At 64.0% G+C, this 57671-nt stretch carries 57 protein-coding genes and 1 tRNA gene (1 of these 58 running past the window's edge); 39 read left to right on the top strand and 19 right to left on the bottom strand.

Features of this window, described 5'->3' with window-relative positions:
• Together F4X41_05230 and F4X41_05225 are read right to left on the bottom strand one after the other, a co-directional pair.
• Window positions 1–750: the 5' portion of a hypothetical protein gene (locus F4X41_05230; protein ID MYB16421.1), read on the bottom strand. Its footprint begins 336 nt before the window's first position; only the first 750 of its 1086 coding nucleotides appear in the window; its start codon is at window positions 748–750; its stop codon lies off the left edge, out of view.
• Between the two features lie 2 nt (window positions 751–752).
• A complete protein-coding gene (locus F4X41_05225) occupies window positions 753–2726 on the bottom strand; it encodes a hydantoinase/oxoprolinase family protein (protein MYB16420.1) in 1974 nt (657 codons plus the stop codon).
• A gap of 196 nt (window positions 2727–2922) precedes the next feature.
• Between F4X41_05225 and F4X41_05220 the strand changes: the two genes are divergently transcribed.
• From F4X41_05220 to F4X41_05155, 14 genes are all read left to right on the top strand, one after another.
• Window positions 2923–3303 (top strand): NADH-quinone oxidoreductase subunit A, encoded by a 381-nt coding sequence (locus F4X41_05220; protein MYB16419.1) that lies wholly within the window; start codon window positions 2923–2925, stop codon window positions 3301–3303.
• A gap of 3 nt (window positions 3304–3306) precedes the next feature.
• Entirely contained in the window at window positions 3307–3885 is a 579-nt protein-coding gene (locus tag F4X41_05215; GenBank protein ID MYB16418.1) for an NADH-quinone oxidoreductase subunit C, read from the top strand.
• 41 nt (window positions 3886–3926) lie between these two features.
• Window positions 3927–5141 (top strand): NADH-quinone oxidoreductase subunit D, encoded by a 1215-nt coding sequence (locus tag F4X41_05210; protein MYB16417.1) that lies wholly within the window; start codon window positions 3927–3929, stop codon window positions 5139–5141.
• 2 nt (window positions 5142–5143) lie between these two features.
• Window positions 5144–7591: a molybdopterin-dependent oxidoreductase gene (locus F4X41_05205; protein ID MYB16416.1), complete on the top strand. Its 2448-nt coding sequence runs from the start codon at window positions 5144–5146 to the stop codon at window positions 7589–7591.
• A complete protein-coding gene (nuoH, locus tag F4X41_05200; protein MYB16415.1) occupies window positions 7592–8593 on the top strand; it encodes an NADH-quinone oxidoreductase subunit NuoH in 1002 nt (333 codons plus the stop codon).
• A gap of 9 nt (window positions 8594–8602) precedes the next feature.
• Entirely contained in the window at window positions 8603–9052 is a 450-nt protein-coding gene (locus F4X41_05195; protein ID MYB16414.1) for an NADH-quinone oxidoreductase subunit I, read from the top strand.
• 4 nt (window positions 9053–9056) lie between these two features.
• Entirely contained in the window at window positions 9057–9674 is a 618-nt protein-coding gene (locus F4X41_05190; GenBank protein MYB16413.1) for a hypothetical protein, read from the top strand.
• Window positions 9671–9976 (top strand): NADH-quinone oxidoreductase subunit NuoK, encoded by a 306-nt coding sequence (nuoK, locus tag F4X41_05185; GenBank protein MYB16412.1) that lies wholly within the window; start codon window positions 9671–9673, stop codon window positions 9974–9976. The genes F4X41_05190 and nuoK overlap by 4 nt, the downstream gene beginning before the upstream one ends.
• Window positions 9977–9992: 16 nt before the next feature.
• A complete protein-coding gene (nuoL, locus tag F4X41_05180; GenBank protein MYB16411.1) occupies window positions 9993–11897 on the top strand; it encodes an NADH-quinone oxidoreductase subunit L in 1905 nt (634 codons plus the stop codon).
• Between the two features lie 9 nt (window positions 11898–11906).
• Window positions 11907–13364 carry an NADH-quinone oxidoreductase subunit M gene (locus F4X41_05175; protein MYB16410.1) on the top strand — a complete coding sequence of 486 codons (1458 nt, stop codon included), beginning with the start codon at window positions 11907–11909 and terminating at the stop codon, window positions 13362–13364.
• Window positions 13365–14828 (top strand): NADH-quinone oxidoreductase subunit N, encoded by a 1464-nt coding sequence (locus F4X41_05170; GenBank protein MYB16409.1) that lies wholly within the window; start codon window positions 13365–13367, stop codon window positions 14826–14828.
• A gap of 199 nt (window positions 14829–15027) precedes the next feature.
• Window positions 15028–17835: a hypothetical protein gene (locus tag F4X41_05165; GenBank protein ID MYB16408.1), complete on the top strand. Its 2808-nt coding sequence runs from the start codon at window positions 15028–15030 to the stop codon at window positions 17833–17835.
• A 90-nt stretch (window positions 17836–17925) separates the two neighbouring features.
• The gene (locus F4X41_05160; protein ID MYB16407.1) at window positions 17926–18396 is read left to right on the top strand and encodes a molybdenum cofactor biosynthesis protein MoaE; all 471 of its coding nucleotides are present in this window, start codon (window positions 17926–17928) and stop codon (window positions 18394–18396) included.
• A gap of 329 nt (window positions 18397–18725) precedes the next feature.
• Window positions 18726–19841 (top strand): hypothetical protein, encoded by a 1116-nt coding sequence (locus F4X41_05155; protein MYB16406.1) that lies wholly within the window; start codon window positions 18726–18728, stop codon window positions 19839–19841.
• 192 nt (window positions 19842–20033) lie between these two features.
• On the opposite strand, the gene F4X41_05150 is transcribed toward F4X41_05155, so the two are convergent.
• Window positions 20034–21221, bottom strand: coding sequence for an MFS transporter (locus F4X41_05150; protein ID MYB16405.1), 1188 nt, complete (start codon window positions 21219–21221; stop codon window positions 20034–20036).
• Window positions 21222–21712: 491 nt separating this feature from the next.
• On the opposite strand from F4X41_05150, the gene fabF reads away from it, so the two are divergent.
• The 3 genes from fabF (at window position 21713) to F4X41_05135 (ending at window position 24176) form a co-directional block, all read left to right on the top strand.
• Entirely contained in the window at window positions 21713–22954 is a 1242-nt protein-coding gene (fabF, locus tag F4X41_05145; GenBank protein MYB16404.1) for a beta-ketoacyl-ACP synthase II, read from the top strand.
• On the top strand, window positions 22854–23396 hold the full coding sequence (locus F4X41_05140) for an acetyl-CoA carboxylase, biotin carboxyl carrier protein (GenBank protein ID MYB16403.1): 543 nt from the start codon (window positions 22854–22856) through the stop codon (window positions 23394–23396). The genes fabF and F4X41_05140 overlap by 101 nt, the downstream gene beginning before the upstream one ends.
• Window positions 23397–23462: 66 nt before the next feature.
• Window positions 23463–24176 (top strand): biotin transporter BioY, encoded by a 714-nt coding sequence (locus F4X41_05135; protein ID MYB16402.1) that lies wholly within the window; start codon window positions 23463–23465, stop codon window positions 24174–24176.
• Window positions 24177–24438: 262 nt separating this feature from the next.
• On the opposite strand, the gene F4X41_05130 is transcribed toward F4X41_05135, so the two are convergent.
• Together F4X41_05130 and F4X41_05125 are read right to left on the bottom strand one after the other, a co-directional pair.
• The gene (locus F4X41_05130) at window positions 24439–25314 is read right to left on the bottom strand and encodes a hypothetical protein (GenBank protein ID MYB16401.1); all 876 of its coding nucleotides are present in this window, start codon (window positions 25312–25314) and stop codon (window positions 24439–24441) included.
• Window positions 25315–25565: 251 nt separating this feature from the next.
• A complete protein-coding gene (locus tag F4X41_05125; GenBank protein MYB16400.1) occupies window positions 25566–26852 on the bottom strand; it encodes a glycoside hydrolase family 3 protein in 1287 nt (428 codons plus the stop codon).
• 175 nt (window positions 26853–27027) lie between these two features.
• On the opposite strand from F4X41_05125, the gene F4X41_05120 reads away from it, so the two are divergent.
• The 3 genes from F4X41_05120 to F4X41_05110 all read left to right on the top strand — a co-directional run bounded on the left by F4X41_05120 (window position 27028) and on the right by F4X41_05110 (window position 30283).
• Window positions 27028–27579 (top strand): hypothetical protein, encoded by a 552-nt coding sequence (locus F4X41_05120; GenBank protein ID MYB16399.1) that lies wholly within the window; start codon window positions 27028–27030, stop codon window positions 27577–27579.
• Between the two features lie 217 nt (window positions 27580–27796).
• Window positions 27797–28363: a DUF1697 domain-containing protein gene (locus F4X41_05115; GenBank protein ID MYB16398.1), complete on the top strand. Its 567-nt coding sequence runs from the start codon at window positions 27797–27799 to the stop codon at window positions 28361–28363.
• A 273-nt stretch (window positions 28364–28636) separates the two neighbouring features.
• Window positions 28637–30283, top strand: a complete 1647-nt coding sequence (locus F4X41_05110) for a hypothetical protein (GenBank protein MYB16397.1) — start codon at window positions 28637–28639, stop codon at window positions 30281–30283.
• Window positions 30284–30311: 28 nt separating this feature from the next.
• Here the strand turns inward: F4X41_05110 and F4X41_05105 are convergent, their stop codons facing one another.
• The 4 genes from F4X41_05105 to F4X41_05090 form a co-directional block, all read right to left on the bottom strand.
• Window positions 30312–31289, bottom strand: coding sequence for a ketoacyl-ACP synthase III (locus F4X41_05105; GenBank protein ID MYB16396.1), 978 nt, complete (start codon window positions 31287–31289; stop codon window positions 30312–30314).
• Complete coding sequence (locus F4X41_05100; protein MYB16395.1) at window positions 31290–31784, bottom strand: flavin reductase family protein; 495 nt, start codon at window positions 31782–31784, stop codon at window positions 31290–31292.
• A 119-nt stretch (window positions 31785–31903) separates the two neighbouring features.
• Complete coding sequence (gene acpP, locus F4X41_05095) at window positions 31904–32140, bottom strand: acyl carrier protein (GenBank protein MYB16394.1); 237 nt, start codon at window positions 32138–32140, stop codon at window positions 31904–31906.
• 135 nt (window positions 32141–32275) lie between these two features.
• Window positions 32276–32974 (bottom strand): hypothetical protein, encoded by a 699-nt coding sequence (locus tag F4X41_05090; protein ID MYB16393.1) that lies wholly within the window; start codon window positions 32972–32974, stop codon window positions 32276–32278.
• A 60-nt stretch (window positions 32975–33034) separates the two neighbouring features.
• Here F4X41_05090 and F4X41_05085 point away from each other — a divergent pair, with 60 nt between their 5' ends.
• Window positions 33035–33508: an HIT domain-containing protein gene (locus F4X41_05085; protein ID MYB16392.1), complete on the top strand. Its 474-nt coding sequence runs from the start codon at window positions 33035–33037 to the stop codon at window positions 33506–33508.
• Here F4X41_05085 and lepB read toward each other — a convergent pair.
• Window positions 33505–34152, bottom strand: a complete 648-nt coding sequence (gene lepB / locus F4X41_05080; GenBank protein MYB16391.1) for a signal peptidase I — start codon at window positions 34150–34152, stop codon at window positions 33505–33507. The two genes, F4X41_05085 and lepB, sit on opposite strands and share 4 nt — an antisense overlap.
• On the opposite strand from lepB, the gene lspA reads away from it, so the two are divergent.
• The 4 genes from lspA to F4X41_05060 all read left to right on the top strand — a co-directional run bounded on the left by lspA (window position 34090) and on the right by F4X41_05060 (window position 38224).
• Window positions 34090–34662: a signal peptidase II gene (lspA, locus tag F4X41_05075; protein ID MYB16390.1), complete on the top strand. Its 573-nt coding sequence runs from the start codon at window positions 34090–34092 to the stop codon at window positions 34660–34662. The two genes, lepB and lspA, sit on opposite strands and share 63 nt — an antisense overlap.
• Window positions 34659–35615 (top strand): RluA family pseudouridine synthase, encoded by a 957-nt coding sequence (locus tag F4X41_05070; GenBank protein MYB16389.1) that lies wholly within the window; start codon window positions 34659–34661, stop codon window positions 35613–35615. The genes lspA and F4X41_05070 overlap by 4 nt, the downstream gene beginning before the upstream one ends.
• Window positions 35616–35727: 112 nt before the next feature.
• Window positions 35728–36873, top strand: coding sequence for an epoxide hydrolase (locus F4X41_05065; GenBank protein ID MYB16388.1), 1146 nt, complete (start codon window positions 35728–35730; stop codon window positions 36871–36873).
• Window positions 36874–37063: 190 nt separating this feature from the next.
• Window positions 37064–38224, top strand: coding sequence for an epoxide hydrolase (locus F4X41_05060; GenBank protein MYB16387.1), 1161 nt, complete (start codon window positions 37064–37066; stop codon window positions 38222–38224).
• A 32-nt stretch (window positions 38225–38256) separates the two neighbouring features.
• Here the strand turns inward: F4X41_05060 and tatC are convergent, their stop codons facing one another.
• Genes tatC through F4X41_05025 form a run of 7 tightly spaced genes read right to left on the bottom strand, consistent with a single transcriptional unit; the run spans window position 38257 to window position 43407 of the window.
• On the bottom strand, window positions 38257–39042 hold the full coding sequence (gene tatC, locus F4X41_05055; GenBank protein ID MYB16386.1) for a twin-arginine translocase subunit TatC: 786 nt from the start codon (window positions 39040–39042) through the stop codon (window positions 38257–38259).
• Window positions 39042–39491, bottom strand: a complete 450-nt coding sequence (gene nusB, locus F4X41_05050) for a transcription antitermination factor NusB (protein ID MYB16385.1) — start codon at window positions 39489–39491, stop codon at window positions 39042–39044. Before nusB ends, tatC begins: the two co-directional genes overlap by 1 nt.
• The gene (locus tag F4X41_05045; protein ID MYB16384.1) at window positions 39492–40847 is read right to left on the bottom strand and encodes an acetyl-CoA carboxylase biotin carboxylase subunit; all 1356 of its coding nucleotides are present in this window, start codon (window positions 40845–40847) and stop codon (window positions 39492–39494) included.
• 12 nt (window positions 40848–40859) lie between these two features.
• A complete protein-coding gene (gene fabG, locus F4X41_05040; protein MYB16383.1) occupies window positions 40860–41612 on the bottom strand; it encodes a 3-oxoacyl-[acyl-carrier-protein] reductase in 753 nt (250 codons plus the stop codon).
• Window positions 41605–42609 carry an ACP S-malonyltransferase gene (locus F4X41_05035; GenBank protein ID MYB16382.1) on the bottom strand — a complete coding sequence of 335 codons (1005 nt, stop codon included), beginning with the start codon at window positions 42607–42609 and terminating at the stop codon, window positions 41605–41607. The genes fabG and F4X41_05035 overlap by 8 nt, the downstream gene beginning before the upstream one ends.
• Window positions 42610–42657: 48 nt before the next feature.
• Complete coding sequence (locus F4X41_05030) at window positions 42658–42858, bottom strand: 50S ribosomal protein L32 (GenBank protein MYB16381.1); 201 nt, start codon at window positions 42856–42858, stop codon at window positions 42658–42660.
• Window positions 42859–43407 (bottom strand): DUF177 domain-containing protein, encoded by a 549-nt coding sequence (locus F4X41_05025; GenBank protein ID MYB16380.1) that lies wholly within the window; start codon window positions 43405–43407, stop codon window positions 42859–42861. It lies immediately after the preceding gene.
• Between the two features lie 48 nt (window positions 43408–43455).
• Here F4X41_05025 and F4X41_05020 point away from each other — a divergent pair, with 48 nt between their 5' ends.
• The 7 genes from F4X41_05020 to rpe are packed head-to-tail and all read left to right on the top strand — an operon-like array spanning window position 43456 to window position 50160.
• On the top strand, window positions 43456–44037 hold the full coding sequence (locus tag F4X41_05020) for a guanylate kinase (protein MYB16379.1): 582 nt from the start codon (window positions 43456–43458) through the stop codon (window positions 44035–44037).
• Window positions 44034–46484, top strand: a complete 2451-nt coding sequence (gene priA / locus F4X41_05015) for a primosomal protein N' (GenBank protein ID MYB16378.1) — start codon at window positions 44034–44036, stop codon at window positions 46482–46484. The genes F4X41_05020 and priA overlap by 4 nt, the downstream gene beginning before the upstream one ends.
• Window positions 46485–46494: 10 nt before the next feature.
• Window positions 46495–46998 (top strand): peptide deformylase, encoded by a 504-nt coding sequence (gene def / locus F4X41_05010; GenBank protein MYB16377.1) that lies wholly within the window; start codon window positions 46495–46497, stop codon window positions 46996–46998.
• Window positions 46995–47945, top strand: coding sequence for a methionyl-tRNA formyltransferase (locus F4X41_05005; GenBank protein MYB16376.1), 951 nt, complete (start codon window positions 46995–46997; stop codon window positions 47943–47945). Before def ends, F4X41_05005 begins: the two co-directional genes overlap by 4 nt.
• A gap of 24 nt (window positions 47946–47969) precedes the next feature.
• Window positions 47970–48740 (top strand): zinc metallopeptidase, encoded by a 771-nt coding sequence (locus tag F4X41_05000; protein ID MYB16375.1) that lies wholly within the window; start codon window positions 47970–47972, stop codon window positions 48738–48740.
• A 56-nt stretch (window positions 48741–48796) separates the two neighbouring features.
• The gene (locus F4X41_04995; GenBank protein ID MYB16374.1) at window positions 48797–49486 is read left to right on the top strand and encodes a zinc metallopeptidase; all 690 of its coding nucleotides are present in this window, start codon (window positions 48797–48799) and stop codon (window positions 49484–49486) included.
• The gene (gene rpe, locus F4X41_04990; protein ID MYB16373.1) at window positions 49483–50160 is read left to right on the top strand and encodes a ribulose-phosphate 3-epimerase; all 678 of its coding nucleotides are present in this window, start codon (window positions 49483–49485) and stop codon (window positions 50158–50160) included. The genes F4X41_04995 and rpe overlap by 4 nt, the downstream gene beginning before the upstream one ends.
• A 358-nt stretch (window positions 50161–50518) precedes the next feature.
• Here rpe and F4X41_04985 read toward each other — a convergent pair whose 3' ends face one another.
• On the bottom strand, window positions 50519–50917 hold the full coding sequence (locus tag F4X41_04985; protein ID MYB16372.1) for a hypothetical protein: 399 nt from the start codon (window positions 50915–50917) through the stop codon (window positions 50519–50521).
• A 78-nt stretch (window positions 50918–50995) separates the two neighbouring features.
• Window positions 50996–51226 (bottom strand): mitochondrial large ribosomal subunit protein bL28m, encoded by a 231-nt coding sequence (locus F4X41_04980; GenBank protein ID MYB16371.1) that lies wholly within the window; start codon window positions 51224–51226, stop codon window positions 50996–50998.
• Between the two features lie 131 nt (window positions 51227–51357).
• On the opposite strand from F4X41_04980, the gene F4X41_04975 reads away from it, so the two are divergent.
• From F4X41_04975 to F4X41_04945, 7 genes are all read left to right on the top strand, one after another.
• Window positions 51358–53007, top strand: coding sequence for a DAK2 domain-containing protein (locus F4X41_04975; protein ID MYB16370.1), 1650 nt, complete (start codon window positions 51358–51360; stop codon window positions 53005–53007).
• Complete coding sequence (gene recG / locus F4X41_04970; protein MYB16369.1) at window positions 52994–55312, top strand: ATP-dependent DNA helicase RecG; 2319 nt, start codon at window positions 52994–52996, stop codon at window positions 55310–55312. Before F4X41_04975 ends, recG begins: the two co-directional genes overlap by 14 nt.
• A 26-nt stretch (window positions 55313–55338) precedes the next feature.
• On the top strand, window positions 55339–55944 hold the full coding sequence (rsmD, locus tag F4X41_04965) for a 16S rRNA (guanine(966)-N(2))-methyltransferase RsmD (protein ID MYB16368.1): 606 nt from the start codon (window positions 55339–55341) through the stop codon (window positions 55942–55944).
• A 56-nt stretch (window positions 55945–56000) separates the two neighbouring features.
• Complete coding sequence (gene coaD, locus F4X41_04960) at window positions 56001–56483, top strand: pantetheine-phosphate adenylyltransferase (protein MYB16367.1); 483 nt, start codon at window positions 56001–56003, stop codon at window positions 56481–56483.
• Window positions 56480–56986 carry an ATP synthase F0 subunit B gene (locus tag F4X41_04955; GenBank protein MYB16366.1) on the top strand — a complete coding sequence of 169 codons (507 nt, stop codon included), beginning with the start codon at window positions 56480–56482 and terminating at the stop codon, window positions 56984–56986. The genes coaD and F4X41_04955 overlap by 4 nt, the downstream gene beginning before the upstream one ends.
• A 102-nt stretch (window positions 56987–57088) precedes the next feature.
• Window positions 57089–57165 (top strand) — tRNA-His (locus F4X41_04950).
• Between the two features lie 47 nt (window positions 57166–57212).
• A complete protein-coding gene (locus tag F4X41_04945) occupies window positions 57213–57623 on the top strand; it encodes a LysM peptidoglycan-binding domain-containing protein (GenBank protein MYB16365.1) in 411 nt (136 codons plus the stop codon).
• The last annotated feature ends 48 nt before the right edge of the window (window positions 57624–57671 follow it).

The raw sequence follows: 57671 nt of genomic DNA, 5'->3' as shown, positions 1-57671 counted from the left end.
CCCCGAAGACAGGCGCAACGAATGCACTTCTCGTGCGGATCCCCCGTAGTCGACAAAGATGGCTTTCGATCGCTGAAATTTGGTCGCCAGCTCGGCAAAAATGCCGTCCAAGTCGGTGCGCGCTTCGATCATTCCGCCGACGGGAATGGCTTCACCCCAGCGCCGGCAGTAATCCTCCAGCTCCAGATCGGCTGACGCATCAACGAAGACCAAAGATCCACTTTCGGCAACTCCCACCCGCTTTTCGAGCCATCCGGAGTCACCGCGCCTTGCCAGCTTGAACGGCCAGGCGTCCAGGTACTCGTTGGCGAAAACCACGCCGCAAGAACGCGATTCGAGCTGCTTGAAATTAGAAACGCAGCGCGCGCGGGGGCACGAAAGCTGGGCCGCGCGGCGGCGAGAGGGCCCGATTTCAACGCCGGTCCAGACAAGGCTTCCTCCCCAGGGCAATTCGCGGGCGATTCGGTAGACCGCAGCGGCCATTGATCCCGTCCCCGAGCCGAGCTCCAGAACGCTGAACGGTTCCGGGCAACCTAATTCATGCCAAGCTTTGTCCAAATGCCGGGCGAACATCGCCGCAAAGAGCGGGTGGGTGTCAACCGCGGTCCGGTAGTCGAGGTCAGGGTTCCCGGCACCCATGTAATAGCCGAATTCAGGATCGTAAAGGGCGGCGGCCATGAACCGTTCGAACCCGATCGGGCCTATTGATTCGATCTCTTCGGCCAGCTTGGCGGCCAGCGGATTGGCCAAGGTCAGCCCCGCTGCGAAATCACCAGAGTTCCGGCATCATCCATGCGGGCCAGCCAGCCTGGCGCCACCACAGTCGTGCAGTCGTCCTGGGTGACGATCGCCGGCCCCGAAATCATGTGACCCGATCCCAGAACCTCGCGTCGGTACACGGGCGTGTCGTGCACTTTTGAGTCGAAGTACGACCGAACGGTTGCCGAAGAGGCAGGATCGCCTTGCCTTTGCGCAACTGCCGCCGCAAGCGGGGCGTCGGTTTTAACTATCCCGTCGAGTCGAATCGAAACGATTTGAACCGGATGTCCCGGCAGCGAATAGGAATAGCGGCGATCGTGGGCACGGTGGAAGCGGTCAATCGGACCGGAGATCGAATCGGTGTCCCAGGGAACGGTCAATTCGAACGACTGACCTTCGTAGCGAATATCCAGGCCGAACACCAGTCGCGGGACGCCATCGGAGGCAAGATCCTTCCTGGCGAGCTCGGCCAGGTCGTCCGCGATTTCGATCAACCGGTCCTTTGAGCCTGAATTTCCCGGCAACATGACGGTCCGCGAATAAGACCGGACACGATTCGCCACCAGGGCACCGAGCGCCGATAGCACTCCTGGATGCGGAGGGACGAGTACGGACTTGATGCGCAGGCGCTCGGCCAATTCACAGGCGTGCAACGGACCTGCGCCGCCGAATGCGACCAGGGCAAAGTCCCGCGGGTCGAAACCACGTTCGATGGTGATAAGTCGCAACGCGCTTTCCATGTTGGCGTTGGCCAGATCGAGGACGGCGGCGGCGATTTCGACAGGCTCGATGTCGGGTCCGGGAAGCTGTTCATTCAACGATTGAATTGCCGAAATCGCCCGGGCGAGATCCAACTCCATGCGGCCGCCCAGCCTTACGCCAGCGGGCAGGCGCCCGAGCACCAGGTTTGCGTCGGACACGGTCGGCAGAACCCCGCCCCGCCCGTAGCATGCCGGACCGGGCTCGGATCCCGCCGACCGCGGCCCGACCTTTAGAGCGCCGCCATCGTCGACCCAGGCAATGGAGCCGCCTCCCGCGCCTACGGTATGGATGTCGATCATGTCGATCGAAATCGGGACCTGGCCAACCACTCCCGAATTTGTGTGCAGCGGCCCTCCGGGACAAAGCGAGACATCGGTGGAGGTTCCACCCATGTCAAAGGTGACGATTTCGGAATAGCCGGAAGCGCCCGCTGACCAGATCGCCCCCGTCACCCCTCCAGCCGGACCTGAAAGCACCGTGCGAACCGGAAGCTGGGCGGTCTCCTCGGTAGTCAGCAAACCGCCGTTGGACTGGACTATCCAGAGCGGTCCGGAGGCGTCACGGCGCAGTGTGTGCAGGTAGCGCTCGACCGGTTCGGCCAGATAGGCGTTGGCGGCGACCGTCGAGGTTCGTTCGTATTCGCGAAATTCCGGCAAGACTTCCGCCGAGATCGACACGCGCGGCAATCCGGCGCCTTTCAGCACTGCGGCGGCGATTCGTTCGTTTTCCGGGTTCGCGTAGGAGTGGAGAAAACAGATTGCCACGGCTTCGACGCGGGCGGCAAGCAGCCTCCGGGCAAGCTGTTCCAGTTCGTCGGGATCCGGCCGCACCAACGCGGTCCCGTCTGCGGCCGTGCGCTCGGTCAGCTCAAAACGCAGTTCTCCGGGGATCAGCGGCGCCGGTTTTTGCGGTTCGATCTCGTACAGCCGCGGCCGGTTCTGGCGGCCGATCTCCAACACATCCCCGAACCCTCGGGTCGTAACCAGCCCCACCCTGGCCCCCTTGCGCTCCAGCAACGCGTTCGTGGCCACGGTGGAACCGTGGAGGATCGCGTCGGGCGAATTCACTCCAAGGTCTTTTACGCCCTGAATCACCCCGACGCTTGGATCCGGGGCGGCGGTCGGAACTTTTCCGATCCGCGGTCCATCTTCGCCAAACGCAATCAGGTCCGTGAAGGTGCCGCCCACGTCGACGCCTACGCGCAGCGCTGCGCCTCCTTGGCCTTCAAAAGGGCATTCCCTTACATGAGTCGACGGTTTACGCCCGCCAATAAACGTTTCCGAACCAGGCTTGCGAACCCCGCGAGGCGAAGAATCGCAATCTGGTCTGGGAATAGAATTTCGGGCGCTTTCAACCGATTATTTTCCGCAACCGACTTATGCAGCGAAAGCCGGGAGCTGATTGCCAAATTACATAGGGCCGGTTTTGATGGCCGTCGTGATCACCGTATTCGCGGTGGCCAGCCTGGTTGGGGCAGGGATATTGAGGCCCCACCGGGACGTCGGGGCCAAGCTCGAAGCGTACGAATCGGGCATGCCGGCTACCGGCGATACCCGCGGCCAGCACCAGGTGAAGTTCTACATGGTTGCGATGCTTTTTGTCGCCTTCGATCTTGAGCTCGTATTCCTCTATCCGTGGGCGGTGCACTTTGCCTCGCTCACCGAATTGGGCGAAAAACTGTACATGGCCGGGCTGATGACCCTGTTCGTGGTCTTTCTGGCCGTGGCCGATCTGGTGGCGTGGAAGATGGGAGTGTTTGACTGGGCGGTACACGAAGGCTGATCCTTGTCGTCCGCTGAGATCCTCCTCCCCACCGCGCGCACGCCGCAGCTCTCAGACGAAGAGCTTGAAGCGGCGGTCCGGGGCGCTCTTCCCTTTGCGCCCGAGGACGCGGTTTGGCGGGACCGCGGCGACCTGAGCGTTCGGGTCGGTATTGAGGACCTTCACCGGTCCATTGCAGCCCTGCGCGATGAATCTGCCGTCGAATTCAAGCTGCTTGTCTCGATCACCGTTGTCCACTGGCCGGAGCGCGAGCGGGAATTCGAGCTCGTCTACCACCTGCGGTCGCTGAGCAAGAACGTCTTCATGGCCCTCAAGACCGACATTGCGATGGGCGAGAACGCCCCGACCGTGTCGGATCTCTATCTGACCGCCGACTGGCAGGAGCGCGAGTGCTACGACATGTTCGGGATCGAGTTCGACGGACACCCGGACTTGCGTCGGATCCTGATGCCGCAGCCGTACCCCTGGTTTCCGATGCGCAAGGATTTCCCGCTCGAGGGGCCGGACTTCCCGATCGACGCCTACCAGACCGACGCCCTGGGCAAGGTCGACCCCGACGATTTCTGGGGCGATGCCCGATGAGCATGCAAATGAGGGGCACCCACCAGCCGCTGCCGGCGCGAATGGCCGACCCGCCGCCGGACCGGATGATGATCAACATCGGACCCCAGCACCCTTCCACCCACGGGGTCCTGCGAGTCGCAGCCCAGATCGCCGGCGAAACGATCGAGAAGGCCGACTGCGACATCGGCTACCTGCACCGCGGCGTCGAAAAACTGATCGAGTCGCGCCTCTACTACCAGGGCATGGTCTATACCGACCGCACCGACTACACCGCCGCCCCGGCCAACAACCTTGGCTACTTGATGGCGGTCGAAAAACTACTCGGCATCGAGGACCAAGTCCCCGAGCGCGCCCACTACCTGCGCATGATCGTGATGGAACTTGCCCGGATCTACGGTCACATGATCTGGATCGGCACGCACAGCCTGGACATGGGCGCGATGTCGATGTTTCTCTACGCTTTCCGCGAACGCGAGAAGATCTCGGGGCTCTTCGAGGAGGGTTGCGGCGCCCGCCTAACCACGAATTACATGCGGGCCGGCGGCGTTGGGAGACACGACGACCCGCCCGGCTGGCTCGATCACGTCGAGGAATTTGCCAACGGGTTCACGGTCGAGGAATTCGACACGATCCTGACCGGCAACGAGATCTACCAGATGCGCACGCAGGGTGTCGGGATCATCGAGCCGGAAAAAGCGATCAGCTACGGCGTGACCGGACCCTCATTGCGCGGGTCGGGCGTCGACTGGGACCTGCGCCGCAATCAGCCGTACGCCCGCTACGACCAGATCGACTTCGAGGTGCCGGTGTTTAACGGCTGCGACGTCTGGTCGCGCTACTTGGTGCGGCTCAACGAACTCTTCCAGTCGCGGGCCATCATCCTCCAGTCCGTCGAACGCGCCCGCGAACTTGCCGGCGAGCCGGTGAACGCCAACAACGCCAACGTCGTCTGGCCGGAGATCGAACGCGTTTCGGGCTGGGAACCGGCCGGGATGCGCGGCGACATGGAGGCGATGATCAACCACTTCAAGCTGGTGATCGAGGGGTATTCACCGCCGCCGGGCGACACCTATTTCGGGGTCGAGTCGCCGAAAGGGGAACTTGGCTTCTACTTCGTCTCCGACGGATCGGGCGTCCCCTACCGCTGCCACATCCGTTCGCCGTCGTTCGTGAATCTCTCCTCGCTCTCGGAAATGGTCGAAGGCGAGCTCATAGCCGACCTGGTCGCCTGCATCGGCAGCATCGATATCGTTCTCGGCGAAGTGGACCGCTGAACATGGCCGTAAACGCGCCCGCCGACACCGTCACCCTGACTATCGACGGCCGGGAAGTCACCGTTCCCAAGGGCTTGACTGTACTCCAGGCCGCCGAATCGGTCGGGATCGACGTCCCCACGCTGTGTAACCACGAAATCCTCGAACCGGTCGGGGCCTGCCGCATGTGCGTGGTCGAGATCTCGCCCGGGCCGCCACGGCCGATGGCCTCCTGCACCACGCCCGCCGCCGACGGCATGACGGTCAAGACCGACACCGACGAGATGCAGCAGATCCGGCGTCAGACGATCGAACTGCTGCTCCAGCACCATCCGCTCGACTGCCCCTACTGCGACCAGTCCGGAACCTGCGAGCTCCAGGACGAAACGTTCGGCCTGAACATCTGGAGCAGCCCCTTCGAGACCGTCTCCAAGGCGTTCCCAGAGGAACACCTCAACGAAGTGATCATGATCAATCACAACCGGTGCATCCTCTGCTACCGGTGCGTGCGGGTCTGCGACGAGCAGATGGGCGTGCACGCCCTGGACGTATCCGACCGGGGGTCCAAATCCTTCATCGTCACCGCCCAGCACAAGTTCATGGACTGCGAACGCTGCGGCATGTGCGTCGAGGTCTGCCCGGTTGGCGCGGTCCTGAGCCGGCCGTTCAAGCACCAGGCAAGGGCCTGGCAGACGGTCCAGACGCAGACGACCTGCCCGCACTGCTCGGTCGGTTGCCAGCTGCAGCTCGAATCGCGCAAGGGCACGGTCCTGCGCGCCAGGGCCCGGCCGGTCGCCGAACCCAACCGCGGGATCCTTTGCGGCAAGGGCTTCTTCGGCTGGGAACACGTCAACGACCCCTCGCGGGTCACCGCGCCGATGATCCGCCGTGGCGGGGAGCTAGTCGAGGTGGGCTGGCCGGAGGCGATCGAGCACGTCGGTGACTCGCTGCTCGAGATCGCCCGACGCGAAGGCCCTGAATCGATAGCCGTTGTGGCCGGGAACGAACTCTCGGTCGAGGACGGCTACGCGTTCGCGCGACTGGCGCGCGGGGCGCTGGGGACGGCAAACGTTTACCAGGCCGAATCCGGGTTCGTCAGGGCCGCCGATGCGATCGAGGCGCAACTCGGCAGCGCGGCCCTTTTCCCTGACCAGGACGCGGTGCTCAATTCGGACTTCGCGCTCGTGTTCGGAGCGGATGTTAACGGGACCCACAACGTCCTCGCGGCGCACATGAAAGCGGCCGCGCGCAAGGGGCAGATGGCTTACGCGACCGCGACGCGGGTCGGCTCCGGACTGGACGTTTTCGCAGATTCGTCACTGCGCATCAAGCCCGGTGACGAGATCTCATTCCTTGAAGCTCTTGCCGAGCCGTCTACAGAATCGGCCGCCGCCTTGGGAATCGACTCCGAACAGCTTTCCGGCCTAGCCCGAAAACTCGCCGACGCCCAGCGGGCGTTCCTTATTTGGGACACCGGCGCCTGGACGCGGGGGCGCGGAGCCGAGATCGCCGCCGCTGCCAGCCGCCTGGCCGGAGCGACCGGAGCAACTCTCTGCCCGCTGCCGGAGACGGCGAACGCGGCCGGAATCTGGCGGGCCGGAATCGGGCCGGACCTTCTGCCGGGTCGGATCCCGGCCGATGATGCCGAATCCCAGTCCGCGCTTAGCACGGCATGGAGCAGTCCGCCGACCGGTCGGGGCCGCGATTTCGCCGATCTTGCCTCTTCAGGCGAACTTGCCGCGCTGTACCTGGCCGGAATCGAGGACCCCGCTCAGCTGCCTGGCGGATCGGTGAACGCCGCGGTGTTGGACGATGTCCGCCTGCTCATAGTCCAGGCGACCCACGCCGGACCGTTGACCGAGGTCGCCGACGTGGTCCTGCCCGGAGCCGCTTCGGCCGAAAAGGACGGGCACCTGATTTCGTTCGAGGGCCGCGCCAACCATCTCGAGGTCTCGGTCCCGCCACCCGGTCATGCGCGCGCCGACTGGGAAATCGCAGCCCGCCTGGCCGACTACGTCGGGTTCGGATTCGGGCACCGCTCGAGCTCCGGACTCTGGCAGGAGCTCGGTTCGTTTGGCATCGCCCAGCGCCAACCGGGCGATCCGCCCGTGGCAAAGGAAAACGGGCAGGTCCGTCAGCCCACCGCCGACCTTCCGCTGGTGCTGGCCAATGAGACCAACCTGTTCTCCGGAAGCCGCAACCTGCGCCGCGGCGAGGTCTTATCGGGGATCTACTCCGAGTGCGTCGAGATCGGATCCTCGGACGCCGACTGGCTCGGGCTCGCGGGTGGAGAGCGGGCCGTCCTGCGCTCGGCGTTCGGTTCGGTAGACGTCGAAGTCCTGATCGACGATCGGGTTCCGGCCGGGGTCGTTTACCTGGCCGACGGCCTGACTGGCGCGGCCGGCGAGCAGCTCTACCCGGGCGGAGCGGACGGGCGGCCGGTCTCGCTGCGGAAGGCTGGTCCTGCCTAGATGGACGGCTGGGATGTGGTCATCCTCGCGGTCAAGATCCTGGTCTTCTTCGTGGTGTTCTTCACCTCGCCGATGATCTGGGTCCTGGCCGAACGCAAGTACCTGGGCCGCGTCCAGGCCCGCTACGGCCCCAACCGGGTCGGTCCCTGGGGAGTGCTGCAGACGCTCGTCGATGGATTGAAGCTGGGAGTAAAGGAAGACATAATCCCGCCTTGGGGCGACAAGGTCGTCTTCTGGCTGGCGCCGCTGTTCATGGTGGTGCCGGCCGCCACCGCCTGGGCGGTCATCCCGCTGGGCCCGCGAATCGAGCTGGGCCGCGAGATCGAACTATGGATCGTGGACCTGAACGTCGCCCTGCTGTTCGTGCTGGCGCTGGGTTCGCTCAACGCCTACGGTCCGGTGATGTCGGGCTGGTCGTCGAATTCGAAGTACGCGCACTTCGGATCGCTGCGCTCCTCGGCCCAGGTGATCTCCTACGAGATCTCGCTCGGCTTGGCGATCCTGGGCGTCCTGATGTACGCGGGCTCGTTCTCGCTGATCGACATCGTCGAGTCCCAGAAGCACATGTGGCACATCGTCCCGCAGCTGCTCGGGTTCCTCATCTTCCTGATCTCGGTCGTGGCCGAGACCAACCGGGTACCCTTCGACCTGCCGGAAGCCGAGACCGAGATCGTGGCCGGCTACCACGTCGAGTATTCGGGCATGCGCTGGGCCTTCTTCTTCATGGCCGAGTACGCCAACATGCTGCTGTCTTCGTTCCTGGTCGCAATCCTCTTTTTGGGCGGCTGGAACGGTTGGACGATTCCCGGCGCCGAGGGCCTGTCCGGGATCCTCTGGATAGTCGGCAAGGCGCTAGTTGTGATGTTCCTTTACATACTCCTGCGCGGGACCCTGCCGCGGCTGCGCTACGACCAGCTGATGGGGTTCTGCTGGAAGATACTGCTGCCGGCCGGAGTCGTGAACCTGGCGCTGGCCACGGTCATGCGGATTTTCTGGAGCTAGAGAGGGCAAATGTTCGGCAAGGGACTACTCACCGGCCTGGCCAAGGTCTTCTCGATCGGGTTCCGAAAACCCATCACCTACCTTTATCCGGAAGAGCCGCGCCCGGTGGCCGAGCGCTTCCGCGGCATGGTCGGGATGCGGCGCGACGAGGTGACCGGTCTGCTCTCGTGCGTAGGCTGCGGACTCTGCGAGACCGCCTGCCCCAACGACGTTATCCGGATCGATACGTCCGAGGCCGAAGACGGGACGCGCTGGGTCGAGCGCTACGAATTCGACCTGGGCCGCTGCATCTATTGCTATCTGTGCATCGAGGCCTGCCCGGTCGACGCCCTGCAGGTCACTCCCGCCTATCACACCGTCACCCCGGACCGCTCCGAGTTGGTGATCGACGCCGACACGATGATGCAGATGTGGGAAGACTCCGACCAGCAGCTCTTCAAGCACCACTGGAACAAGTAACCAGGTGACCGAAGCCGCTTTCGTCTACCTGTCGGTTGTCGCCGTCGTCAGCGGTTTGGCCGTGGTGCTCCTGCGAAGCCCGATTCACTGCGCGCTGGCATTGGTCCTGACGGTTTTTCACGTCACCGGGATGCTGGTGATCCTGGGTTCCGGGTTCCTGGCGGTTCTTAATGTCCTGGTGTACGCCGGCGCGATCATCGTCCTCTTCCTTTTCACGATGATGCTGCTCAACCTCCACCAGCACGAAGAGACCCGATACCTGCACCGCTACCAGACCTGGCTCGGTATTCCCCTCGGGGCGCTGCTGCTGATCGAGGCCGTCTGGGTGGCGGCCGCCCAGCCCAACCCGAGCAGGGAGCAGTTGGGGCGCTATTCGCCCGAGGCCATCGACGCCGCCGGCGGATCCGCGATCGCCGCCGCCGACGTGATCTTTTCCCAATATGCGCTGCCGTTCGAGGTGGCCGGGGTCCTGCTGATGGCGGCCTCGATTGCCGGACTCGTCCTGGCGCGGCGGGCGTCCGACGAGGAAGAGATCGAAGAGGATGTCGACCCGGTCACCGACGCCGCCGGCGCCGAATACGTCGCCGCGCTCGAGGGCGATTCGCACGGGGGCGCGCATTGACCCTGCCGCTTTCGGCCTTCCTCATAGTCGGCGCGATCCTCTTCTCGCTCGGCGCGGTCGGGGTGTTGATCCGCCGCAACATTATCGTTGTCTTCCTCTCGGTCGAGTTGATGCTCCAGGGCGCGATCCTGAACCTGGGCGCTTTCGCGGTCTACAACTACGACCTGGCCGGCTACATGCTGGTGCTCTTGACGCTCACCATCGCGGCCGCCGAAGCGGTCGTGGGCCTTGCGATCCTGGTTGCCCTATCGCGCCAGATCTCCGGGTTCTTCGTCGACCGCCTCCAGTCGCTGCGCGGCTAGGTAGCAGGGCAAGCTGATGGCCGAATACTCCTGGGCTATCCCGGCGCTGCCGCTGGCCGCGTTCCTATTCAATGGATTGTTCGGACCGCGCTACCTGGGCCGCATCGCCGGGGTGATCGCCTCGCTGGCGATCGGCGGGGCTTTCATCGCCTCGGCATTGCTCTGGTTCGATTTGCCGGCCGAGGGATCGGCCGATCGCCAGCAGGAGCTCTACCGCTGGGTCGCGTCCGGCGACCTGACGATCAGCATCGGGTTCCTGCTCGACGAACTGGCGGTGGTGATGCTACTAGTCGTGACCGGAGTCTCGTTCCTGGTCCACGTCTACTCCACCGCCTACATGGCCCACGATCCCTCCCAGGCGCGCTTCTTCGTCTGGCTGCCGTTGTTCGTCTTCTCGATGATCCTGCTGGTCATGGCCGACAACTTCCTGCTGCTGTTCGTCTTCTGGGAGATGGTCGGGGTGTGCTCGTACCTGCTGATCGGGTTCTGGCACCGGCGCAACAGCGCCAACGACGCCGCGATAAAGGCGTTCGTGACCAACCGGATTGGCGACTTCGGGTTCGCCGCGGGAGTTTTCCTGGTGTTCTGGACGTTCGGGACGCTCGACTACCTCTCAGTGCACGAGCAGGTCGAACGGGCGTCGACCGGCGTCCTGCTGGCGATCGCATTGCTGTTGTTCGTGGGCGCGATGGGCAAATCGGCCCAGTTCCCGCTGCACGTCTGGCTCCCGGACGCGATGGAGGGCCCGACCCCGGTCTCGGCTTTGATCCACGCCGCGACGATGGTCACCGCCGGGGTCTACATGGTCGCCCGCCACTCGGTGATCTTCGAAGCCTCCGGCGACGCGCTGCTGGTCGTGGGGGGATTCGGGGCGTTCACGGCACTGCTGGCGGCCACGATCGGCTGCGTCCAGACGGATATCAAGCGGGTCCTGGCATATTCAACGGTCTCTCAACTTGGCCTCATGTTCATGGGGCTCGGCGCCGGCGCATACATCGCCGCGATCTTCCACCTGGTCACCCATGCGTTCTTCAAGGCGTTGCTTTTTCTCGGCTCCGGATCGGTCATCCATGCCATGGATGACGAGCAGGACATGCGGCGCTATGGGGGACTGGCCAAGAAACTCCCCTGGACATACATCACGTTCCTACTGGGTGGGATCGCGCTGGCGGCGGTTTTTCCGCTGGCGGGTTTTTGGAGCAAGGACGAACTGATCGCGTCGACCTACGCCGCAGGTGCTTCAAGCGACGGCAACTGGGGCTTTCTCATCTACTTTGCGGCAGGGCTCGTGACTTCGCTGCTGACCGCCTTCTATACGATCCGAATGATCGTAATGACCTTCCACGGATCGCCGCGCGATCAGGAACTTTATGACCACGCCCACGAGTCGCCCTGGGCGATGGTCTCGCCGCTGGTGATCCTGGCCGCGCTCTCGGTGGTCGCCGGCGTGGTGCTCGGGATCCCGCCCGAGCATGGAATCTTCCACGATTACCTGGGCCATGTCCTGCATTCGATCCACTACAAGCTCACCGGCGACGAGACGCTGACCGTGGTCATGGCGCTCGTCTCGACCGCCGTCGCGCTCGGGGGAGTGGCTTTGGCCTGGGCCGCCTACTCGCGCGGGATCGTCTCGGTCCGGCTTCTGCGGAAACTGGTGCCGGGCCTCTACAAACTGGCCGGCGAGAAGTACTACATGGACCACATCGGCGACGGATTGATCACCGGCGGGACCCGGACCAGCGCCTTCTTCCTCTGGGGAGTGGACGCGCGCCTGGTCGACGGGATCGTCAATCTGATCGGCTGGCTGGTGCGGGCGGTCGCGGCGGTCGCCCGGCGCCTGCAGACAGGGCAGGTCCAGAACTACACACTTCTGGTCGTGCTGGGCATCGCCGCGGTCGTCGGATCGCTATTGCTGGCGTGAGCACCGCATATGCCTGAGACCTCCGCTCCCCCGCTGCTCTCGCTCTGCGTCTGGCTCCCGCTGGCCGGGGCGGTCGCGACCTGGTTCATGCGGTCGCGCCAGGCCGCCACCGCGACCGCCCTGCTTTTCTCGCTATTAACCCTCGGTGCGGTCCTCTCGGTCGTTTTCGGCTTCGACTCCGACGTGGCCGGCTACCAGTACCTCGAGCAGCGCGACTGGATCCCGCAGTTCGGCCTGCAGTACAAGCTTGGCGTCGACGGGATCTCGATCCTGATGGTTCTGCTCACCGGTCTGTTGACCCCGATCGTTATCGGCACGTCCTGGCTATCCATATCTGACCGCACGCGCGAGTACATGGCCGCGATGCTGCTGCTGGAGACCGGCATGATCGGGGTCTTCGTCGCTCTCGACCTGGTCCTCTTCTACGTTTTCTGGGAAGTTGTCCTGATCCCGATGTATCTGATCATCGGTGTCTGGGGCGGCCCGCGCCGGATCTACGCGGCGGTCAAGTTCTTCCTATTCACCTTCATCGGCTCGGTCCTGATGCTGGTGGCGATCATCGCCATCGGACTGGACGCGGGGTCGTTCGACATCCAGATGCTGCCCGAGATCGGTTTGACCCAGTCGCTGCAGTACTGGGTGTTCGGGGCGTTCTTCGCCGCATTCGCAATCAAGATTCCGATGTTCCCGTTCCACACATGGCTCCCCGACGCCCACGTCGAGGCCCCGACCGGGGGCAGCGTCATCCTGGCCGGGGTATTGCTAAAGATGGGCGGCTACGGCTTTCTGCGTCTGATACTGCCACTCTCGCCGCAGGCGGTGGACGAATTCCGGGCGGCGGTGATCGTTCTCTCGGTGATCGCGATCATCTACGGCGCGCTGGTGGCGATGGCGCAGAGGGACGTGAAGAAGCTAATCGCCTATTCGTCCGTTTCGCACATGGGATTCGTGACCCTTGGGATTTTCTCCGGCAATCAGCAGGCGCTCGACGGGGCGATCATCCAGATGTTCTCCCACGGCCTGATCACCGGCGCACTGTTCCTCTGCGTCGGAGTTGTCTACGACCGCACCCACACCAGGCTTTTCTCTGACCTCGGCGGTCTTGCCGAGCGGATACCGGTGTTCGCGGTCGTTCTCGGATTCTTCACGCTCGCCTCGCTCGGCCTACCAACGATGAGCGGTTTCGTCGGCGAGTTCCTGGTCCTGATTGGCGCGTTCGGTTATTCATACGTTGCCGGGTTCGGGGCCCTTGTTGGCGTGATCCTGGCCGCGGCATACATGCTCTGGATGTACAAAAAGCTCATGCTCGGCAAAGTCAATGAAGGGTTTGCCGGCATCACGGACATGAACCGCGTGGAATTCGCGTCGCTCTTGCCACTGATGGCGATGGTGATGTGGGTCGGAATCGCACCGGACCCGTTTGTTGCCATGCTCTCGCTCGCCACCGGCCAGCTGGTGGGGCTCTAGATGCCATACGAATGGTCTGAAATCGGCCAGATCGGTCCGGAGATGATCCTGGTCGCCGTGGCAAGCACCACACCATTGATGTGGGTGTTTTCGAAACGCGACAACCGTTGGGCCTACTTGGCGCTCACGTTGGTCGGCGCGGTTTTTGCCGCCGGGATCCTGGTCGGCCAGTGGCCTCAAGAGTCCGAATCGATCCTGTCCGGACAACTGGTAATTGACCAGTTTTCCGTTTTCCTGCGTCTTGTGCTCGTTGCAGTTGCGGCCGCGGCGGTGGTGCTCGGTCTGGGCAATCTTCCGAAAGTGCGATTCGGGGCTTACGCTGCCATCCTTCTCTTCTCCACGACCGGCATGATGCTGCTGGTAGGGGCGAACGACCTGGTCGTCATGTTCGTGGCCCTGGAGTTGATGTCGATCCCGATCTACGCCCTGGTTGCGATCACCCGCTGGCGGCAACGATCCACCGAGGGGGCCATCAAATACTTCACGATGGGCGCGCTCTCGACGGCAGTGACCGCCTACGGTGTCGGCTGGCTTTACGGGGTGACTGGCGAGACTTCGTTCGCGGAAATCGGGTCGGTGTTCGCACAACGAGATATCGGCCCGCCGGAATTCCTGGCGATCGGCCTGATTGTCGCGGCACTTTCGTTCAAGATCGCGTTGGTACCGTTCCACGCCTGGACACCGGATGCTTATGACGGCGCCCCGACCGCAGTTACCGCGTTTATTTCAGTCGCTCCTAAGATTGCCGCATTAGGCCTCTTATTGCGTCTCCTGGCAGTCTCATTTGAGCCGTATGCGGTTGACCTTGAGATTCTGTTGGGAGTATTGGCCGCAATCACGATCGTTGCGGGGAATCTAATCGCGGTCGCCCAGACTAACGTGAAGCGCATGCTTGCTTATTCGAGCATCGCTCACTCGGGTTACATGCTCGCCGGACTGGTTGCCACGCAATCCCAGGTAGGCGGTGGCCTCACTTACGCCGGTACGCATACCTTGTTGTATTACGCGGTGGCCTACGCGCTTATGAACACGGGCGCGTTTGCGGTCGTGATGCTGGTTGAACGGTACCGTTCGGCGGTTGACCTGGAAGCTTACCGTGGCCTGGGTCGCAGCTCTCCTGCACTTGCGCTCGCGATGGCCGTGTTCATGCTGTCACTTATTGGCGTTCCGCCCACAGCTGGATTCTTCGGCAAGCTCCTGATCATTGATGTATTGATCAATGGGGGCGCAGCTTGGTTGGCGATATTGCTGGTGCTGGCAGCCGTGGTCTCGGCTTTTTACTACCTAAGGGTGGTGGTGAACATGTATATGCGTGCGTCGGATCCGGACGCAAGCAGAGTCGAGACTCCAGATGCGGTAGGCGCCGTCCTTGCAACGACGGCAATAGGAACGATCGCAATTGGGATTTGGTCGGGAGTTTTGCTCGACTTGGCAAATTCCGGCGCGGTACTTGCCGGCGTTTAGTCCCGGCGCCGGGGTAATGCATTCATGCTTGATCGGCGCAGGGGTTCAACAGTAACGGTGATCTAGTGCCCGGCGTTTTATCTATTAGTAAGAGCCGAAGTGGGATGGCCCCTTCGCAAATGGCAATTGCGCTGGTTATCCAAAGCGCTGCCGCTGAAGAAGTTAGATTGCACGCATATAATGGCGAGTCAATCTGTGCTTGGCGGGTTTGCTGTACGCGAGGCTGCGCCAAGTCGGCTCTCGATACAGCGAACTCACGGAAGGTTCCACCGGAGTTATCCGGCCGACCGTGCCGAATAGAAGTCAGAAGGAGGACGTTTTGACTTCGTCCAAATATTTGAGAAGTGGGCTCAAATCGGGCTTTGCTTTTCCAATCATGCTTGCGGCGGTCGGACTGTTGCTGGCGTCGCTTGTGCTAGGGCTTGGAAATAACCAAGCTCAAGCCCTTGGTGACCAAGAAGGCGGCATTTGCGGGTACAGCGATCTCATGCGAGAAGCCATACTGGCGAACAACAAGCACAAATCCTATCAGTGCAACGACGCGCTTTACATAGGTACCGGATCTTCCTGGGGTGGTACGACCTCACTGGTCGCCGGTCCCACCGAAGATGGCGCTGGCGAAGCAGTAGCTGACCAGCAGGACGAGGCCAAAGACCTTGACCTGAGCGGAAAAGGATTGTCCGAATTCAAGCCAGGCGTGGGTGAACTTGACGGTTTCGTTCGCGGTTCGCGCGTCGACTTGACCGGCAACGGGCTCACCGTGGCAGACATTGACCTGAGCGACGCGGTAAAAAGCGCTGCTGGCGCGGTTCGTTACTTGCAGCTCGGTGCTGCCGTAGGCAAGGGCAACGGCACGCTTAATGCAACAAATGGAACTCGACCCAACACTCCCCCGACTGGGCTCGGCATCACGTTTCTCCTTGACGGCGGCTCCACGTCGGCTAATGGCCTGACCACCGATACGTTTGAAGGTGTTGAGGGCGAAATCGTCTGGATCACGTTCGAATACGGCGATATGCCGAAGGTTTTGACAAACGACTCGATCAACTCGAACGACGGTGGCGTCTGGCTGCGTGTCGATTTCACGGTCGACGAGGTTGACGCTGAAACTGTCTCCGTGCTGATCAACTCGAATGACGCCCCGGGCACGCTCTATGCCGCCCCGTACCGCATCAGGGACAACGCCGATAACGACTTTGGCCGAACCGACAAGCAGTCGATCGACATTTCCTTCCATGGAGTTGGTACGTTTGCGAACGCGGTTGCCGCTTCACCTCAACCGCAGACAACTCCCGCATTTGGCAAAGACGAATTTGACGACAGCGTCCCGCGAGCTGGCCAGAGCGCCGATTTGATAGTCGTTGATGAAGACGATCCGCCGGTTTCGGTTGCGGACCGCCAGGACGCGGTTGCAGACAAGATCACCGCCAGGGTGGGCTTGAGCGCAAAACGCGTCGGTATTGATCAACTGGCCGGTAGGGACATTGGTGACACCACCAACGGTGCGTTGTTGAATACGCTCGTGGTCGGGGCCGCCGACGGCACCAGCGACAAAATTGATTCAATCAGCGTCGGTGATCTTTCGGGACTGACTGGATTGACGTCCCTCGCTGCTGATGGCACGCCCGCAGTTAATACCGACACACCTCCGAGCTTGTTGGTCGCGCTTGATCTCTCGGATAACGATTTGGCCGAATTGCCAAGCGGATTATTTGCAGATGTCGGCAAGGACAGCAATGGTGATCTCTCAACCTTGATCGATGTCTCCGGCAACAAGGGACCGACCGGGGATGGGTTCATGCTGGACAACCTCGGGCCAGTTGGCGACGAGTTGATCGCAGGCCAGGTACTGAAAGTCAATACTCCTCGCAAAGACAACCGAATCGGATTCACGGAAGGCTCCTACGATGCTGTTGAAGGCGGCGTTTGGGTCTTTGACGTGAACATCGACGCGGACGATATTGCCGCGACGGTCGTGGGCGTTCAGCTCAAAAACCTTGCGGGAGACTCCGGAAAACTCACTTCCACCGATGACAGCCACGACGTAAAAAGTGCGTTCATCAACCTGAGTAACCTGGCTGCAGGCAACTATCGGATCGCAATTGGCTTGCCCACAAACAAGAAAGAGGACACCGACAACACGTTGACCGCGCTGTTCGGGCATGCTGCTGCTGTGGCGGACCCTGCGAGCGGCACTAACTTGACGTCGGTTCTTGACGTTGCTTCGCTCATGATTCGCGATGCTTCATCCGAGGCTCCGGTAGATATGCCGACTATGCCGGAATCCAGCTTCGAATCTGTTGTCGTAACTCAGAACGAGTTCGTCGAGGCTCCCGGCAACGAAGACCTCAAGCACAACATCTCCAACTTCACCGTCACCGTTGGTGGCAACGCAGTCAGCGCCAATTTCCTGGACGTTTACAACGCCACTGGTGGCTTGGAGCGCTGGGGATACCCGACTTCCGAAGTCGTTGAAATCCCTGGTATCGGATTGACTCAGTTCTTCCAGCGTGGAGCCCTGCACCTGGCGGGCAACGAGACAGTTACTCGATTGCTGGCCTGGGACTACGTCGGTGGTGGCCTCGGTGGTAGCGTCGACCAGCAAGTCGAACCTGCTCCTGAATCCGCTCCTGAAGGTGGCGAGCAGGTAGGCGCGTTTGGTCACTACGTGGCTAACGTGGATGCCGATGGCAACGCCACTGGCTTCCTGGACTTCTTCAACCGCCTTGGTGGGGTTGACGCATTCGGATTCCCCAAGACTGAGGCTCGCGCGGACACCGGCGCGGACGGAACCCTGATGGAGCCTGGCACGACCGCCGGATTCACCCGTCAGTACTTCCAGGCCGCGGTGTTCCAGCTTGCCGAGGATGGATCCGTGCAGTTGACGCTGCTCGGCGACACCCTGCGCGGCATTCTGGTTCCCGGTTACGCTGACATAGACGCTTTCGGCGCTGCTGACGAACTGTCAGTCGGTGGCGAAGTTTCACCCCCGGTGATTGACTCATAAATCGCTGGGCGTCCTAGCAACAAGCTGGGCGGGTCCGAAAGGGCCCGCCCAGTTGCTTTATTGGGGACTTGACACGCGAGGACGGCAGGAATCGGATGCCGGCAATTGAGTAATAAGGAAACGACTATTCACGTCGCATTGCGCACCGGTGGGCTCGATAGCGCCGCGATTGAACAATTAGTCGAAAGCCCCTCCAATGGGGCCCAATGCGTGTTCAGGGGTGTTGTACGACGTGACTCTGATCTGAACCCGGTCGAATCGCTTGAATACGACGCGTATTCCGAAATGGCGGCCCGACAACTCCAGGAAATGGCCAAGGACGCCAGCAAAAAGTGGCCCGGCGCGCGGATCGCGTTGGAGCACCGGTTGGGATCGGTCCCGCTCGGTGAACCAAGCGTCATAATCGCGGTCGGAACCCCCCACAGGGCCGAGGCATTCGACTGTTGCCGATTCCTGATCGAGGAACTAAAACACCGCGTGCCGATCTGGAAAAAGGAGATCGGGGCATCGGGCGCGCGTTGGGTCGAAGACAACCGTGCCCCGGTGGGTCAGTCCGAATAACCGGATCACTTGAAGCCCGCGTTGCCCGGATTAGACATAAAAGGACATATAGTTAGTCCCAAATTGGCAGGTTGAGCCGGTGTTTTGGGTCTGACCAAGCGCCCGCTCATGCCAATGTTGCCGGTAAAGTTCGTGCGGAAGACTCTAGGGGCCTCTGTCGCCGCCGTGGAGCGCCGGTGTCCCGCGATTCAAACCAGACTTCATAACCCGGTCGTATTGACTCCGGATAGCCAGCACGCTGCCGATCGACCCGCCCCATGAATTTGGTTTCCGGTTGCGGGAGACCAGCAGGATCCACGCGCTTATGAAAGTAATCGGAAGTGATCGTAATGATTGATCTGCGTTCCAATTTCCGGATCAAATTGGGATTCGCACTGGCACTTGTGGCCATGGTTATCGCGGTCGCTTGCGAAGCGCCCAAGTCAGAGCCTGAGGATGCCGGCGCCGTAGATGAAACTCACCGCATCTTTGTCGTGCACTCTTACAGCACTGCATTCCCATGGACCGCGGACCTCCATGAAGGGATCATCAACGGCCTTTCTGAGAGCGGTCTAAATCCGGATCGCGATTACCAGTTGCAGACCTTCTATATGGACACCAGGATCAACTTCACAACCCCAGAGCAGATCCAAGAACGGGCTGCCGAAGCCCTCGAAGCGTTACAAGATTTCGCGCCCGACATCCTCTTTGTCACAGACGATATCGCGATCGAGCACGTGGCCGTCAGGTACGCCGAGCAAAACCCCAGCGATCCCCTCTCCACGGTGTTCGCCGGCGTCAACGTCGACCCGACGGTCTACGCCCCCATAAGCAGTCTTGACGTGCCTGGCGGATCGATTACCGGGGCCCTGGAGCGCATTCCATACGAAGAAGCGTTCGCGACGGCTCAACGGCTCTTTCCTGATGCGACTAGGGTCGTGATTATTGGCGATGCTGGCTCAGCTACTCAATCGGCTCGTGCCGCGTTCATGCTCGGCGGCCAGTCGGCTGATTACGGACCGATCGAAGTAGTCGATTTCCTTCTGTTTGAGGAATTTGAACAGCGGAAGAGCGCCGTTGCCGAGTTTCAAGACAAGGCCGACTTCATCGCCATTCTGAATTTCCACCAGCTGCGCGATGCCGGAGGAGCCATCGTTGCGCCATCGGAGGTAGTCGACTGGATGGTGGCCAATAACGATCTCCCCGAGATTGGCCTGCTGGCGGACTGGGCACGGGATGGAATTCTCGTTGCTGTGGGCAATTCAGGTCTCAAGACCGGGGCATACGTCGGTGCCCTGGGCGCGGACATCCTCGATGGTGCCGATCCCGCGACGACGCCGATTGTGGATCCGAAACAGACCGACGTTAACTTCAACCTGGCGCGTGCCCGCAGCCTCGGGATCGAGTTCGCCGCTGATGAGGTGGATGCGGCCGATATGGCGTTCGAGGCAATCGGCGGACGATAGACGCGGACGTCCCTGGTGGCCGTTTGATTACGCGATCCCCGCGCAGTCTGGCCTAGCAGCCTCGAATATTCAAGTGCGACGTGACCCCGAAGCTGCAGCGGGATTGGCCAATTCGCACGGTCTGGATTTCAACCGTCCGAAACTGTGAACCGGCCCCGAATTCTTCAATGGCCGGATCGCCCAATCAAGCAATTACGCTTTGGGGTTTCGGGATGGGCGAAAAACCGTGCCAATGCCGACTGCGACCGGTCCAATCAGCAACAGCCACATCGAAAAACCCAGCCCCCAGTTCTCCGCCAAAAGCGCCAATCCAAGGGGCAGAATTGCGGCCACAAACCCGAACAGGTTTCCCAACGCGACAACGGTGCCGCTGCGCTCCGGCAGCGATGCGTAGGCCCGTGATTGCAGGATCGGGTACCAACCCGCTGTAGCGAATCCAAGTATGCTGACCATCAGCAATTTGATGGGCAATGTCGGGGCCAATAGAAACGCCGGGTAAATCAACAGGACGACCACGACACTAACCCGCAAAAAGCGCAATGGACGAACTCGTTCCAGCAGCGGGATGAGGATCAAATCCCCGATCAATCTGGCTCCGATCCAAACCGCCAACACAAAGGCTGCGCTTGTTTCGGTTACTCCGGCGACATCGACCATGTAAAGCGTCAGGAAGCTCTTGAACAGATCGAGCATCAGATCAGATGCCTGAAGCAGCACCTGCCATCTGGCGACATCGAATTGCCGAAGGGCGGCGAACGCGGAAATCGCCGCTTGTCTGATCGACGGCGCGTCGTCCGCCGGATTGGGGCGGAACATGCGCGTCGGCAAGCGAAATGCGCCGGCAAGCGCCAGTACCGCAATCAGAGCGCAACCCAGTACCGCACCGCGCCAGCCGACTGCGATGGCAACCAGTACCGCGAGCGCGAGCGGCCCGGCAACATTCCCCAATGAACCTGCGAAATTCCACCTGGCCATGTTTTGAGCACGTCGCTTCAGGTCGAAATCCATTAAGGATGCTTGCGAGAGACTGACGAACGCTCCTGAGGCGGGGTAGAAGATGAGCCAGGCAATCAGAAGAATTGAAAACCCCTGGCTTACGGCGAAAAGCACCAGTGAAATTGCGTAAAAGATGCCGCCGGCAATAACAATCCGTCTGCGGTGACCCACGTCGCCCAAGATCCCGATCACTGGCTCGATGCAGACCGATGCCAATCCCGGGACGCTCAATACCACGCCGATTTGGAGATAGCTCAGATTCAGATCGGTTCTGATATGCGGCCACGCCGCGCTTACCACGCCGTCTACGAGCTCGTCGAGAAATGCGATAGCAAGGAATAAGACGACCGCTCCGGTGCGGGAGGTGATTCGCTTAGGTGGCATCGTCAAGGATCTTCGCCAAACTAGGCTGCCTTGGCAGCTGGCAGAGGGAGCATTTCATTCGGACGCTTCACCGCTGTCAGCGCAACGTGCGGGTACGGGCCAGCAATGCCGCCTCAAGCAACGCATCTCCCGAATCGATTGCAAGGCGGTGGATTTGTTGGATGGAGCGTGAAACGAAGTTGAAATGAATTGGAAACGAAATCGCAGATTTGCTGTCCGCCCAAGGAGTGAAGTTCGACATGAGCCGGAAATGAAACTGAAATCGCAACTAAATTGAGCAGGGGCTCGGCGGACTGAGCAATTGGACCGGTCGGTTCCCGCGTCTCTCGAAGCAGGGAGAGCAAGTCAACCGGTCCAGGAAGCCATATCGTTGGTCGGTCCGAAGTGGCCCAATCCGCAGCCAGCAAGGCGGCGGGGACCGGCAATTCGCCAATAAAATCGGCAGGGCTGCCTACGAGGCCCCGAGGTTGAAGAGTAAACGGATAGGTTCATTGGGCCAACCAATCGCGATCACCGGCATCGGCCTGGTGACCCCCTTGGGCAACGACCCGGACACGTTGATGGGCAATTTGATGTCGGGGAAGTGCGCAATTGGCCGGATCGATTATTTTGACCCTTCGCCCTACTCCTGCCAGTTGGCCGCGCAGGTGCGGGACTTTGATGCCAGGGAAGTAATGGGGCGCGATTACCGGCGCACCGACCAGTTCGTGCATTTCGCGGTCGGCGCGGCCAGGTCTGCGATAGCCGATTCCGGCCTGGAATTGGATGGCAACGACGAGCTCCGCGAGTCGACTGGCGTATTTGTCGGATCCGGCATTGGCGGGATCGCAACCTTATTTGCGCAGACGAAGGTGCACGAGGATCGCGGCACCAGGCGAGTGACGCCGTTTCTAGTGCCGATGATGATCGCCAACATGGCCGCCGGGCAGATCGCGATCGATCTTGGCCTTAAAGGCCCCAACATGGCCCATGTGACCGCCTGCGCGACGTCGGCTAATTCGATTGGCGAAGCCGTTCGCGCATTGGCCGCAGGTTCCTGTGACGTGATCCTGGCGGGTGGCAGCGAAGCGGCGATAACCCCCATCGGACTGTCCGGCTTCACGCAAGGCCGCGCGATGTCCACGCACTTCAACGATTGCCCGCATCGATCCTCGCGTCCATTTGATGGATTGCGCGATGGATTCGTGGCGGCCGAGGGCGCCGGGGTTCTGGTGCTTGAGACCATGGAGCACGCGCAGGGGCGCGGCGCGCGCATCTACGCCACAGTCGATGGCTATGGAGCTTCGGCCGACGCATTCCACATTACCGCTCCACCTGAAGACGGCGAGGGGGCCGCGCTTTCCATGAAACGCGCCCTCAAGGATGCCAAGCTTAACCCCGAAGACATCGGCTACATCAACGCGCACGGAACATCGACCCCGATAGGGGATTTGGCCGAAACCCGCGCCATCCATCAGGTCTTCGGCAAGCACGCCCGATCGTTGGTAGTCAATTCGACCAAATCGATGATTGGCCACATGATTGGCGCGGCCGGGGTGGTCGAGGCGGCCGTTGGCGTCCTGTCAATGCGCGCCGGGGCCGTCCACGCCACCATCAACCAGGAAGAGCCCGACCCGGAATGCGACCTCGACTATGTCCCCAACGAACCGCGGGACCTGGAGTTTTCGCACTTCATTTCCAATTCCTTCGGGTTCGGTGGCCACAACGTCTCGCTGGTCATCAGCCGGGCTTAGTCAGCACCCGACCGCCCGAGTCCGACCCATGTCGCAGATGAAGCTGTTGCTGGAGGACCTGCTGGAGAAGATCCAGGGAACGAAGATCTCGGAAATCGAGGTCACCCTCGGCGACCTGACGCTGGGCGTCAAACGGCGGTCGTCCGCGGCGGCAAATCCGCCTGCGGCCGCGGCGGTCCCTGAGACCTCGGTCGCGCCGAGCAACACCGTAAGCGTCGATTCACCAATAGCCGGCGTGTTCTACGCCTCGCCTTCGCCGACCGAACCGGCGTACGTGAACGTTGGGGATCACATAAACGCCGGCCAAGTCGTCGGACTGGTGGAAGCCATGAAGGTGTTCAACGAGGTTTTGTCCGCTCATGCGGGATCCGTCGTTAGCGTTGTAGATACCGGCACCGAGGTCCAAAAAGGCGCGGCGCTGGTTGAAATCGATCCTGATTGAGTGGGCTCCGGCGGTCTCGGACTCAATCGACCGGCGCAAGATGTCTGGCCGCTTAAGGAAGTACCGATGATCTCCAAGCCAAGCCTGTTCGTTGGTGCTCGACCGCTGGTCGTGCGTGTGCTTCCGGTTGGCGGATTGCTGCGCGACGTGGTAGCCATCGTTGCGGCATCGATCCTGCTGGCCGCCTGCGCGCAGATTGCAATTCCATTGCCGTTCACACCAGTGCCGATCACCGGGCAAACGTTCGCGGTCCTGTTGATCGGGGCCACGCTAGGTTCAACCCGCGGCGCGGCGGCAATCATTCTCTACCTGATTGAAGGGGCCGCCGGATTGCCCTTCTTTGCGCCCACCGGCGGAATGTTCACGTACGGGTACCTTGCCGGATTCGTGCCCGCCGCTTTCGTGGCCGGTTGGTTGTGTGAACGTGGTTGGGACCGCGACTTTCGCCTGTCGCTGATCGCGCTTTTGATCGCCAATGCGGTCATATACGCGGTGGGTTTGCCCTGGCTGGCGTCGGCGTACGCATTGCTTTGGTCCGGGTTTGATGTTTCCACCTCGACGCCGCAGTTCTGGCAGGACGTGTTCGCCAGTGGCCAATTGGGCTTCCTGCGCGGGGACGCCGCCGCCACGGCGGTGACGACCGGACTACTGCCGTTTATTCCCGGAGATCTCCTGAAAGCGATACTGGCGGCCGCGATACTGCCTGGAGCATCAACGCTGGTGGCCAAATGGCGCAGTGAGGACCATCTCACTCAATTCCTCGGCGGGCGCGGTCGGTAAGCGCTTTCCTACCGGGAATCTCAAGACCACGCCGACCCCGACGAATTCGCGCGACGGCACCAATGCAAACCGAGTCCATGGGCGTTTCCGGGAGCGGTCAGAGAAGCTCCTCCCGCTAGTTGATCATCCCCGGCGCCGAATGCTCCACTTGGTGGCAGCGGAGGGCGCACCGTCCACAGGCGGGCGCGCAGCGGTAACGTGGTGGACCGGCGCAGACGAGTTTTGCTGCCAAGGCGGTCATTGCATATTGCGCATCACCCGCTCACACGCACATCTGCGAACTGGACTGCCCGTCCGGAGACGACAGCGTGGCAAAGTTCCGATCGCCCCAAACCAAACTGGTGCCCCAAGGCTTGATGTCGCCCACTGCCGAACCCGACGCTACCAGCAGCGTGCCGGAGACCGGAATCTCGGTTCCAGGCTCGAAGATGTGGCTGATGTTCCGGTCCTCGTTGGACAGGCTCCAACCGCCCAAATCGAAGCCCGCGGGGCCTTCGACCCGGACCAATTCGGCGTCGGCCTGACAGCGAGTCACGTAGGGAATGCCGGATTGGGGAAACCCGCCGGTGCCCAGTTTGCTAAAGGTGAGCAACCAAGCGCTGCCGGCCTGAACCTCTACCAGCACGTCGCCGGCGGAAATGTCGCTTGATTGACCTTCTCCCACACGCAGGGCGATTTCACCGGTCCAGCGCCCCGGCGGGGCTTCGGCAAAGAGCGGGGTTATCTCGGCGCTGTCCAAGGCGTGCAATCTGGAAACAAAAATCCAGTTTGATTCGTAATTCACCGACGCCCTGACTGTCCACAGCCCGGCGGTCAGTCGGATCGGGGTCGCCGACTGGCCGGTGCCGCCGAGCACGATCGGGTCAGGCGATGGTTCGCGCACCATGAAGCCCAGTTCGCGCAATCCGCGAACCGCCGATTCGCGCTGATCATCCGCCCATTTCTGGCATGGCTCGAGCTGATTGGCGGCCGCAAACCCCAGATAGTTGTCCACGTGGATTCGATGCATTTGACCCAGGTACGAACCTTCGGGCCAGGCCGGATTGTCCCTACAGAATTGCTCTCCGTCGTAGTTGTCGGCGAGGGCAATCGAGCTCGACGCGAGCGCCAGCGCGGCAACAATAAACGCGGTTGCCAACAACCGCCCAATCTGCGAATTCGGCATGGAACCAGCCTTCCATGTCGGTCCTGCCGGCAGTCGGTCCGAAAGCGCCCGCAAGCCGAACGGATGAGTTGCAATCATTGTGCTTTGAGGCCGTCAAAACTGCGGCGACCGCCATTGAAATCAGGCCGAATCGTGTACGGATTGGCAACGGGCGTTTATCGCCTGTGACGGTATTGCCTGCTCGGTCCCAATTTCCGATGTAATACTCGCCGCGGTTGCTGCAACTAGCATTTCCAGGGAACGCGGTTACCGCCAAACGCCTGCGGGTCGTAGATGCCGTAACCGTGCTTGAGCGCCAGCACGCGGGCGAGCGACTCGTAAATGCGGTCTTCCGAGATTTCCCCGTTGGTCACCGCATCGAGGATTGCCCGTTTGACCCGGATCGGGTCGGTGGGATCGTCGGAAAGTTGGTTGGCGATGAGGATGACGTCTACGCCGGCCTTGATCGCCTCGACCGCGGCACGTTCGATGCTGTACTGCTCGACGATCGCCCCCATTTGCATGTCGTCGGACAGGACGACGCCGTCGAAGCCCAGCTCGTCGCGCAATATGCCGGTCACAATCGGCGCCGAAAGGGTGGCCGGGCGACCCTGGGAATCAAGCTCGCGGTTGACGATATGGGCGGTCATGACCACGCCCGCGTGGCCATCTTCGATCAGGGCGCGGTACGGCGCCAGCTCCATGTCGCGCACGTAGCTGTCGGTTACGTCGGTTACCCCCAGGTGCGTATCGCCAACGGCGCTGCCATGTCCGGGGAAGTGTTTCAAAGTGGCGATGACGCCGGCGGCGGCGTGCGCTTCGGCAAACGCGGCCGCGTGCGCGGACACGGAATCCGGATCGTCGCTGAACGATCGGCCCAGGGCTCCGATCGCCGGGCTTTCGGGATAAACGTTCACATCAACGACCGGGGCGAGGTTCCAATTGATGCCCAACTGGCTCAATTGCGCAGCCATCCCGGCAGCCGCCGCCAGCGTCGCTTGGGGGCTGCCGGCGCCGAGCGTCTGGTGGCTTGGCAAATCGACCACGAATCCGTATTCAGGCTTTAGCCGGTTGACGAGCCCGCCCTCGGCGTCAATGGCAACGAAATAGGGGATAGGGGCTTTCGCCTGCAGATCGGCGATCAATGCGCGCAGCTGACCCGGTGAACTGATATTCCGCGGCTTGGCACCCCCCGAAGGCAGGTCGAAATCAAAGAGAATCACGCCTCCCGGCGAAATCTCATCGAGCCAGGCGGAAGTCTCCTCGTTCAAGCGTTCCCCGGGCAATCCGATAACCAGCATCTGGCCCACCGCGTCCTCCAGCGAAGGCCGTTCCCTCTCGCCCTGGGAGCCGCAGCCGGCCAAGATCGCCAGGGCGGCGGCGAACAGAAAAACCAAATACAAACGATCCCGCCAGCACACATCGCTCGGGACATCTCCCTGGCCACGACGTTTACGGCGCAGGACGCTCTGACCGGTTCGCCCGATTTCCAACGGAATTGCGGCGAGGCGACTTGTCGCTTCCGGTTTCATGATTGCGACGGCTGTTGTCTTTTGGTGTGAGGGGACGATTTGCGATTTTCGCTGCACGGGACTGGACGTGCCATCGACCCGATCGCCAACGCTTTGAATCTGACCCCCGTCGACCGCGATCAGTTCTGCGGGGTTTCGCGCCTACACGGATGTATAAAAGCCAGGGCTCGATGCAGTGGAGCCGCCCGCTCCTCCAAGCGAGAGGACCATCGTCAACGCCGTTCTGATCGCCGCCGTGGTGGGGCTCAAATACCTGCTGCCGCTGTTACTGATCCCGTTCCCTTTCTTCGCGGGGTGGGGCAACTTTGTCCTCGACAGCGTCGATGGCGACCTGCTCATCCCGCTCGGGCTATCCGACCCGGTCTACCAACTCATCGACAAGTCAGCGGACTACGTCACCTACGTCGGCATGGTTGTCGCCGCCTGGCGCTGGCCGGTTCGGCGCGCGGTCATTGCATTTTTCGTGCTGCGCACGGTCGGCCAGGCACTCTTTTTCATCACCGGCAACGAAATCGTATTTTTCCTTTTTCCGAATTTCCTCGAACCGCTGTTTCTGGTCTACGCGACGATCCTGTTATTCAAGCGGGGCGACGCGCCCGCTTTCTTCGCCCGCCATGCGGTCTTAATCTGGGTCCTGGTGATCGCCTACAAGCTGCAGGACGAGTTCATTACCCACGTTGCCAACGTCGACCGCTCCGAGTTGATCAGCCGCTTGTTCGGCGGCTGATCACGAGGCTCACCACGCGACTAGGCAATTCCCAGCGGTGCCTGGAGGCTGATGCTCAGATCGAACTGCCCCGCAATGCCTCGCGCTTCTCCCTGGCGAGATTCCGGCAATGACGATCCGCCGAAACGTAAGGATCAGCGGGAACGACGCTTGTGCATGGAAGCGTTGAATTGTTGTCCAGACGTTCTCTGAAGGCCAGTTACTGAAAGCCTGAGACATGACCACGCAAGAAACCCAGGAGACGACTTGGCTGGCGCTCCTCCGCGGAATCAATGTGGGCGGAAGGAACGTGATCCGGATGGCCCAGTTGCGGGAGTGCTTCGAGTCGGAAGGCTTCCGCGACGTCGTGACATACATCCAGAGCGGAAACGTGGTTTTCCGTTCGGCTTATTGCGGGCCTGGAGCGCTGACGGCCCGGATCGAGGAGATGCTGGCGGCGGAGTTCGACTACGGGGCCAGGGTCGCGTTGCGGTCCCGCGACCAGATGCGGACGGTAGTCGAAGGGTCGCCGCCGGGGTTCGGCACTCAGCCGGATGCCTACCGCTACGACGTCCTATTCCTGATGCCTCTCCTGACACCGAACGACGCCATGGAGCATGTCAGCGTCAGACCGGGCGTCGACGAAGCCTGGGTGGGCGAGGGCGTTCTCTACTTCTCGCGACTCATTGCCAAGGCATCCCGGAGCCACCTCAGCCGAATCGCCTCGATGCCGGTTTACCAGAGCATGACGATTCGCAACTGGAGGACGACGACCCGACTGCTACAACTCATGGAGGTCGATTAGCAGCCCGGGACAATCAGCCACTCCGCCGGCATTCCGCTGCGGCAGCGCAGCGACTCCTCCATGGCTCATAGCTAGTCGTAACGGCGGCGCTGTCCCGGTACGGCCGGCAGTTGTTCCGCGCCGATCCCGTAACGGGCCTGCCCGGGCCGTACAGTTTGTCGCCTTTGGCGAGTGCGTGGTTCCTGCGGTCTGGGCGCACCCAATATCCTTAGATATAGGCGCTTTGGTACGGATCCAAGACCCCCTGCGCCGTTGATGAAGCGGAACGTTTCCATGCACCTAGCCCATGCGACGAATCGGTTGCGCGCGCCGCTGGCTGCAGTGTCCGTCCTGGCGCTGGCGCTGGCTGCGGTCTGGCTTTTTGCAAATTCGGAAAACGCTCGCGGGCAGACCGACCTGGGTGCCTGCGAACTCTCGCCCTGGCTGCTCGACGCGCTGCTGGATGATGCAAATTACGACCTGCCTTCGTACCGGTGCGATGAACTGGAACTCGACGGTCTGGCAATCTGGGACTTTTCGACGCTTCCGTCAGCACTGGAACGCAGATTGCCGGGCAGGTTTTCGATTTCGGATTCCGACTACAAACTGCTGCTGGAACTCAGCGACTTCAACGAGGACTCCGTGCCCCAGGACCTCATCGGGTTCGGTGAACGGGGCGAAGTCCGCCTCATTGACCTGACCGGAACCGGCTACCGAATCTCGGACGTCGATTTCCGCAACATCCCCATAGGCACCGGCATCGCGCTCACGGTCAGCGGTTCGGCCCGGACCGGCTTTCAGACCGACGTTTACTCGACCAAAGAAAACCGCATGGGCTACGTTTCGGTCGCGTTTCCGGGGGTACTGGAATCGGACCAGGATTCACTGGTCGTCAGCGCCACGGTTGACGCCGATTCGGACGAGCGGAACCTGATCGAAATCGGCCAGAACATGCTCCTTAACGGGGACGCCCGCAATGTCGTCTATTACTGGCCGGTCTACGTCGAATCCGACAACGACAACGACCCGGACTGGGACTTCGAGCTTGAAATCGACGCCGACGCCGACGCCTACCGCGAGCGCGACGGGACCGGCCGCCGCGAATCGGTGGACCTGACCGACGTGCTGGACATTTCGGTCGCCGAAATCGTAGTCAGCGACGCCGACGCCCCCAGGGTCCTGGTCTCTGACCGCAGCAGCCTGGTGGAGGATGCGATCGAGGACGCGCTGGATGACATAACTTCGATAACCCACCGCGGCGACGACATCACCCTCAAGGACCTGTCGGCAATCACTTCCCTGGATCTGGAAGACACGGACGACGGCCGGACATTCGCGTTAAGCAGCGGCGATCTCGAAGGCCTGAGCGGGCTGACAAAGCTGCACCTTAAGGGCGCCAGCAGGCTCCCGCGTGGAATCTTCGACGGGGTGGGAGACCGCGATCGCGGCGTGGTGATCGACTTCTCCCGGAATTCGCCCCACGAAAGCGGCGATCCTAGGGGTGGCAATTACGATCTGGACAGCATCCCCGGCTACATCCTCTCCGACATCGAGTCGCACCAGACCCTGATCCTGACCGGGCAGAAGGACTCCAGCGGCAATTCGCTGGTTACCGGACTGGACCAATCCAGTTACCGGGCCCGGCCGGGCGAGTCCTTCGCGGTCACGGTGCCGGTCTTCTACAGCGGTGACGCAGAGGAATCTGAAAGCTATTACGTCGTGGCGCAATTGCCGTACGACTTTGCCGAAAACACCGAACCCATCGTGGATAAGGACGATCTCGGCGGGATCATCGCGCTGCATGACGACGACGTGGCCCGGACCATGATCATGGTTCCCGAAGAAGTGGACGAAGACAAGGGCCAGTGGGTCCTGTTCGTTTTCGAAGGCAGCGACGAGGATCTTGCTGCGCTGGTCGACTGGGCCCTGATTAACCCCTGATCGCCTCCTGCCGGGAGCGATTCTCCCTCTAGGAACCGGTCCTTAGCAGCGCGCCGGCCCAGGAGAGCCCGGCCCCGAACGCAACCAGCATGACCAGGTTCGATTCGGCAAGACGTCCGCTGGCGTCCGATTCGGCCAGGGCGATCGGTATTGAGGCCGCCGACGTGTTCCCGTAGCGCTCGACGTTTACCACGAATCGCTCCATCGGCAGGCCCAATTGTTCGGCGGCTGATTTGATGATCCGGACGTTGGCCTGGTGGGGAACGATCAGGTCCAGGTCCTCTACTGCCACGCCGGCTTTTTCGGCGGTCGCCACGACCGTGTCGGTCAATGCCCTGGTCGCGAACTTGTAGACCTCACGACCGTCCATCTGCAGATCTAGCGATCCATTTGCGCCGGGAAATTGGTCGAGCAACCCGTAGCTGTTGGCACGGTAAAGCGACCCTGCCCCGCCCCCGTCCGAACCAAGCGAAAAGGCCAGGAACGAGCGGTCCGCGCCGCCGCCGTCGATCACCGCCGCGCCGGCCCCGTCGCCAAACAGGACGCAGGTCGACCGGTCCGACCAGTCCAGGATGCGCGACATGGTCTCGGACCCGATGACCAGCGCGTTGCCCACCTGACCGGTATCGACCATCGCCGTGGCCAGCGAGAGCCCGTAGATAAAGCCGGTGCAGGCGGTGTTGATGTCTATTGCGCCGGCCGTACGTGCCCCGAGCGAGTCCTGGACCAGATTGGCAACCGCCGGCGATCCCAGGTCCGGGGTCATTGTGGCAACTATCACCAGCTCGACCTGCTCGGGTTGCAAACCGGCCTGCTCCAACGCCGCGCGGCCGGCGCCAAGCCCCAGGCTGAAGGTGGATTCGTCGTCTGCGGCGATTCGACGCTCGCGGATGCCGGTCCGGCTCCAGATCCACTCGTCGGACGTGTCCACGATCTGGGCCAGAGCATGGTTCGTGCGCGCCTGTTTGGGCAGGGCCATGCCCAGGCCGGCTATTCGGGCGGGCACCTAGGTACGCGCGTACTTTCCGTCGAAGAAGACCAGCGACGCCCTGGCGTCGGCTTCGCGAGCGTATTCGACGAGACCAACGAAGACGGTATGGTCGGCGACCTCGAATTCTTCCTGCACCCGGCAGTCGAGGTGCGCTACCGCACCCGCAAGCAGCGGAGAACCGGTCGAACCCAGTTCGTAGCGGTGATGCCGGAATTCGTGAATGGGTTGAGCTGCCGGGTCGTTGTCGGCAAAACCGGACGAGACGTCGGCCTGGTCGTGACCCAGTATGCTCACCGCAAAGCACCCGGAATTCTTGATCATCTGGTTACAGTGCGCGGAGTGGGCGATACAGACCAGCACCAGCGGCGGGTCAAGCGAGACGGAAGTGAACGAGTTGACCGTCATCCCGTGCGGGTTGCCCCCGTCCGAGGTGCTTACGATGGTCACCCCGGTCGGGTAGTGTCGCATGACCGCGCGCAGGCGGGCGCCGATTTCGGAAGTCTCGCTCAACTGCCCACCTTACCGCGACTGCCTCCGCCTGGCACCGGCGCATTGAGCGGCAATGCCGGGCGGGCAGGTTCAGTGCCACGCGCCGGCGGCGCCAGGCGCCCCGACAAGCGGCGGTCCCACTACTGGTGTTCTTCGATGTAACGGACGGCGTCGCCGATCGAGGCGATTTCCTGGGCGTCCTCGTCCGGGATTGAAAGATCGTAATGTTCTTCGAGCTCCATGATCAGTTCGACCAAGTCCAGCGAATCGGCGTTAAGGTCGCCCTGGAACGTGGTGTCCATGGAAAGGGAATCTTTATCGACGTTGGGGAGCGTGTTGCTGATTACGTCCGCCACGTCGTCAAAGGTCGAGGCCATTTGCAGTGGGGCTCCTTAAAACCGGCTGCGGCCATGCCCAATTGTGCAGTCAGGGCCCGCTCAAGCATCCGGCGAAAATTCTAGTTTGCAGGGACGGAAGGTCTCTCCCTGCGCCCGGCAAGATGATAGGCGGTTTTAGCCCCGGCCCGGGTTCGCCGCCAACGTTCCGGCCGGAAAGGCGACGGCGATCCGCCCGGAACGCAGCCCGGGCAGGTGGTAGCGGGCGACCCCCAGCGGTTCCGGCCGTTCCGACGCGGGCCATTCGGCCATCTGGTCGCAGGTCAGATAAAGGACCACCACCCCCTTCTCCCGCACCAGGCCGCGGCACAGCTCAAGGGCCCTCGGAGGTGGCGCCAGGGCGCGAGCCACGGTCGCGTCAAATAGCCCCGCGTGCCGGGCCGCATCGTCCTTTTCGGGTCGGGCGTTATCGACTTTGAGCTGGCTGACGAACCGGTCCAGCAACCGGGCTCGTCCGCGGCGCTCCTCGAACAGGGTCAGATGCCACCGGTGGCGGGCGATCGCCAAGGGGATTCCCGGCAGGCCGGCGCCCGACCCCACGTCGGCGATCCGGGGTGCGGGCCGCTGAACCAGGAGGGCGTCGAGAAGCGGGGCCGCGGCCAGCGAATCGAGGATGTGCGATTGCCAGCTCTGCCGGACCGGCGAGCGAGCGACGTAGCCGCGCACGGCGGCGTCCGAAACCAGCATCCGGTTGAAGCGTTCGAGCAACCGCCGGGAACCTGGCGGCAGGGCGGCGAAGACCTCTTCCAAATTCGGGGCAATGTCGATCATTGGGCCTCCCGCCGGCGGACCGGCGGGCCGGCGGGCCGGATACATAATCGGGAGCAGCGGTGATTGCGGGGAGAGAACTTGGAGAGGCTCTGGAGCCCGTGGCGGATGCAGTTCATTAAGGATTCAGCGCCCAGGGGTTGCCCCTTCTGCATCGATCCCGATCCGCAGGCGGCTCCGGAGGGGCTGGTGGTGGCCAAGGGGAGCAAAGTGTTTGCGGTGCTGAACCGGTTCCCCTACAACACCGGGCACGTGCTGATCCTGCCCTACCGCCACGTCGGCGAACTGGAGGATCTCAGCGATCCGGAACTGGACGAACTCGGCCGGTTCACCCGGGCCACGGTGACCGCGCTCCGGTCTGCGTACAGCCCGGCCGGATTCAACATCGGGGCGAACCTGGGTGGCACGGCCGGGGGAAGCATCCCGGACCACCTTCATTACCATGTCGTGCCGCGTTTTCCCGGGGACACCAATTTCATGTCCGTCCTGGGCGAAACCAAGGTCCTGCCGGAGGAATTGCCGGACACGGTGACCAAGTTGCGTCGCAGTTGGCCCCTGGGGCTTCCCGAACGCGACGACTAGGCGGCAAGCTTGAGGATCGGATCGGGTACCGTCCGGGCCTGATCGATCGGCCAATACACGAGTACCACCTTGCCGACGATCGCTTCGCGCGGGACCGGTCCGAAGCTGCGCGAATCCTGGCTCACCGAGCGGTTGTCACCCAGCACGAAATAGGCTCCGGCGGGCACGGCGGTCGAAGCCAAGTTGGATGTCTCGAGGTCGCCCAGATACTGGGATTCGTCAAGTTCGCGACCGTTGATCAGGATCTGGCCGCCGCGGATGGCGATCTCCTCGCCGGGCAGCCCGATCACGCGCTTTAGCAGCTCCTCGGTGGGTTTTCCGGGCCGGTAGAGGACCACCACGTCGCCGCGCTGCGGGGAACCCAGGCCGTAGGAGGCCTTGCTGACCAGGGCGTACTCGCCGGGCTCGAAACTGGCCTGCATTGAGCGGCCGTCGATCGAGAACGTCTGCACGAAAAGGCGCGCCCCGAAGAAGATGACCAGCGCAAGCAGGATCGTCTCGGCAATCTCAAACAACGCCGGTCGCCGGTCGGCCAGCGGACCGATCACTTCCGCCCCCGGCGGGATAATTGATCCCCGTCGATTGCGGCCGTCAGAACAAAGGTCGGGACCCTGGCCAAACCGATTGACCCAACGCTCGAGCAGGCCCCGCGGATCGGGTGGCGGGCGTACCTTCCCACCCTGGCGGTGGCGCCGCTTATCGCGGCTCTAGACCAACTGAGCAAAGTCGTTATCGCGGACCTGTTGGACGAGCGTCCCGGTCAGGCCCTCTGGGTAATTGAGCCGTTGCTGAGACTCCGACTGGTGCACAACGACGGTATCGTATTCGGCATCTTTTCGGGCGCGCTTTCGTCTTGGGTGACGATCTTGTTCGTGCTCGCCGCGCTTGCTGCGGTCATCGCCATTTTTCTCAGATACCTGCGCCAGCCCACCCTGCTGGCGCGGATCGTACTCGGATGCATTATCGGCGGCGCGGCCGGTAACCTCATCGACCGCTTCCGGCTGGGACACGTCGTCGACTTCGTCGACCTGGGGTGGTGGCCGGTATTTAACCTGGCCGATTCGGCGATCAACGTCTCCATGGTGGTCCTGGTTGTACTGGTCATATTCGGCAAGCTGGAGCGCGATCCCCAGGCCCTGCCGCCGACCGCATGAACCCGGCGCAGGGACCGGCGCTGCGCTTTACGGCATCCGAGGCCGACAACGGTGAAAGACTCGACCGCGCGCTGACCGCGCGCCTGCCGGATCAAAGCCGCTCGGCGATCCAGAAGCAGTTGCACGCCGGCGCCGGCACCATAAATGGGCAGATCGCGCGGCCGGCGCGCCGGATCTCGGCCGGCGACGAGATCGAATTCATGGGCGCCCCGACCGAAATGATCGACATCGTCGCCCAGGATGTCGCATTTGAGGTGCTGGACCGGGATCAGGGAGTGCTGGCGCTCGTGAAGCCGGCCGGCCTTTCGGTCCATCCGGGCCCCGGCCACCCCGACCGAACCCTGGTCAACGGTCTGCTGCACCGCTACCCGCAAATCGCCGCCGTCGGCGGATCGGTGCGGCCCGGCATCGTGCACCGGCTGGACCTGCAGACCTCCGGGGTGATGCTGGCGGCGCTCACCGAAGAAGCATTCCTGCACCTTCAGGCCGAATTCGCCGCGCGGCGGGTCGCCAAGACCTACCTGGCGATTTGCCGCGGCGTACCAGAACATCCGCAGGCGCTGATCGAAGCGCCCATTGGGCGGTCGGTGGAGAACCGCCGGGCGCAATCGGTCCGGTCTGCACGCGGCCGCCCGGCTACGACCGCCTACCGGGTTCTCGCAGCGGCCGAAAGAACGGCGCTACTCGAGATCGACCTGATCACCGGCCGCACCCACCAGGCGCGAGTGCATCTGGCGGCGCTGGGCCATCCGTTGCTTGGCGATTCGCTCTACGGCGACGGATCCGGCGCGCGGAGGCATATGCTGCATTCGCGCGCGGTCGAAGTTGCCCTGCCGGACGGTGAAATGCGGCGGTGGCGGTCGGAGCCGCCGCCCGATTTCATTGCCACCCTGGAGCGGATTGGACTGGACTGGGAGTCAACCGATTGCAACAATCCGGCGCAATCAAGATGAACCCCCGCCCCGCTGCGGCCGGCGCTCGCCGGTTGGATCCGCGATCGTCCGACTCTGTCCTTGGAATCCGGCCGCTACCGGGCGGAATTGAGCATCTGAGAGAACCAAACCGATGATCGAACAGTTCAAGATCAACGTCGAAGATCCGGTGCTCGCGGATCTGAGCGAGCGCCTGCGGCGGACCCGCTGGCCGGGCGAGATCGAAGGCGCCGGCTGGGAATACGGTTCGTCGCTCGGGTACGTCCGCGAACTCTGCCACTACTGGCAAACCGACTTCGACTGGCGCGCCCAGGAGCGGAGACTCAACCAGTACCCGCAGTTCTTGGCCGAAATCGACGGGCTGAAGATCCATTTCGTGCACGTGCGCGGCAAGGGCCCGAACCCCAAGCCATTAGTGCTCACCCACGGCTGGCCCAGCACGTTCGTCGAACTCGAAAAAGTCATCACCCCGCTGGCGGACCCGGCTGCGGTCGGTGCCGATCCGAGCGCCTCTTTTGACGTGGTCGTGCCGTCGCTGCCCGGATATGGCTTCTCCGACCAGCCGCGCCGGCCCGGCATGGATCCCTTTCGGATCGCGGCAATCTGGCGCAGATTGATGACCGACGTCCTGGGCTACGAACGGTTTCTGGCCCACGGCGGCGATTGGGGTGCCATGGTATCGACCGCGCTGGGTCGGGACCACGCCGACGTCGTGGAAGGGCTGCACCTACACTTCCTGGCCGCCGCCGGCGAATTCCCGGGATTGGACGAAAGCTCGCTGTCGTCCGACGAGCGCCGATTCCTGGCCGGGCGGACGCGATGGCAGGCCCAGGAGGGGGCGTACTCCCACCAGCACGGCACCCGCCCCCAGTCGCTTGGCTATGGGCTCACCGACTCCCCGGCCGGTCTGGCGGGCTGGATCGTGGAGAAGTGGCGCGCCTGGAGCGACTGCGGCGGCGATATCGAGTCGCGTTTTTCCAAGGACGAATTGTTAACTCACTTGACGATCTACTGGGCAACCAACACGATCGCATCCTCGATCCGGCTCTACTACGAACGCCAGCAGGCCCCGCCGCTGCTCGATCCCGCCCGGCCGATCGCCGTGCCAACCGCTTTCGCCCGCTTTCCGGTGGAAATCTCCCACCCGCCGCGCGAATGGGTGGGCAGGTTCTTCGATCTGGTTCGCTACACCGAAATGCCGCGCGGCGGACACTTCGCAGCCTCCGAGGAACCGGAACTGCTGGCGGCCGACATCCGGGACGCGTTTTTCGGCGACTGACGGATCGCTACGGCGGCTCTCGCGCCGAATGGCAATTCCAATGGCCATCCCGGCCCGAAGCCCGGAACCGTCATCCTTGCGCGAATGGGGCGTCCGGGCGGGGCCCAGAATAGTCCCGGTCGGATCGTTCGGCTGACCAGAAAAAAGCCGGACGTTGCCTGTCGCCCATGAACGCCGAAGGAATCCGAGCGTGACGATCGAACCCTTCCGGATCGACATCGCCGACGCAGTGTTGTCGGACCTGTGCGAGCGCCTGCGGCGCACCCGCTGGCCGGGCGAGCTCGAGGCGGTGGGCTGGGACCTGGGGACCCCGCAGGGTTACCTGCGCGAACTCTGCAACTACTGGCAAGACGACTTCGACTGGCGCGCCCAGGAGCGGCGGCTCAACCAATACCCGCACTTCAAGGCCGAAATCGATGGGCTGAATATCCATTTCGTATACGTCCGCGGCAAGGGACCGAACCCAAGGCCGATGGTTCTAACGCACGGCTGGCCCAGCACCTTCGTCGAGCTCGAGAAGGTCATCGCCCCGCTTTCCGACCCAACTTCGTTCGGCGCCCCAGAGGGGGCCTCGTTCGATCTCGTCATACCCTCCATGCCCGGCTACGGTTTCTCCGACCAGCCCCGCCGGCGCGGCATGGACGTGGGCGGTATCGCCGCGATCTGGCGCAAGCTGATGACCGATGTCCTTGGATACGAGCGGTTCCTGGCGCACGGCGGAGACTGGGGCGCGGGAATTTCGACCGCCCTGGGGCGGGATCACTCCGACGTCGTGGAGGGCATCCACCTGCACTTCATGGCCGCCGGTGGAGATTCGCCGGCGGTGGACGAGTCCACGCTTACCGCGGACGAACGCGCCTACTTGGACGCGCGCGCCCAATGGCAGTGGGCGGAGGGTTCATACGGACACCAGCAGGGAACCAAGCCGCAGTCGCTGGGCTACGGATTGAACGACTCTCCGGCCGGCTTGGCGGGCTGGATCATCGAAAAGTGGCGGGCCTGGAGCGATTGCGGCGGCGACGTCGAATCGCGTTTCGGCAAGGACGAATTGCTGACCCACTTGACAATCTACTGGGCGACACAGACGATCGCGTCCTCGGTCCGCATCTACTTCGAACGAATCCAGGCACCGCAAGTCCTGCCGGTAGATCGGCCGATCGCGGTTCCGACCGCATTCGCGAGCTTCCCTGGGGAAATGATCCACCCTCCGCGCGAGTGGATTGCCCGCTTCTACAACCTGCAGCGATTCACCGAAATGCCGCGCGGCGGGCACTTTGCCGCCTCCGAGGAGCCGGAATTGATTGCCGCCGACATCCGGGCCGCGTTTCATGGTGAGCAGGCGATAGCGTAAGCGTCCGGGGGCCAAGTCCCGGGACCAGGTTCCTAGCTGCTGCTAGTCGACTCCGAACTCGCCGGCGGGGCTTCGGTCCGCGCAAGGCCGGCCAGCAGGACGCCCAGCTCGTAGAGGGCGTACATCGGGATCGCCACCGCCATCTGCGTGAACGGGTCGGGCGTCGGGGTAATCACCGCCGCCAGGATCACGATGACGACTATCGCATAACGCCTGAAGCCCTTGAGGCGCTGGGCCGAAACGATTCGGAACTTGGCCAGCAGAAATATCGCGAACGGAGTCTCGAACACCAGTCCGACCACCAGCAACATCCGGGCGACGAAGCTGACATAGGAATCGATGCTCAGCTCGGTATTGATGTCCTCGGGCGCGAATCCGGTCAGGAAGTTCAAGGTGAACCTGAGAATCACGAACCAGCAGAACATCACGCCGATGAAGAACATCGCCAGCATCGCCGGGATCGAGGCGTAGAAGATGCGTTTCTCGTTCGGATAAAGCCCGGGCGAGACGTAGGCCATGATCTGGTAGAGCACGACCGGGGATGCGATTCCGATCCCGCCCAGGACCGCGACCTTGAAGAATGAGAAGAAGGCCTCGGTGGGCTCGATCTGCTGCAGGTGCACATCCTGGCCCAGCGGGGACTGCAGGATGTCGAAGATGAAATCCTTGAACGGCCAGAAAGTCAGCGAACAGACCAGGATCGCCACCACCGAGATCGTCAGCCGCCAGCGGAACTCGACCAGGTGCTCACGAAGGGTCATCATCCCTTCGTCGCGCTGGTTCTGGGCGGACGGGTCGATCGGTTGCGAGGTAGCCATCAGTTGTCCGGTTGCGGGGTCCTGCCGGCGGGAGCGTTACGCTCGGCAATTGTCCGCAACATCCCGTTGATGTAGCCGGACGCGGCCGGCGAGGCATAGAGCTTGGCCAATTCCACCGCCTCGTTGATCACCACCGCCGGCGGTGTCTGTCCCGAGATCAGTTCGGCCGCGGCCAGGCCCAGGATCGAGAGCTCCACCGGCGATTCGTGCACGAGCTCCCACTCGGTCGCCTCGCTGATCTGCTGGTAGATCGAATCGGCATGATCGGCGTGGGTCGACAGCAGCGAGCGCGCGAACTCCAAGCCGGCGGAATTGAGCAGGTCCCCGCCGTCGACCCCGGCCAGGATTGCCAGCGGGTCTTCATCGGAGACGCTGGCCGCATAGAGGGCCTGGAACGCGCAGCGGCGCGCGTCGTAGCGTTCGTGGCGGTACCGCACCGGGCCCGCCATCTATGCCCCGGCCGGTTCGGGAGCCGCCTGACCGGGCATCTCGTCGAGGGTGTGCCGTCCGGCGACGAAATCGGGGTCGTCCATGACCCGCTTGAGGTAAGGCAGGTTGGTGGCGATGCCGCCGACTTCCACCTCGGCCAGGGCGGTGCGCGTTGCCGCGATTGCAGCGTCGCGGTCGCGCCCGTGGCAGATGATCTTGGCCAGGAGCGAATCGTACTGGGTCGGGACCTGGTAGCCGGCGTAGACGTGCGAATCGACGCGAACCCCGGGACCCCCCGGCAGGCTGAGCTTGGACACCAGGCCGGCCGAGGGCACCCAGTCGTTCTCGGAGTCCTCGGCGATCAGCCGGCACTCGATCGCGTGGCCGTTGGGCTTCACGTCGCCCTGCTTGAAATCGATCCGCTCGCCGGCGGCGATTCGGATCTGCCACTGCACCAGATCGATGCCGGTCAGGGCTTCCGAGACCGGGTGCTCGACCTGGATGCGCGCGTTCAATTCGATGAAATAGTGCTTGTCGTCCTTGTCGACCAGGAACTCGACCGTTCCGGCGCTCTCGTACTTGAGCGACCGCGCGAGCTTGGTCGCGGCCGAGGCGATGCGGCGGCGCAGCTTGTCGTTCAGCGAAGGCGATGGCGCCTCTTCGATGACCTTCTGGTGGCGGCGCTGGACCGAGCAGTCGCGTTCGCCCAGGTGCCGAACGTTGCGCCCGTCGCCCAGGATCTGGATCTCGACGTGGCGGGCGCCTTCCACCAGCCGTTCGAGGTAGAGGTCGCCGCTGTCGAACGCCGCCGCGGCCTCGGACTGGGCCTGCGGGAACGCGGTCATCAGCTGCGAGAAGTTGCGGATCTGGCGCATGCCGCGCCCGCCTCCACCGGCGGCGGCCTTGAGCATCGCCGGGGTGCCGAGCTCGGCCAGGGCGTCGCGGGCGGTGCGAAGGTCGCGCAGCGGCTCGGACGACGACTCCAGGATCGGGAGGCCGGCGTCGCGGGCGGCCTCGATGGCGGCCGACTTGTTGCCGGCGGCGGCCAGCTGCTCGGGGGTCGGACCGATGTTGGCGATTTCATACTCGCGGCAGACTTCGGCGAACATCGCGCTCTCGGCCAGGAAACCGGCGCCCGGGTGGATGGCCTCGGCGCCGACGTTGCGGGCGGCGGCGATGATGTTGGGCACGTGCAGGTAGCTCTCGGCGGCGGCGGCAGGCCCGATGCAGACCGACTCGTCGGCCAGTCGCACGTGCATGCTGGCGGCGTCGGCCTCGGAGTAGACGGCGGCAGTCTTGATACCCATCTCGCGGCAGGCGCGGATGATGCGGACCGCGATCTCGCCGCGGTTGGCGATCAGGATCTTTTCAAACATCGCAAGCCGCCCTCACATTGCCAGCCCGCCGTCGACCACCAGGACCTGGCCGGTGATGTACGAAGCCTTCTCCGAGGCCAGGAACCTGACCGCGGCGGCGACCTCCGCCGGCTCGCCCAGGCGCCCGAGCGGGATCATCTCGCGGACGCGCTCCAGCAACTGCTCGCCGGCCGCGGCCGCCATGGGCGATTCGATAAACCCCGGGGCCACCGCGTTGACCGTGATCGAACGGGCCGCGACCTCGCGCGCCAGGGCGCGGGTGAAGCCGATCATGCCGGCCTTGGCGGCCGAGTAGTTGGCCTGGCCGGGGTTGCCGCTAATTCCGGCGACCGAGGAGATGTTGATGATCCGCCCCCAGCGTCCGCGCACCATCGGACGCAGGGCCGCGCGCGAAGTCCGATACGCCGACGAAAGGTTCGTCTCCAGTACCGCCTGCCAGTCCTCTTCTTTCATTCGCGCTAGCAGGCCGTCGCGGGTTATCCCGGCGTTGTTGACCAGTATCTGCACGCCGTGGCCGGCGGCGTTGATTTCCTTGAACAGATCACCGGCGCCGGATTCGGTGGACAGGTCGGACGCGAATGCCTGCGCGCCGGCGCCCAGCGACTCGATTTCGGCGCAGAGTTCCGCGGCCGCCGCGGCGTTGGAGTTGTAGTGCACCAGAACCGTGGCGCCGGCGCCGCCCAGGGCGCGGGCGATCTCGGACCCGATCGCCCCCGAGGCGCCGGTTACGAGCGCGGTCTTGCCGGTAAGTTCTCGGTCATCCATGAATGGTGCCATTTAGCGAATCGGCCAGCGAGCGCAGCTGTTCCGGCTCGCCGACCTGGATCCCTCTGGCGGAGGGAATGATACGGCGCAGCAGACCTGAGAGCACGTTGCCCGGCCCGACTTCAAAGAACGATGTTATCCCCTCCGAGAAGAGCAGTTGCACGGACCGGGACCACAGCACCGGGGCGACGACCTGGGCGCAGATCTCCTCGCGCACTGAGGCCGCGTCCGAAATCAGGTCGCCGGAGACGTTCGAAACGACCGGAATCCGGGGGTCGCGGACCGGCAGATCTTTGATCAATTCAGCGAGCCGACTTCGGGCCGGTTCCATGTACGGGGTATGGAAGGCGGCGCTCACCGGCAACTCGAGGGCCCGGCGGAATCCCCACTCGCGGGCTATGTCGGCCGCCTCCTTTAAGGCTTCGGGAGCCCCGGCGACGATGGTCTGACCGGGGGCATTGAGATTGGCAACCCCCAGACGGAAACCCGGGCCACCGGCGTCGACCAGCTCGCAGAGGGCGTAGGCCCCTTCGAGGTCGCCGCCGATGAGCGCGAGCATCCCGCCGGGATTGGCTTCGCCGGCCTCGGCCATCGCGCGGGCGCGTTCGGCAACGACCTTGAAGGCGTCCCGGAGCTCCAGCGCTCCGGCAGCCGCCAGGGCCGGAATCTCGCCCACCGAGTGTCCGGCCAGGGCCCGCGGGGGATTGGGGACCGACGCCAGCGAATCCGGGGCTGACGGGTCCTGCGCACCGCTTTCCTCCAGCGCCGCCGCCAGCGTCGCCAGGCTGGTGGCCGCCAGGCAGGGCTGAAGGAATTCGGTCCGGACCAGATCCCGGTCCGGCCCCTCGAAGCACAGCCGCGTAATCGGGAGCCCGGTCACCTCTTCGGCGAGGGCGAACACGGCCGCCGCGCTCGGCGAATCCGCGGCCAGGGCCCGACCCATCCCGACCTTCTGCGAGGCCTGACCGGGAAAGAGGAGTGCGTACGATGCTGGCATCGGCGCGATGGGCCCTTTAGCGGGGCGCGCGACCCCGGAGGGCTGTAGCTAGCGGTACTTAAGGTTTGGGCGGTCGAGGCCGACGACGTCGGTTCCGCGGTAGTAGCCGCAAGCCTGGCAGACCACGTGCGACGGGGCCAGCGCGCCGCAGTTCATGCACGGTTGCAGCTGCGGCACCTTGAGGGCGTGGTGGGCGCGGCGATTGCCGCGACGCCGACGCGTGATCTTTTGCTTTGGCAGTGCGCCCATCTATGCGTCCTCGGATGGCGGCTTCTCGGAGATGATCTCGGCCAGCAGGTTTTTGAACGGTGCCAGGCGCGGGTCGGTGGCGGCTGGGTCCGAAGGGGCCGTGAAGGCAGATTTTACTTGGCTATAGCGATCGCAGGAGCCCGCGCAGTCGGGAAACGGGTTGAGCGCACCCAGGATCGTCTGCGCCACCAGGTCGGCCAGATCGATGTGCCCGTCTTCGGCGATCACGCCCGCGTCGGGATCGAAGGCAGCGGCATTGGGGTCAAGTTCAGGCCGGCCGGCCCGCAGGAACCTGCCCGATACATCCAGTGCCAGGCCGCGCGGAAGCAATTCCAGGCAGAGACGACACTCCTCGGCGACCTCCGCCTCCAGCGAACCGGCCACCAGGATTTCGGCCTCCGACCGGTAGGCCCGCACCTGGCCGCGCACCGGACCGGTCATCTCCGGCACAATGTCGCCGAGGACTACCTCGAAGCGGCGCTCAACATGCTCCCCGGCCCCGGCCCCGGCTAGCGGGTTCACGTCTACGGCGAGGGACGGGAGTGCCACTGAAACTACGACCTGCAAAATTGGGCGAAACGCCCTTATGTATAAGAAATCGGAGCGGGTTTGGCAATCCCGGCACAAGGACGATTGTTCGTCTTGACCGGATCTTCGGGTTCGGGCAAGGATGCGGTCATCGAAGGGCTGCTGGCGCGGATTCCCAATCTGCGGCGGGCGGTAACGGCAATCACGCGCGCTCCACGCCCCAACGAGCGCGAGGGGGTTAATCATTACTTCATCAGCGACGCCGAATTCGACCGTTGGCTGGCCGAGGGCCGGTTCCTGGAATGGGCCCGGGTATTCGGCCGCCGCTACGGGACGCCGCGGGCCGAAGTCGATCGCCTGCTGAGGGCCGGACACGACGTGATCCTGCGGATCGACCCGCAGGGCGCGGCGGCGGTCCGCGAGCAGATCCCCGCAGTCCCGGTGATATTCCTGCGCGCCGAAAACTCGGCCGAGCTGGAGCGCCGGCTGCGCGAAAGGGGCGAGGACGAGCAATCGCTGCGATCGCGCCAAGCCCAGCTTTCCGCCGACGATCAGTTCGGGCGCACTTGCCAGCATCAGGTGGTGAACCGGCGCGACCGGCTGGATCAGGCGGTTGCCGAAATCGCCGCGATCATCGGCGGCGCGTCTTGAGCGAAGACCGGGATTCTGCCCGACCGGAGGCGGTCCGCTACGCCGAGGTGGCGGTGCTGGGCTCGCCGATCCGCGGTTCGCAATTGTTCAGCTATCAGGCGCGCGCCCAGTTCGCCCGCCAGATAGCCCCCGGACAGCTGGTGCTGGTCGAATTCGGACGCCGGGAGCTGCTCGGAGTGGTATTCGGGGTCAGCGAGGAGCCCCCGCCGCTGCGCACCAAGCCGGTCCTGGCCATCCTGGAACTGGCGTCGCTGGTGCCACAGCTGCAGCGGCACCTGGCGGCCTGGACGGCCGATCGATTCGCGACCCCGATCGGTTCGGTCCTGGAGGCGATGTTGCCGCCGCGGATTGGCAAGTACGTGAGCCACCGATTCGCCTCGGCCCCGGCGGCCGAAGCCGACGGGCTGAGCCGGCACCGCCGCTCGATCGTGGCCGCGCTGGAGGAGCTGCGGGTGGGCACCCGCGCCGAGATCACGGCCCAGGTCGGCCGGCCGGTTTCGGCCAACGCTCTGAACGAGCTGGTGGGTTTGGGGCGGTTGCGACGGTGGAGCCAGCTGGAGCTGCCGGAGACCGGCACCCCGGTGGCCGAGTTGACGATTCCGCCGGCCGAGGCCCTGGCCCGCATCCAGGACCTGGCCCGGGCGCCGGCGCAGCGCCGCCTGCTGTTGCGGCTGATCGCCGCCGGAGAACCGGTGGCGGTGCGAGATCTGCTCGCAGCCGGCGGCTCGCGGGCGTCGCTGAAAAACCTGGCCCGGACCGGCTGGGTCGACCTGCGAAGGCGCTTCGCCCTGCCGGAGCTGGGCAAATACCCCGGCGAGGACATGGAGGACCTGGCCGCCCAGAACGCCCTGGAGGGATTCCTGGAGCGCCCCGTCTACGGTTCCCTGCTGCTGCAGGGCCGGCTGGCCGAACGCCTGCCCGCCTACCTGCGGGTGATCAACCGGATGCTTGCCGCCGATCGCCAGGTGCTGTTGCTGGCCCCCAGCCAGGCCGAGGCGGCGGCGCTGGGCCGGGCCCTTATCCCGGAGCTTTCCGGACGCTCGGTGGTTCTTTCCGATGCAACCACCCCCAGCCAGCGGGTGGGATTGTGGCGGGCGTTGCGGGCCGGCGAGGTGGACGTACTTATCGGTCACCCGCCGGCGGTCTGGGCCCCGCTTACGAACCTCGGGCTGGTGATCGTCGACCGCGAGGAAGACCGGCTTTACAAAGCGGCCCCGCTGCGCACCGTCAGCGCCGCCCAGGCCGCCCGGGAGCTGGCCCGGATCGCCGACATACCCATGGTCCTGGGGACCGCCACGCCGCTGGTATCGACCTTCAACGAAGTCGAACACGAGACGATCCGTTTCGTCCTGCTGCGGTCGGCCCGCCTGTTGCGTCAGCTGCGGATGAAGGTCGGCCGCGGCTGGGGCAACGCCGCCGGATCCGGAGTGGCCCAGATCATCGATATGCGCTCGGCAACCCTGATGGGACCGGGCGGAATGATCTCCGAGGACCTCTGCGAGGCGCTGGAGACCGCGTTCGCCGCCGGGCAGCGCTCGGTCGTGCACGTTGCCACCCGCGGATCAGCCACCGCGACCGCCTGCCGCGAGTGCGGTTTTCGCTGCACCTGTCGCTATTGTTCGGCCTCGCTCTTCTGGCACGAGGACCGCGACGCCCTCGTCTGTCACATCTGCGGCGATTCCAGCCCGCCGCCCGAGGCCTGCCCGGAATGCGGTTCGCCGGCGCTGCGGACGTACGGCTACGGCACCCAATCGGTGGTGCGAGCGTTGCGCTCGCTGATGCCGCGGGCGCGAATCGACCGGATCGATTCGGACCTTAGCCCGCAGGCCTGCCAGCGCAACGCGCAACGGTTCTCGCGCGGGGTGGTCAACATCCTGGTCGGAACCACCCGCCTGCTGGCGTTCGCCGAATACCTGCGCGCCGATCTGCTGGGCGTCGTCCAGGCCGACTTCGGACTGAATTTCCCCGATTACCAGGCCCCCGAAAGGGTGTACCAGACTCTCTCGCGGCTGCGCGACGTGACCCTGGCCGACAACATCGAGGGAACGATGCTGCTGCAGGCCCGCGACAGCGAAAGCTACGTCCTGGAAGCGGTCCGCACCGGCAGCTACCTGAAGTTCTTCCGCACCGAAATCGAACTACGGCGGCGTTACCGGATGCCGCCGTTCCGCGAACTTACCCGGTTCGTGATCGGCAACCGGCAACCCCAGCGGGCCGAATCCGAAGCGCTGGCGTTGAGCGAGCAGATCGAATCGAAACTGGTCGATTCGGACGGCGGCGATGACCCGCCCCAGATTTGGGGACCGGCCCAGTGCCAGGTGTGGCGACAGAGGGGAATCTTCCGCTGGCATATGATTGTGCTATCTGGACCGGGCCAATTACGCCCGGTTTTCGGCATCCCCCACGGTGGTTGGGTGGTGGATGTCGATCCGGTCGATTTCTATTAACGATTGCGTTATGGCGGTATTGCCGATACTGCCGGCACAACACCCAATGCTGGGACGCGTGGCCGCACGGGTCCCCAAAGTGGACGATTCTGTCCGGCGCCTGGCGAACGATATGCAAGAAACGATGCGATCGGCTTCCGGTGTGGGATTGGCCGCACCGCAGGTCGGTCGTCCGCTGCGCTTGATCGTGTGTCAGGAATCCGAGGACGCCGAAGTCCTCACCCTGGTGAACCCGCGCATCTCCAAGGCCAGCGGGTCCGAGGTGGCCGACGAGGCCTGCCTCTCGCTGCCGGGCTGGTTCGGTCCGGTCGAGCGCCATCTGAATATCCGGGTTAAGGCCCTCGACGAGCGGGGACGCGCCCGCTCGCTGGCGGCGGAGGGTTTCCTGGCACGGATCATCCAGCACGAGATCGACCACCTGGACGGGATCATGTTCACCGAGAGGATCGTCGAGGGCGGCGAACTGCAGTTCGCCGAAGCGGCGCCCGCCGAGGAAGCTGCCGCGCCGGCATGAGGGTCATCTTCTTCGGCACGGCCGAATTCGCCACGCCCTCGCTACGGCTGTTGGTGAACCGCCACGAAATTCCGCTGGTGGTTACGCGGCCGTCCCGTCCGGTCGGCCGGGCGCGGTTGGTGAAACCGCCGCCGGTCGTGGCGGTCGCGCGGTCGTTGCGGCTGCCGGTTATCCAGCCGGACGACATCAACGCCGAGCCGGTGCTGGACCACCTGCGCTCGCTGCGGCCGGACGTCCTGGTCGCGGTTGCTTACGGCAAGAAATTCAACAAGCCGATCCTCTCGCTGGCGCCGGCCGGAGTGCTGAATCTGCATCCCTCGCTGCTGCCCTTGTATCGCGGCGCCTCGCCGATCCAGAGCGCGATCGCGGCCGGCGAGGTCGTCACCGGCATCACCGTCATCCGCATGGATACCGGGATCGATTCCGGCCCGATGCTGGCCCAGCGCGAAGTGGCCATCGAGGAAGAGGAGACCGCCCCGCGCCTCTCGCGCAGGCTGGCCGTGGAAGGCGCCGAACTGCTGGCCCAGACGCTGGAGAAGCTGCAGGAAGGCTACGAAGACGCCCGCCCGCAGGACGAGGAGCGCGCGACCTTCGCCCCGATTCTCAAGCGCAATTTCGCCGACGTCGACTGGCAGCTTCCGGCGCGGCGGATATTCGACCAGTGGCGGGCCTATCTGGGTTGGCCCGGTCTGCGCACCCGGGTTGCCGGCAAGAGCATCAAGATCCTCGAATGCCGGCTGGCCGACGAGATAAAGCTCCGGGTCTCGCCCGGCAAGGCGAAAGTCCGCGACGGGAGAATCTTCGTAGGTACAGGTGACGGGTTGTTGGAAATAATCACCCTCCAACCGGCCGGCCGCAAACCGATGTCGGCCCAGGACTTCGTGCTGGGCTACGAGAACCTGCTTTCCCAGCCTTGGTCGGGGTCGGCGCGCAAATCAGCCAGTTAGCCTAAGGACCCAGGGCAAGAGCCGATGTTCTTTTTCGACCCCTTCTATCTCCTGTTCATGGCCCCGGCGATGATCCTGATGTTCTGGGCGCAGTCGCGGGTCAAGGGAACCTACGCCAAGTATTCGCAGGTGACCACCTCGTCGGGCCTGCCGGGCTACATGGTCGCCCAGCGACTGCTGCGCTCGGTCGGGCTGGAGTCGGTGCACACCGCTCCCGGCCAGCGCGCAGATCCGGAGCGGCGCCAGGCGCTAGCCGATAGCGGCGTGGTGAGCATCGAGCGCGTCGGCGGCCAGCTCTCCGACCATTACGATCCGGCCAAGAAGACGCTGTGCCTCTCCGAGGGCGTCTACGATTCGAATTCGGTGGCCGCGATGGCGATCGTGGCCCACGAGACCGGTCATGCGATCCAGGACCAGGTGCGCTACCCGGCCCTGGTGCTGCGCTCCACCCTGGTCCCGGCGGTCCGATTCGGGTCCACGTTCGGTTACCTGGTCATCATCGGCGGGTTCGTGATGATGATGCTGGGCGCGGCCATCGGCGAGAGCATCGCCTGGCTGGGCGTGATGCTCTTCTCGCTGACGCTGGTTTTTTCGCTGGTGACCCTTCCGGTTGAGTTCGACGCCTCCAAGCGCGCGCTGGTGTTGCTGCAGAACAACGGCATCACCAACCAGCAGGAACTGGACGCCTCCAGGCGTGTCCTGAACGCGGCGGCGTTGACCTACGTGGCCGCGATGGCGGCGTCGCTCATGCAGATCCTGTACTGGGTCTTTATACTGCTGGGCCGACGCGACTGATCCTGAACCCCCAAGCTGCGCGCGGCGCCGGGGTGCGCTCGGGGAGCGGGGTATAGATGGCTCGGGTGGTCCTGGCGATCGCCGCGGTCGCACCGATCGTGCTGGCGCTGGTGATCAAGCAGTATGTGAACGCCGTCTACGCCGCCGCCCGATCGATGCCGGTGGCCTCGCGCGTGACCGGCGGCGAGGCCGCGCGCCTGCTCCTCTATGCGACCGGCACCCGTGAAATCGGTATCGAGGTAATCGCGGGGAGCCTGAACGACCATTTCGATCCCGGGGCCGGGGTCATCCGGCTCAGCCCGGAGACGAACTCCGAATCTTCGATCGCGGCCCTGGCGATCGTCGGGCACGAAGTCGGTCACGTCGCCCAGCACAAGATCGGGTCCTGGCTGATCGTGGTTCGCAACCTGCTTCTGCGGGCGACCCAGATCGCCAGCTCGCTGGGAACTTTACTGATGGTGATCGGGATTGCCGCGGCGGTGCTGCGAATCGGAGTCGGTCCGTTCATGCTGGTGGCCGGCTTCCTCTCGCTCCTGCTGTCGGCCTCGTTTGCGGTAGTTACCCTGCCGCTGGAATTTGACGCTTCGCGGCGGGCGCTGCGGCTCCTGGTGGCCGCCAACGTGCTCTCGGTGGACGAGCTGCCGGCGGTGCGTCGGGTCCTGACCGCGGCGGCCCTCTCGTACGCCGCCTCGGCGGTCATGGCGATGTCGCGCATTCCCTGGCTGCTGGGGCGTTTCGGGAGATGACGCCTCGGCGGGACGCGTTGATCGCACCTTCGATCCTGGGCGCCGATTTCCTGGAGCTGGGGACTGCGATCAGGGCGTGCGAGCGCGCCGGCGCCGACCTAATCCACTGCGACGTGATGGACGGGCGCTTCGTTCCAGCGATAAGTTACGGCGCAATGATCTGCGCGGCGGCGGCCGACGCCTCGCAAATTCCGCTTGACGTGCACCTGATGGTCGAAGACGTCGCCGGCCAGGTCGAGCAGATCCTGCCGCTGCGACCGCGCTATTTGACGTTTCACGTGGAGGCGGTCGCCGACCCTTTGGCGATGGCCGCAACCATCCGGGCGGGCGGTTCGCGGCCGGGCCTGGCGATCAAGCCGGGAACCCCCTTGTCAAAGATCTACCAGATCGCCCCGGAATTCGACCTGATCCTGGTCATGACCGTCGAACCCGGGGCCGGAGGGCAGGCATTCATGCCCGAATGCCTGCCAAAGGTCGCCGCCGCCGCCGCCGCTCGCCGGGAGACCGGGTCCAAATTCCTGATAGAGGTTGATGGCGGGGTGGGGTCCGCAACGATCAGGCAGTGCGCCGACAGCGGCGCTGACGTATTCGTGGCCGGTTCGGCGGTATTCGGACACCAGGGCGGCGTAGCGGCTGCGGTTTCCGAGCTCAGGGTGCTGGCCGCGACCGAATAGCACCGCAGAGGGCAAGTCGCGTCCGAATTGCCGAAATCGTCAAGCCAAATCTGATCGCGGCGCCAATCCGTTTTCGGGCCAGGGTTGCCTTGCGGGATTGCCGGGCGCCAGCCAGGATGACCACCGGCATGACCCCCCGCGGCTCGGATACGGCCTTCTCGACCCGCCTTGTCAATGCCAATTCATTCGTATCGTGAATGAATATCATTCACGGCTTGAATGATTGCGCACGATGGGATCCCGAACCGGTTTCGCGGCTTTGCCCGACCGGCGGCGCGCCGAACGATCCCGGCCGCGGACTAAAAGAAACCCGGGGCCAATTCAATAAACGCGGAGCGCATTGGTTCCGCCGGGTTTTCTAGCCTTCCCCCATGGCGAAGACCTCGAGCACGTGCCCGTCGGGATCCTGGACGGCCCGCACGTACATTCCGCCCATATCCATCGTCTCGCGGTAGGAACTTCCGCCGGCTGCGATCGCGGCCGCGATGAATCCGTCAACGCCGGCGCGGTCGGCCAAGTTGAACGACACGATCGCCTCGGTCGAGGCTTCGTCGGCGATCTGCTTGCCCGGAATCACGTTGGCAAAGAACCCGCTCGACATAAGCATGAGACGGACGCCGTCGCCGACGATCACGCAGGCGGAGTTGTCGCCGCTGAACATCTCGTCGAACTCAAATCCGAGTTCGCCGTAAAAGGTTCGAGATCGCCCGACGTCGGCGATCGGCATCTGAATGAAAGCGGTGTTTATGTCGGGCATAGGTGTATTCCAGTCGGATGAAACGCAGGAAGCCTGGCGCGTCCGGGGACGGGACGGGGCCCGCCTGATCGAGCTCGGTTAAAGGCCGCTGACGCCCAGCCGCTCGGTGGTCTTGGCGGTATTGCGGATGCAGCGGGTGCAGATATTGACCCTTTTGCGGACGCCGCCGATCAGCATGCGGCGGCGCTGCACGTTGGCTTTCCAGCTGCGCGGTTTCTTGGGGGCGCGGTATTTCCACTGCCCGGACGCCTTGTGCCGGATGTGCCGGCCAAACTGGCGTCCCTTGCCGCAGACGTCACACTTTGCCAAAAAGATTCCCTTGCGTTCGCGAAGCGGGTGCCGCTCGAATCGGGGAGCGCACCGGCAGCAGGCGGAAAATTCGAACCTTCGCCCGCCGGGCGCTGGCACCACAGAATAATATGCGATCTTGGTAACTGGCGATGCGCATGGACTCACAAAATCCCTTCCCCGCTCCATCGGGCAAAAACGATGGAAGGGACCTTTTGGCGGCCCTGGAAATGGCTTTGTCCTGGCTCCAGGCCAACATGACCCCCATCAACCGCTTGAACGTGTTCCCGGTCCCCGACGGGGACACCGGAACGAACATGTTTCTGACCATGCAGGCCGGGGTGGAATCGGCGCGCGAGTCGGGATCGGATTCGGCCGCCGCGGTCGCCCGCGCCGCCTACGAAGGGGCCCTGGTGGGCGCGCGCGGCAACTCCGGCGTGATCCTCTCCCAGATCGTCCGGGGCATATCGGTCGGATTGGCATCGTCGGACGTAATCGGCAATCGCGCCCTGGCGCAGGCGTTCAACGAAGCCGCCCTGGCCGGTTACGACGCCGTAGCCGAACCGGTCGAAGGGACCATGCTCACGGTCGCCCGCCGGGCCGGCGAGACCGCGCTTGCCAGCAATCTCCCCGAGTCCGACCTGGCGGGGTTGTTGGACGAAGTAAGCCGGGCCGCCCGCCAGGCGGTGATTGAGACTCCCCAGCAGCTTGCCGTGCTGGCCGAGGCCAACGTCGTCGACGCCGGCGGGGAGGGCGTGGCGGTCATCTACGAAGGCCTGCGCATGTTCTTTGCCGGCGAGGAGCTGCCGGAGGGCGCCACCGACGAGCGCGACGAGGAGGCATTCGCCCGGTTCGCGGCCGAACACGCCGGCGACGAGCACGGTTTTTGCACCCAGTTCCTGGTCGACGGGCACGATTTGGACCTCGAGGAGATGCGCCTCTGGATGACCGCCAACACCGATTCGGCGGTCGTGGTCGGCGACCCCTCGCGGATCCGGGTGCACGTACACACCGACATGCCCGGCCAGATCCTCAATTACGCGGTCCCGCTGGGTACCGTGTCGCGGATCTCGATCGAGAACATGGACCTTCAGCAGGCCGACCAATTCGCCGCCGTCCAGGCTCCCGAACCCGACCTGGTTCCGCCGCCCCCGGCCGGCCTGGTCGCGGTTGCCGCCGGCGAGGGGTTCGCGCGCCTGTTCGCCGATTTCGGGGCGACGGTCGTGAAGGGCGGCCAGACGATGAATCCCTCGGTCGCCGAGATCGCATCGGCGATTGCCGATGCTCCCACCGACGAAGTCATGGTGCTGCCCAACAACAAGAACATAATCCTGGCCGCCGAAGGCGCCGCCGAGGTCTCCGAAAAGAAAGTCCACGTGCTGGCCTCCAAGTCGGTGCCGCAGGGACTAGCGGCGGCCCTGGCCTACGTGCCGACCCTGGCCGCCGACCGCAATCTTGCGGCGATGGATGGTGCGATCCGGCAAACCACGTCAATCGAGGTCACCCGCGCGGTCCGCGACGCCCGCGTCAACGAAGTCGAGGTCGGCGAGGGCCAGTACATGGTCCTGGTCGACGGCGACGTGGTCGCCGCCCACGATGACCGCGGCCAAGCGCTCGCGGTGGGTCTGGCCGGCCTGGGCGACCTGGATCCGGAGTTCGTCAGCGTCTACTGGGGCGCGGATGCGACCGAGTCCGAAGCGGCGGCGCTGGAGGATGATTTCCTGGGCAAGTGGCCGGAGGCAGAATTTGAAACGCTGGCCGGTGGACAGGACCACTACGACTTCGTAATTGGCATCGAATAGGCAACTCGACCCGATCGCGCTGGCGCGGATCCTGCGCGCCGAACTGGAAGATGGCTGCCGCGACAAAAGGGTGACCGGCGGCCTGGGTGCGCTGCTGCAGGGTCAGCTGAGCGGCCCGCAGGCCACGGTGCTGGCGCCGCTGGTCGACTATGGGCGGCTATCCCAGGAGCAGCGCCGCGCCGGTCTGGAAAACGCCCTGCAGGGGCTTCCCCGGGAGGTGGCGCAGGCGGACCGGGCGCCGCGCAGACCGAGCCGACGCCGCGCCCGGGTGCGACTCAATGATCCGGTCTCGCAGCTGCCCCGGGCCAATCCCAAGCAAATTGCCGCGCTTGCCGAACGCGGAATAAAGACTTGCTCGAATCTTCTTGGGAAGTTCCCCCGCGACTACGAGGACCGGCGGGTCTTCGGCAAGATCGCCGCTCTCCCGCAGGACGGCGCGGTTGCCGTGCTGGCCGACGTCGTGCGGATTTCAACTGGCCGCCCGCGGCGCGGACTCAGCGTGACAACCGCCACCCTGAGCGATGGTTCGGGCCGAATCCAGGCCACCTGGTTCAATCAGCCCTATCTGGCCGATAGCCTGCGCGGGCGCAGCCAGGTGGCGTTTTTCGGGGCGATCAGGCAGGGCAAGCTAAACAGCCCCGAATACGAACTGAACCCGGAGGGATCGCCCAACGCCGGGCGGATCGTGCCGATCTATCCGCAGGTTCCCGGGATCACCCAGAAGCAGCGGCGGGCCTGGAGTGCGCGGATCATCGCGGACGCGCTCCCCGAGTTGCCCGAACCGCTCCCGCCCGCAATCATCGCCGAGACCGGTCTGCCCGACCGCCGCCGGGCCCTGGCCGACAAGCATTTCCCACCCGACGAAGAGGCACGCGACCGGGCGCAGATGCGGCTGGATTTCGACCAGCTCTTCTACTACCACCTGGCAGCTGCGGGGCGGCGGCGGCGCTGGCGCGAGCAGTCTTCCAGTCAGGCGATCAGCGAGTTCGAGTCCAAGGTCGAAGGGTTCGTCGCGGAACTTCCGTTCGCACTCACCGCCGGCCAAAGCCGGGCCATCGACGAAATCCTGGACGACCTGCGGCAACCGTTTGCGATGCATCGCCTGCTGCAAGGCGACGTCGGATCCGGCAAGACCGCGGTGGCGGCGTGCGCGCTGCTGGCGGCCGCCAGCGCGGGATTCCAGGGCGCGCTGATGGCGCCCACCCAGATCCTGGCCAACCAGCACCACCAAACGCTCCAGCAGTTGCTCGGCCCGGCCGGCGTCCGGGTCGAACTGGTCACGGCCGCGCTCACGCCGGGCGAGCAGACGCGCAGCTGGGACCGGGTCGCTGACGCGGAAGTCGATGTGGTCGTCGGCACCCATGCGCTGGTTTCGGAGGCGGCCCGGTTCGCCAACCTGAACCTGGTGATCGTGGACGAGCAGCACCGCTTCGGGGTCCGCCAGCGGGCGACCCTCAGGGCCAAGGGCGACGGCAACCCGCACACCCTGATCATGAGCGCCACCCCGATTCCCAGGACCCTGGCGGCGGCGGTCAGCAGCGAAATCGATGTTTCCCAGATCCGCGAACTCCCGGCCGGACGCCGGGAGATTAAGACCATCCTGGCATCCCCCCGGCAGCGCCAGCGCGCCTACGACACGCTGCTCTCAGAAGTTGCCAGCGGCGCCCAGGCGTACATCGTCTGTCCGCTGGTCGAGGCCTCCGAGTCGGTTCCGGCGCGCTCCGTCGAAGACGAGTACAAGCGTCTGCGCGGCGGACCCCTGTCCGGCCTGGGGGAGGGACTTGGGCTTCTGCACGGCCAGCTTCCGCCAGTGCGCAAGCAGGCGCAAATGGACGCGTTCAGCGCCGGCCGCACCAAGGTCCTGGTGACCACCTCGGTGGTGGAGGTGGGCGTGGACGTCCCCAATGCCACGGTGGTGATGATCGAGGGCGCGGAGCGGTTCGGCCTGGCCCAGCTGCACCAACTGCGCGGGCGGGTCGGACGCGGCCGGCGCGAAAGCCTCTGCCTGCTGATGTCTGACAGCCAGGATGCTAGCGAGAACGAGCGGCTCCGGGCGATGACCGAGACCAACAGCGGGTTCGAGCTGGCCGAGGTGGACCTGCGCCTGCGCGGGCCCGGCGAGTTGCTGGGGGTCCGGCAGAGCGGGTACGACCCGGACGTGATCAAGGCCTGGCAGAACCCGGCCGCCAACGAACTGGCACGGCGGTGGGCCGAGCGGACATTGAAAGCGGACCCGGAACTTGCGCGCCGCGAGCACCGGTTGCTGAAACGGATAGTGCGCCAGCGACAGGGCCCGGGGGATTGAGCATAAGCGCCGGCGCGGTCGTTTAGTTGGCCAGACTCAGCCTGCGAATAACCGGCGGCAAGTTGCGCGGCCGGGTCCTGCGCTCTTCCCGCGACGCCAAAATCCGGCCGACCTCGGCCAAGGTGCGCGAGTCCCTGTTTAACGTGATCGGGCCGGTCGAGGGCCTTCGGATCGCCGATCTCTACTGCGGCAGCGGGGCCCTCGGATTCGAGGCACTGAGCCGCGGCGCCGCCGAGGTAGTCGCGGTTGACCGCTCGCGCATGGCCCGGCAGATGGTTCTGGGCAACCTTGCCCAGCTCGAAGACGCCGTTGAAGGTAGGTGCCGTTTCATCGGCTCGAGCGTCGAGCGATGGATCGATGAATTCGCAGGCGGCCCCCCGTTCGACCTGGTGCTAATGGACCCGCCGTACGCGCAGTTGGACGCGGCAATGGACGCCCTAGCCGCGATCATTGAACGCGGTCTGCTCGGCCGCGGCGGACTGGCGGTCTTGGAGCATTCGGCCCGGTCGACCGTGGAATCTGCTGGACGAGAATTTCGAATCTGTGGCAACTATCGTTACGGCGACAGCGCGCTGACGCTGGTTGTCGATGCGGGATCGGGCCCGGATGAAGAGAATGGAAACGGGAATTGAGCCGCCCGGACCGGCGAGGCCGATTGCCCGTCACCGGACCCTGAGAGGAATTCGAATTGCACGCCCTCGTACCAGGCACGTTCGACCCGGTCACCAACGGCCATCTGGGTCTGATAAGCCGGGCAGCGCGCATGTTCGATCGCCTCACCGTCGGGGTGTACGAGGGCTCCGACCAGCCGACGCTCTTTAGCGCCGCCGAACGACTTGAGCTGATGACTGCGGCACTCGAGGACCACGCCAATGTATCCGCCTGCCTCTACGACGGCACCACGGTGGGGTTCGCCCGGCAGATCGGCGCCGGCGTGCTGGTGCGCGGAATCCGGGTGCCAACCGACTTCGATTACGAGCTCTCGCTGGCCCACATGAACGAGGCCCTGGACGATTCGATCGACACGATCTGCCTCATCAGCTCTCTCAGCGACGCGTTCATCAGCTCGTCGCTAATCCGCGAAGTCGCGCTGCTGGGTCAGGACGTCTCGACCTGGGTTCCGGCCAATGTTGCAAAGGCCCTAGCGGATAAAATTTCCAACCGCCGATGATTGACGAAGCTAACCCTGTTTCCGGCCCCCAGAGCGATCTGGTCGGCCTGATTCAGCGACTTGAGGAAACAGTCCTCGAAGCCCAGCGCATCCCGTTCGGCAACAAGATCCTGATGGTCGAGTCCGATCTGTTGGAAATCATCGACCAGATGCGGATCAACATCCCCGAGGAAATCCGCGACGCGCGCCGGATCATGCGTGAACGCGAAGCCATCCCGCGCGATGCCCAGCGCGAGGCCGAGCAGATCCTGACCCACGCCCGCGAGCAGGCCAATCGGATGATCTCCGACGAGGCCATCGTGCGCGAAGCCGAGGCCCGCGCCGAGCAGATGATCGAGGACGCCCAGAACGCGGTCGTGCAAGCGCGGCGCGAGATGGACGCATATTCGATGAACATGTTGCGCGACGTCGAGCACCGGCTCAACACCCATCTTTCCAGCATCCACCGAGCCATAAATCTGCTGGACGAATCGTCCCAGGATCCGAGCCTGCACCGGGACTAGGCGCCGTGGCCGGCCGGGTCCGGCTGCTTCCTGGCCAGGACGGAGCGCGTAAACCGTTGCTAGACTTTTTCCCGCCACGAACGGTTCGCCGTGGCACGAATGGTGGCCGTAGCTCAGTTGGTCAGAGCGCTTGGTTGTGGCCCAAGAGGTCGCGGGTTCAATCCCCGTCGGTCACCCCAGAATGAGCGGATCGCGGCGCGGTCGGAGCGCCAATTGGCGACCACTTTTGTTCCCGCTGCTGGTCGCGACCCTGGCCCTGCTCGGAGCCGCCGCCGGCTACGGCCTGGGCAGCTGGTGGGTCGCGGGGGGATCTTCTTCGCCGGTCCCGGTACCGGCCGAGATCGAGCCGGTCGTCACTTCTCCGGCGCTGCCGCCGCGCGCGAGGGCGGCGGCGACCGAGTACGAGGACGTCGAATTGGGGGTGCCGCTGGTGCAGATCCCGGCCCCGCCGCCGCCGCGCCGACCGACCGAGGCGGCCGCGGACGAGTTGGAACACGTCGTGCAGGCGGGCGAGTCACTTTCGCTCATCGCGGGCTTCTACGGAGTGAGCGTTGACGAAATGGCCGCCGCCAACAACATCGCCGACGTGTCGGTAATAAACGTCGGGCAGGTCCTGCTGATCCCCGGTTCGCGCTAGGAGCCCGCGCCGCAGGAAGAGCGCGGACGACCCGGTTTCAGCCGACTG

Source organism: Chloroflexota bacterium (assembly GCA_009840625.1).
Taxonomy (GTDB): domain Bacteria; phylum Chloroflexota; class UBA11872; order UBA11872; family VXNJ01; genus VXNJ01.
Note: the sequence above shows the minus strand (reverse complement) of the source record. Positions and strands in the feature narration are given on the sequence as shown.

Excerpts from the sequence above, each read along its gene's own strand:
- F4X41_05210 (MYB16417.1), top strand. The coding sequence starts at position 3,927 with ATGGCCGACCCGCCGCCGGACCGGATGATGATCAACATCGGACCCCAG.
- F4X41_05205 (MYB16416.1), top strand. The coding sequence starts at position 5,144 with ATGGCCGTAAACGCGCCCGCCGACACCGTCACCCTGACTATCGACGGC.
- nuoH (MYB16415.1), top strand. The coding sequence starts at position 7,592 with ATGGACGGCTGGGATGTGGTCATCCTCGCGGTCAAGATCCTGGTCTTC.
- F4X41_05195 (MYB16414.1), top strand. The coding sequence starts at position 8,603 with ATGTTCGGCAAGGGACTACTCACCGGCCTGGCCAAGGTCTTCTCGATC.
- nuoL (MYB16411.1), top strand. The coding sequence starts at position 9,993 with ATGGCCGAATACTCCTGGGCTATCCCGGCGCTGCCGCTGGCCGCGTTC.
- F4X41_05175 (MYB16410.1), top strand. The coding sequence starts at position 11,907 with ATGCCTGAGACCTCCGCTCCCCCGCTGCTCTCGCTCTGCGTCTGGCTC.
- F4X41_05170 (MYB16409.1), top strand. The coding sequence starts at position 13,365 with ATGCCATACGAATGGTCTGAAATCGGCCAGATCGGTCCGGAGATGATC.
- F4X41_05155 (MYB16406.1), top strand. The coding sequence starts at position 18,726 with ATGATTGATCTGCGTTCCAATTTCCGGATCAAATTGGGATTCGCACTG.
- F4X41_05150 (MYB16405.1), bottom strand. The coding sequence starts at position 21,221 with ATGCCACCTAAGCGAATCACCTCCCGCACCGGAGCGGTCGTCTTATTC.
- F4X41_05140 (MYB16403.1), top strand. The coding sequence starts at position 22,854 with ATGTCCCCAACGAACCGCGGGACCTGGAGTTTTCGCACTTCATTTCCA.
- F4X41_05135 (MYB16402.1), top strand. The coding sequence starts at position 23,463 with ATGATCTCCAAGCCAAGCCTGTTCGTTGGTGCTCGACCGCTGGTCGTG.
- F4X41_05125 (MYB16400.1), bottom strand. The coding sequence starts at position 26,852 with ATGAAACCGGAAGCGACAAGTCGCCTCGCCGCAATTCCGTTGGAAATC.
- F4X41_05115 (MYB16398.1), top strand. The coding sequence starts at position 27,797 with ATGACCACGCAAGAAACCCAGGAGACGACTTGGCTGGCGCTCCTCCGC.
- F4X41_05110 (MYB16397.1), top strand. The coding sequence starts at position 28,637 with ATGCACCTAGCCCATGCGACGAATCGGTTGCGCGCGCCGCTGGCTGCA.
- acpP (MYB16394.1), bottom strand. The coding sequence starts at position 32,140 with ATGGCCTCGACCTTTGACGACGTGGCGGACGTAATCAGCAACACGCTC.
- F4X41_05090 (MYB16393.1), bottom strand. The coding sequence starts at position 32,974 with ATGTATCCGGCCCGCCGGCCCGCCGGTCCGCCGGCGGGAGGCCCAATG.
- F4X41_05085 (MYB16392.1), top strand. The coding sequence starts at position 33,035 with ATGCAGTTCATTAAGGATTCAGCGCCCAGGGGTTGCCCCTTCTGCATC.
- F4X41_05070 (MYB16389.1), top strand. The coding sequence starts at position 34,659 with ATGAACCCGGCGCAGGGACCGGCGCTGCGCTTTACGGCATCCGAGGCC.
- F4X41_05065 (MYB16388.1), top strand. The coding sequence starts at position 35,728 with ATGATCGAACAGTTCAAGATCAACGTCGAAGATCCGGTGCTCGCGGAT.
- tatC (MYB16386.1), bottom strand. The coding sequence starts at position 39,042 with ATGGCTACCTCGCAACCGATCGACCCGTCCGCCCAGAACCAGCGCGAC.
- nusB (MYB16385.1), bottom strand. The coding sequence starts at position 39,491 with ATGGCGGGCCCGGTGCGGTACCGCCACGAACGCTACGACGCGCGCCGC.
- F4X41_05045 (MYB16384.1), bottom strand. The coding sequence starts at position 40,847 with ATGTTTGAAAAGATCCTGATCGCCAACCGCGGCGAGATCGCGGTCCGC.
- fabG (MYB16383.1), bottom strand. The coding sequence starts at position 41,612 with ATGGATGACCGAGAACTTACCGGCAAGACCGCGCTCGTAACCGGCGCC.
- F4X41_05035 (MYB16382.1), bottom strand. The coding sequence starts at position 42,609 with ATGCCAGCATCGTACGCACTCCTCTTTCCCGGTCAGGCCTCGCAGAAG.
- F4X41_05030 (MYB16381.1), bottom strand. The coding sequence starts at position 42,858 with ATGGGCGCACTGCCAAAGCAAAAGATCACGCGTCGGCGTCGCGGCAAT.
- def (MYB16377.1), top strand. The coding sequence starts at position 46,495 with ATGGCGGTATTGCCGATACTGCCGGCACAACACCCAATGCTGGGACGC.
- F4X41_05005 (MYB16376.1), top strand. The coding sequence starts at position 46,995 with ATGAGGGTCATCTTCTTCGGCACGGCCGAATTCGCCACGCCCTCGCTA.
- F4X41_05000 (MYB16375.1), top strand. The coding sequence starts at position 47,970 with ATGTTCTTTTTCGACCCCTTCTATCTCCTGTTCATGGCCCCGGCGATG.
- F4X41_04995 (MYB16374.1), top strand. The coding sequence starts at position 48,797 with ATGGCTCGGGTGGTCCTGGCGATCGCCGCGGTCGCACCGATCGTGCTG.
- rpe (MYB16373.1), top strand. The coding sequence starts at position 49,483 with ATGACGCCTCGGCGGGACGCGTTGATCGCACCTTCGATCCTGGGCGCC.
- F4X41_04985 (MYB16372.1), bottom strand. The coding sequence starts at position 50,917 with ATGCCCGACATAAACACCGCTTTCATTCAGATGCCGATCGCCGACGTC.
- F4X41_04975 (MYB16370.1), top strand. The coding sequence starts at position 51,358 with ATGCGCATGGACTCACAAAATCCCTTCCCCGCTCCATCGGGCAAAAAC.
- F4X41_04955 (MYB16366.1), top strand. The coding sequence starts at position 56,480 with ATGATTGACGAAGCTAACCCTGTTTCCGGCCCCCAGAGCGATCTGGTC.